This is a genomic window from Streptomyces sp. 7N604, assembly GCF_052245475.1.
Classification (GTDB): domain Bacteria; phylum Actinomycetota; class Actinomycetes; order Streptomycetales; family Streptomycetaceae; genus Streptomyces.
Window position 1 is genome coordinate 56,517 of the sequence record NZ_JBQQBX010000023.1, and the last position, 54,810, is coordinate 111,326.

The 54,810-nt window shown below is 70.6% G+C and carries 55 protein-coding genes and 2 pseudogenes (1 of these 57 cut by a window edge); 22 read left to right on the top strand and 35 right to left on the bottom strand.

What is annotated here, in order from left to right; all coding sequences use genetic code 11:
• The 19 genes and pseudogenes from ACTWP8_RS24755 to ACTWP8_RS24845 all read right to left on the bottom strand — a co-directional run.
• A protein-coding gene (locus ACTWP8_RS24755) for an exodeoxyribonuclease III (protein WP_443324327.1) crosses the window boundary here: on the bottom strand, window positions 1-92 show its beginning. 691 nt of this gene lie to the left of the window's left edge; 92 of the gene's 783 nt are visible here — the first part of the coding sequence; it begins with the start codon at window positions 90-92; its stop codon lies off the left edge, out of view.
• Window positions 93-122: 30 nt separating this feature from the next.
• The gene (locus tag ACTWP8_RS24760) at window positions 123-767 is read right to left on the bottom strand and encodes an MBL fold metallo-hydrolase (RefSeq protein WP_443324328.1); all 645 of its coding nucleotides are present in this window, start codon (window positions 765-767) and stop codon (window positions 123-125) included.
• 50 nt (window positions 768-817) lie between these two features.
• Window positions 818-2,215, bottom strand: coding sequence for a bifunctional 3-oxoadipate enol-lactonase/4-carboxymuconolactone decarboxylase PcaDC (gene pcaDC / locus ACTWP8_RS24765; RefSeq protein WP_443324329.1), 1,398 nt, complete (start codon window positions 2,213-2,215; stop codon window positions 818-820).
• A gap of 36 nt (window positions 2,216-2,251) precedes the next feature.
• Window positions 2,252-2,851 (bottom strand): hypothetical protein, encoded by a 600-nt coding sequence (locus tag ACTWP8_RS24770; protein WP_443324330.1) that lies wholly within the window; start codon window positions 2,849-2,851, stop codon window positions 2,252-2,254.
• Window positions 2,848-3,987: an ROK family glucokinase gene (locus ACTWP8_RS24775; protein WP_443324331.1), complete on the bottom strand. Its 1,140-nt coding sequence runs from the start codon at window positions 3,985-3,987 to the stop codon at window positions 2,848-2,850. Before ACTWP8_RS24775 ends, ACTWP8_RS24770 begins: the two co-directional genes overlap by 4 nt.
• 80 nt (window positions 3,988-4,067) lie before the next feature.
• Window positions 4,068-4,952, bottom strand: coding sequence for an ATP-binding cassette domain-containing protein (locus ACTWP8_RS24780; protein ID WP_443324332.1), 885 nt, complete (start codon window positions 4,950-4,952; stop codon window positions 4,068-4,070).
• The gene (locus ACTWP8_RS24785; RefSeq protein WP_443324333.1) at window positions 4,919-5,974 is read right to left on the bottom strand and encodes an ABC transporter permease; all 1,056 of its coding nucleotides are present in this window, start codon (window positions 5,972-5,974) and stop codon (window positions 4,919-4,921) included. The genes ACTWP8_RS24780 and ACTWP8_RS24785 overlap by 34 nt, the downstream gene beginning before the upstream one ends.
• On the bottom strand, window positions 5,971-6,984 hold the full coding sequence (locus ACTWP8_RS24790; RefSeq protein WP_443324334.1) for a sugar ABC transporter substrate-binding protein: 1,014 nt from the start codon (window positions 6,982-6,984) through the stop codon (window positions 5,971-5,973). Before ACTWP8_RS24790 ends, ACTWP8_RS24785 begins: the two co-directional genes overlap by 4 nt.
• A 143-nt stretch (window positions 6,985-7,127) precedes the next feature.
• Window positions 7,128-8,135, bottom strand: coding sequence for a substrate-binding domain-containing protein (locus ACTWP8_RS24795; RefSeq protein WP_443324335.1), 1,008 nt, complete (start codon window positions 8,133-8,135; stop codon window positions 7,128-7,130).
• Window positions 8,136-8,317: 182 nt separating this feature from the next.
• Window positions 8,318-9,037, bottom strand: a complete 720-nt coding sequence (locus ACTWP8_RS24800; protein ID WP_443317135.1) for a GntR family transcriptional regulator — start codon at window positions 9,035-9,037, stop codon at window positions 8,318-8,320.
• Window positions 9,038-9,214: 177 nt separating this feature from the next.
• The gene (locus tag ACTWP8_RS24805) at window positions 9,215-9,856 is read right to left on the bottom strand and encodes a bifunctional 4-hydroxy-2-oxoglutarate aldolase/2-dehydro-3-deoxy-phosphogluconate aldolase (protein WP_443324336.1); all 642 of its coding nucleotides are present in this window, start codon (window positions 9,854-9,856) and stop codon (window positions 9,215-9,217) included.
• Window positions 9,857-10,032: 176 nt separating this feature from the next.
• Window positions 10,033-10,962 (bottom strand): sugar kinase, encoded by a 930-nt coding sequence (locus tag ACTWP8_RS24810; RefSeq protein WP_443324414.1) that lies wholly within the window; start codon window positions 10,960-10,962, stop codon window positions 10,033-10,035.
• A 510-nt stretch (window positions 10,963-11,472) separates the two neighbouring features.
• A complete protein-coding gene (locus tag ACTWP8_RS24815; RefSeq protein ID WP_443324337.1) occupies window positions 11,473-12,720 on the bottom strand; it encodes an ROK family transcriptional regulator in 1,248 nt (415 codons plus the stop codon).
• An 81-nt stretch (window positions 12,721-12,801) separates the two neighbouring features.
• Window positions 12,802-13,719 carry a glycoside hydrolase family 16 protein gene (locus ACTWP8_RS24820; RefSeq protein ID WP_443324338.1) on the bottom strand — a complete coding sequence of 306 codons (918 nt, stop codon included), beginning with the start codon at window positions 13,717-13,719 and terminating at the stop codon, window positions 12,802-12,804.
• Between the two features lie 46 nt (window positions 13,720-13,765).
• Window positions 13,766-15,184 carry a glycoside hydrolase family 30 protein gene (locus ACTWP8_RS24825; protein ID WP_443324415.1) on the bottom strand — a complete coding sequence of 473 codons (1,419 nt, stop codon included), beginning with the start codon at window positions 15,182-15,184 and terminating at the stop codon, window positions 13,766-13,768.
• A gap of 646 nt (window positions 15,185-15,830) precedes the next feature.
• Entirely contained in the window at window positions 15,831-16,256 is a 426-nt protein-coding gene (locus ACTWP8_RS24830; protein WP_443324339.1) for a ribonuclease domain-containing protein, read from the bottom strand.
• A 214-nt stretch (window positions 16,257-16,470) separates the two neighbouring features.
• Window positions 16,471-16,635: pseudogene (locus tag ACTWP8_RS24835) on the bottom strand (pyridoxamine 5'-phosphate oxidase family protein); the annotation flags it as partial.
• A 476-nt stretch (window positions 16,636-17,111) separates the two neighbouring features.
• A complete protein-coding gene (locus ACTWP8_RS24840; RefSeq protein WP_443324340.1) occupies window positions 17,112-17,525 on the bottom strand; it encodes an NUDIX hydrolase in 414 nt (137 codons plus the stop codon).
• Entirely contained in the window at window positions 17,522-18,190 is a 669-nt protein-coding gene (locus ACTWP8_RS24845; protein ID WP_443324341.1) for an NUDIX hydrolase, read from the bottom strand. Before ACTWP8_RS24845 ends, ACTWP8_RS24840 begins: the two co-directional genes overlap by 4 nt.
• A gap of 453 nt (window positions 18,191-18,643) precedes the next feature.
• On the opposite strand from ACTWP8_RS24845, the gene ACTWP8_RS24850 reads away from it, so the two are divergent.
• From ACTWP8_RS24850 to ACTWP8_RS24890, 9 genes are all read left to right on the top strand, one after another.
• On the top strand, window positions 18,644-18,925 hold the full coding sequence (locus ACTWP8_RS24850; RefSeq protein ID WP_443324342.1) for a hypothetical protein: 282 nt from the start codon (window positions 18,644-18,646) through the stop codon (window positions 18,923-18,925).
• 486 nt (window positions 18,926-19,411) lie between these two features.
• Window positions 19,412-19,921, top strand: coding sequence for a nucleoside-diphosphate kinase (locus ACTWP8_RS24855; RefSeq protein WP_443324343.1), 510 nt, complete (start codon window positions 19,412-19,414; stop codon window positions 19,919-19,921).
• A 74-nt stretch (window positions 19,922-19,995) separates the two neighbouring features.
• Window positions 19,996-20,295 (top strand): hypothetical protein, encoded by a 300-nt coding sequence (locus ACTWP8_RS24860; protein WP_443324344.1) that lies wholly within the window; start codon window positions 19,996-19,998, stop codon window positions 20,293-20,295.
• Between the two features lie 162 nt (window positions 20,296-20,457).
• Window positions 20,458-21,042: a hypothetical protein gene (locus ACTWP8_RS24865; protein ID WP_443324345.1), complete on the top strand. Its 585-nt coding sequence runs from the start codon at window positions 20,458-20,460 to the stop codon at window positions 21,040-21,042.
• A gap of 38 nt (window positions 21,043-21,080) precedes the next feature.
• Window positions 21,081-21,848 carry a hypothetical protein gene (locus ACTWP8_RS24870; RefSeq protein WP_443324346.1) on the top strand — a complete coding sequence of 256 codons (768 nt, stop codon included), beginning with the start codon at window positions 21,081-21,083 and terminating at the stop codon, window positions 21,846-21,848.
• Complete coding sequence (locus ACTWP8_RS24875; protein ID WP_443324347.1) at window positions 21,848-23,242, top strand: hypothetical protein; 1,395 nt, start codon at window positions 21,848-21,850, stop codon at window positions 23,240-23,242. The genes ACTWP8_RS24870 and ACTWP8_RS24875 overlap by 1 nt, the downstream gene beginning before the upstream one ends.
• Window positions 23,243-23,355: 113 nt before the next feature.
• Window positions 23,356-24,099 (top strand): class I SAM-dependent methyltransferase, encoded by a 744-nt coding sequence (locus ACTWP8_RS24880; RefSeq protein ID WP_443324348.1) that lies wholly within the window; start codon window positions 23,356-23,358, stop codon window positions 24,097-24,099.
• Between the two features lie 135 nt (window positions 24,100-24,234).
• Window positions 24,235-24,786, top strand: coding sequence for a GNAT family N-acetyltransferase (locus tag ACTWP8_RS24885; RefSeq protein WP_443324349.1), 552 nt, complete (start codon window positions 24,235-24,237; stop codon window positions 24,784-24,786).
• Between the two features lie 243 nt (window positions 24,787-25,029).
• Window positions 25,030-26,031, top strand: a complete 1,002-nt coding sequence (locus ACTWP8_RS24890; protein WP_443324350.1) for an alpha/beta hydrolase — start codon at window positions 25,030-25,032, stop codon at window positions 26,029-26,031.
• 104 nt (window positions 26,032-26,135) lie between these two features.
• Here ACTWP8_RS24890 and ACTWP8_RS24895 read toward each other — a convergent pair whose 3' ends face one another.
• The 3 genes from ACTWP8_RS24895 to allB form a co-directional block, all read right to left on the bottom strand.
• Window positions 26,136-26,732, bottom strand: a complete 597-nt coding sequence (locus ACTWP8_RS24895) for an HhH-GPD-type base excision DNA repair protein (protein ID WP_443324351.1) — start codon at window positions 26,730-26,732, stop codon at window positions 26,136-26,138.
• Window positions 26,733-26,885: 153 nt separating this feature from the next.
• Complete coding sequence (gene alc / locus ACTWP8_RS24900) at window positions 26,886-28,034, bottom strand: allantoicase (protein ID WP_443324352.1); 1,149 nt, start codon at window positions 28,032-28,034, stop codon at window positions 26,886-26,888.
• Complete coding sequence (allB, locus tag ACTWP8_RS24905) at window positions 28,031-29,383, bottom strand: allantoinase AllB (RefSeq protein WP_443324353.1); 1,353 nt, start codon at window positions 29,381-29,383, stop codon at window positions 28,031-28,033. Before allB ends, alc begins: the two co-directional genes overlap by 4 nt.
• 363 nt (window positions 29,384-29,746) lie before the next feature.
• Between allB and ACTWP8_RS24910 the strand changes: the two genes are divergently transcribed.
• A complete protein-coding gene (locus tag ACTWP8_RS24910; protein ID WP_443324354.1) occupies window positions 29,747-30,565 on the top strand; it encodes an IclR family transcriptional regulator in 819 nt (272 codons plus the stop codon).
• A 107-nt stretch (window positions 30,566-30,672) separates the two neighbouring features.
• On the opposite strand, the gene ACTWP8_RS24915 is transcribed toward ACTWP8_RS24910, so the two are convergent.
• Window positions 30,673-31,074 (bottom strand): DUF5955 family protein, encoded by a 402-nt coding sequence (locus ACTWP8_RS24915; RefSeq protein ID WP_443324355.1) that lies wholly within the window; start codon window positions 31,072-31,074, stop codon window positions 30,673-30,675.
• A 149-nt stretch (window positions 31,075-31,223) separates the two neighbouring features.
• Here ACTWP8_RS24915 and ACTWP8_RS24920 point away from each other — a divergent pair, with 149 nt between their 5' ends.
• From ACTWP8_RS24920 to aceB, 3 genes are all read left to right on the top strand, one after another.
• Complete coding sequence (locus tag ACTWP8_RS24920; protein ID WP_443324356.1) at window positions 31,224-31,865, top strand: nucleotidyltransferase family protein; 642 nt, start codon at window positions 31,224-31,226, stop codon at window positions 31,863-31,865.
• A gap of 256 nt (window positions 31,866-32,121) precedes the next feature.
• The gene (locus ACTWP8_RS24925) at window positions 32,122-33,330 is read left to right on the top strand and encodes an RNA-guided endonuclease InsQ/TnpB family protein (protein ID WP_443324357.1); all 1,209 of its coding nucleotides are present in this window, start codon (window positions 32,122-32,124) and stop codon (window positions 33,328-33,330) included.
• 323 nt (window positions 33,331-33,653) lie between these two features.
• Entirely contained in the window at window positions 33,654-35,276 is a 1,623-nt protein-coding gene (aceB, locus tag ACTWP8_RS24930) for a malate synthase A (RefSeq protein ID WP_443324358.1), read from the top strand.
• A 12-nt stretch (window positions 35,277-35,288) separates the two neighbouring features.
• Here aceB and tgmB read toward each other — a convergent pair whose 3' ends face one another.
• Window positions 35,289-36,287: an ATP-grasp ribosomal peptide maturase gene (tgmB, locus tag ACTWP8_RS24935; RefSeq protein WP_443324359.1), complete on the bottom strand. Its 999-nt coding sequence runs from the start codon at window positions 36,285-36,287 to the stop codon at window positions 35,289-35,291.
• Window positions 36,288-36,298: 11 nt separating this feature from the next.
• Entirely contained in the window at window positions 36,299-36,490 is a 192-nt protein-coding gene (gene tgmA, locus ACTWP8_RS24940) for a putative ATP-grasp-modified RiPP (protein WP_443317110.1), read from the bottom strand.
• A gap of 346 nt (window positions 36,491-36,836) precedes the next feature.
• On the opposite strand from tgmA, the gene ACTWP8_RS24945 reads away from it, so the two are divergent.
• On the top strand, window positions 36,837-37,727 hold the full coding sequence (locus tag ACTWP8_RS24945) for a chitosanase (RefSeq protein ID WP_443324360.1): 891 nt from the start codon (window positions 36,837-36,839) through the stop codon (window positions 37,725-37,727).
• Between the two features lie 310 nt (window positions 37,728-38,037).
• Here ACTWP8_RS24945 and ACTWP8_RS24950 read toward each other — a convergent pair whose 3' ends face one another.
• The 6 genes from ACTWP8_RS24950 to ACTWP8_RS24975 form a co-directional block, all read right to left on the bottom strand.
• Window positions 38,038-39,414 carry an 8-oxoguanine deaminase gene (locus ACTWP8_RS24950; protein ID WP_443324361.1) on the bottom strand — a complete coding sequence of 459 codons (1,377 nt, stop codon included), beginning with the start codon at window positions 39,412-39,414 and terminating at the stop codon, window positions 38,038-38,040.
• A gap of 160 nt (window positions 39,415-39,574) precedes the next feature.
• The gene (pucL, locus tag ACTWP8_RS24955; RefSeq protein WP_443324362.1) at window positions 39,575-40,522 is read right to left on the bottom strand and encodes a factor-independent urate hydroxylase; all 948 of its coding nucleotides are present in this window, start codon (window positions 40,520-40,522) and stop codon (window positions 39,575-39,577) included.
• Between the two features lie 7 nt (window positions 40,523-40,529).
• On the bottom strand, window positions 40,530-40,919 hold the full coding sequence (uraH, locus tag ACTWP8_RS24960; protein WP_443324363.1) for a hydroxyisourate hydrolase: 390 nt from the start codon (window positions 40,917-40,919) through the stop codon (window positions 40,530-40,532).
• On the bottom strand, window positions 40,916-41,422 hold the full coding sequence (gene uraD / locus ACTWP8_RS24965; protein ID WP_443324364.1) for a 2-oxo-4-hydroxy-4-carboxy-5-ureidoimidazoline decarboxylase: 507 nt from the start codon (window positions 41,420-41,422) through the stop codon (window positions 40,916-40,918). Before uraD ends, uraH begins: the two co-directional genes overlap by 4 nt.
• A 178-nt stretch (window positions 41,423-41,600) precedes the next feature.
• Complete coding sequence (locus ACTWP8_RS24970; protein WP_443324365.1) at window positions 41,601-41,978, bottom strand: helix-turn-helix domain-containing protein; 378 nt, start codon at window positions 41,976-41,978, stop codon at window positions 41,601-41,603.
• Window positions 41,975-42,226, bottom strand: a complete 252-nt coding sequence (locus tag ACTWP8_RS24975) for a hypothetical protein (protein ID WP_443317117.1) — start codon at window positions 42,224-42,226, stop codon at window positions 41,975-41,977. Before ACTWP8_RS24975 ends, ACTWP8_RS24970 begins: the two co-directional genes overlap by 4 nt.
• 125 nt (window positions 42,227-42,351) lie before the next feature.
• Here ACTWP8_RS24975 and ACTWP8_RS24980 point away from each other — a divergent pair, with 125 nt between their 5' ends.
• The 6 genes and pseudogenes from ACTWP8_RS24980 (at window position 42,352) to ACTWP8_RS25005 (ending at window position 47,926) form a co-directional block, all read left to right on the top strand.
• Window positions 42,352-43,179 carry a TIM barrel protein gene (locus ACTWP8_RS24980; RefSeq protein WP_443324366.1) on the top strand — a complete coding sequence of 276 codons (828 nt, stop codon included), beginning with the start codon at window positions 42,352-42,354 and terminating at the stop codon, window positions 43,177-43,179.
• Between the two features lie 141 nt (window positions 43,180-43,320).
• Window positions 43,321-44,223, top strand: a complete 903-nt coding sequence (locus ACTWP8_RS24985) for a 2-hydroxy-3-oxopropionate reductase (protein ID WP_443324367.1) — start codon at window positions 43,321-43,323, stop codon at window positions 44,221-44,223.
• A 143-nt stretch (window positions 44,224-44,366) separates the two neighbouring features.
• Window positions 44,367-44,558: pseudogene (locus tag ACTWP8_RS24990) on the top strand (catalase-related domain-containing protein); the annotation flags it as partial.
• Window positions 44,559-44,867: 309 nt separating this feature from the next.
• The gene (gcl, locus tag ACTWP8_RS24995; protein ID WP_443324416.1) at window positions 44,868-46,643 is read left to right on the top strand and encodes a glyoxylate carboligase; all 1,776 of its coding nucleotides are present in this window, start codon (window positions 44,868-44,870) and stop codon (window positions 46,641-46,643) included.
• 202 nt (window positions 46,644-46,845) lie between these two features.
• Complete coding sequence (locus ACTWP8_RS25000; protein ID WP_443324368.1) at window positions 46,846-47,634, top strand: hypothetical protein; 789 nt, start codon at window positions 46,846-46,848, stop codon at window positions 47,632-47,634.
• Window positions 47,635-47,671: 37 nt separating this feature from the next.
• Window positions 47,672-47,926, top strand: a complete 255-nt coding sequence (locus tag ACTWP8_RS25005) for a hypothetical protein (protein ID WP_443317122.1) — start codon at window positions 47,672-47,674, stop codon at window positions 47,924-47,926.
• A 250-nt stretch (window positions 47,927-48,176) separates the two neighbouring features.
• On the opposite strand, the gene ACTWP8_RS25010 is transcribed toward ACTWP8_RS25005, so the two are convergent.
• A complete protein-coding gene (locus tag ACTWP8_RS25010; protein ID WP_443324369.1) occupies window positions 48,177-49,853 on the bottom strand; it encodes an AMP-binding protein in 1,677 nt (558 codons plus the stop codon).
• Window positions 49,850-51,547 (bottom strand): AMP-binding protein, encoded by a 1,698-nt coding sequence (locus tag ACTWP8_RS25015; RefSeq protein ID WP_443324370.1) that lies wholly within the window; start codon window positions 51,545-51,547, stop codon window positions 49,850-49,852. The genes ACTWP8_RS25010 and ACTWP8_RS25015 overlap by 4 nt, the downstream gene beginning before the upstream one ends.
• Before the next feature lie 91 nt (window positions 51,548-51,638).
• Between ACTWP8_RS25015 and ACTWP8_RS25020 the strand changes: the two genes are divergently transcribed.
• Window positions 51,639-52,523 carry a LuxR C-terminal-related transcriptional regulator gene (locus tag ACTWP8_RS25020; protein ID WP_443324371.1) on the top strand — a complete coding sequence of 295 codons (885 nt, stop codon included), beginning with the start codon at window positions 51,639-51,641 and terminating at the stop codon, window positions 52,521-52,523.
• Between the two features lie 263 nt (window positions 52,524-52,786).
• Window positions 52,787-53,566 (top strand): VOC family protein, encoded by a 780-nt coding sequence (locus tag ACTWP8_RS25025; protein ID WP_443324372.1) that lies wholly within the window; start codon window positions 52,787-52,789, stop codon window positions 53,564-53,566.
• 201 nt (window positions 53,567-53,767) lie between these two features.
• On the opposite strand, the gene ACTWP8_RS25030 is transcribed toward ACTWP8_RS25025, so the two are convergent.
• Together ACTWP8_RS25030 and ACTWP8_RS25035 are read right to left on the bottom strand one after the other, a co-directional pair.
• Window positions 53,768-54,013 carry a hypothetical protein gene (locus ACTWP8_RS25030; protein WP_443324373.1) on the bottom strand — a complete coding sequence of 82 codons (246 nt, stop codon included), beginning with the start codon at window positions 54,011-54,013 and terminating at the stop codon, window positions 53,768-53,770.
• Window positions 53,994-54,788, bottom strand: a complete 795-nt coding sequence (locus ACTWP8_RS25035; protein ID WP_443324374.1) for a PP2C family protein-serine/threonine phosphatase — start codon at window positions 54,786-54,788, stop codon at window positions 53,994-53,996. The genes ACTWP8_RS25030 and ACTWP8_RS25035 overlap by 20 nt, the downstream gene beginning before the upstream one ends.
• Window positions 54,789-54,810 lie beyond the last annotated feature (22 nt).

Sequence of the window (54,810 nt, forward strand, 5' to 3'; positions counted from 1 at the left end):
CACAGCACGTCGGTGCCGCTGCTCTCCAGCCAGGCCAGCAGCCGCGGGAGCCGCGCGGTGATCGAATTGACGTTCCAGGTGGCGATGCGCATGGAGATGAATGTACCGCCCGCCTCTGACACTCAGAGGGCGAGCGACTCCCCCGGAGCCATGCGGCCGTGGTGCGCGCCGCCCACGCCCGGGCCGTCCGGGCCCAGCAACCGGTCGTACACCGTCCTCGCGACGTCGGTCAGCAGCGCATCGTGGATGTCGATGGCGCGCTGCGGCTTGACTTCCCTGAGGTAGTCGATGACTTCGGCGACCTTGTTCCAGGGGGCGTGCACCGGCAGCATCAGGGTCTCGATCGGGCGGCCGGGGACGGTGAGCGCGTCGCCCGGGTGGAAGACCGAACCGTCCACCAGGTAGCCGACGTTGGTGATGCGCGGGATGTCGGGGTGGATCACGGCGTGCAGCTCGCCGTGCACCTCGACCTCGAAGCCGGCGGCGGTGAAGGTGTCACCGTGGCCGACGGTGTGCACCCGCCCGGGGAAGGCGGCGGCGACCTGGTCCGCGACGCTGCGCAGGGTCCAGATCTCGGCGGCCGGGTTGGCGTCCAGAGCGGTCCGCAGCCGGTCCTCGTTGAAGTGGTCGAGGTGCTCGTGGGTCACCAGCACCGCGTCCGCGCCGACCGCCGCGTCCTCCTCGCTGAAGGCGCCCGGGTCGATGACCAGCACCCGCCCGTCCTTCTCCAGCCGGATGCAGGCGTGGCCCTTCTTCGTCAGCTGCACGGGGTGTCCTCCCGACGGGTCCTGTGGCGTGGCGTGTCCCGCCAGCGAATCTACTCCTGGGGCGTCGTCTCCTGACGTATGACCTCCTGCGCCACCCGGAACGCCGAGTTCGCCGCCGGTACGCCGCAGTAGACGGCCGTGTGCAGCAGCACCTCCCCGATCTCGGCGGGGGTCAGCCCGTTGCGCAGCGCGGCGCGGGTGTGGAAAGCCAGCTCGTCGAGGTGACCGCCGGACACGAGGGCAGTGAGGGTGATGACGCTGCGGGTGCGGCGGTCGATCCCGGGCCTGCTCCACACCTCGCCCCAGGCGTAGCGGGTGATGAACTCCTGGAACTCGGCCGCGAAATCGTCCGCGGCCGCGGAGGCCCGGTCGACATGGGCGTCGCCGAGCACCTCTCGGCGTACCTTCATGCCCTGCTCGTACGGGTCCTGGCGGCCGGTCACGACCTCCGCGGGCGCTTCGGCGGAGCCGATCTCGGCAAGCGGGCGGCCGGCGGACTGGACCGCGGCGCCGGTCTGGGTCCCCGTGCGGAGACCGGTCAGGGTTCCGGTCTGGTGACTGGTCTGGTGAGCAGGCTGGTGAGCGGCCTCGGTCCCGGTCTGCGGCCCGCTGTGCGGGGCGACGGGGGCCAGGACCGGCTTGAGCGGTGGGGCGGCGATCGCTGCCGTGCCCTCCTGCCAGGCCGTGCCGAAGTGACGGACGAGCAGGTCGGTGACGGCTGCGGGCTGCTCGACGGGCGCCAGGTGAGAGGTGCCGGGGACGAGCGCGAGGCGGGCGTCCGGTATCCCGGCGACCAGCACGCGCGCGTCCGCGGGCGTGGTGACCTGGTCCTCGGATCCGGCGAGGACGAGCGTCGGCACGCCGATCCGCTCCAGAGAGGTGCGGATGTCGAGGGAGGCGAGGGCCTCGCAGGCGGCGATGTAGCAGCCGGGGTCGGTGGTGCGCACCATCTGCACGGACCACTCGGCGATGGCCTGCTGAGCGGCCGTGAAGCCGGGCGTGAACCAGCGCTCGGGGACGGAGCGGGCGATGGGTTCCAGCCCGTTCGTACGGACGATCACGCCGCGCTGGCGGTACTCGTCGGCGGTGCCGAAGCGGGCGGAGGCCGAGACCAGGGCGAGAGAGGCGACCTGCTGCGGCTCTCGCAGGGCCAGGTCGGCGCCGACCGCGCCGCCGATGCCGCAGCCCGCGTAGCCGAAGCGCTCGATGCCGAGTTCCTCGAGCGTGGCGAGGAGGCGGTCGGCGAGTTCGGTGACCGAGGTGGCGGGGTGGGCGGGCGCGCCGCCGTGGCCCGGCAGATCGTAGCGCAGCACCCGCCAGCGGCGGGCCAGTTCGGGTACCTGCCGGTCCCACATGTGCCAGGTCGTGCCCAGGGCTGGGCCGAGGACGAGGACGGGGGCGTCGTCCGGGCCGTCGATCCGGTGCTGAAGGGTCTTCGTCTCGCTCACGCCTGTCACGCTATCCGCCGGTCCCGGCGGAACGGGTCAGGGGGTCACGGTGGAGACGACGTAGACCTTGGGGTGCGCCTTGTTTCTGAGATCGACGGTGATGTCCTGCAGGGGCTGGGGCTCGGGGTGCTTGTGGACCGTGCCGGCCCAGTCGGCCGCGCCGCTCGGGCCGAGGTTCCAGCCCACGGCCGCCGCCTCCCTGGCGCTGATGGTGACCCTGCCCGGATCGAGCGCGGCCCGGCTCGTGCCGATCCGGCCGAGGAACCTGTCGAGACCCTCATCGGATGTGACGAACTGCACGTACAGCTTGCTGATCTTCCAGGAGTTGGTCTCGTAGTACGCGACCTCGGCGGAGTACGGCGGGATCGGCACGTCGTAGATGCGGCGCGTCACCTTGGACGGCCAGCCCTCGGTGAGGCCGGTGGCGGCGGCCTTGCCCTCCTTGTCCCGGCCGCTGTCCCGGCTCTGCTTGGCGGAGATCGCCAGATAGCCCGCCGGGATGCCGATCAGCAGGACGACGATGAGCAGGGTGAGAATGCGGCGGCGGGTGCTGGGGCGGTTCGGCGGCTGCCCGCCCTCTCCACCGTCTCCGGGGTTGGACGGGGTCTGGCGGGGGACGCGGTCGGCCATGGTCATCGTCGGCTCCCTCGGAGGCCTTGCGCGTAACGCTCGTAGCGTTCGTACCGCTCGACGCGCCGCCGGGTGGCGCGGCGGAAGCGGCGGGCGACGAGCCTGGCGAGGTCCGCGGCGCCGACGAGTCCTGCTTCGTTGCCGAGCTGAGCTTTGATGATACGGGCCTCGGGCCGGTAGCCGCGGCCGGTGAGGTGGCGGCGGAAGGAGTCCCTGGCCGGGCCGATGAGCAGGTCGTCGGCCGCGCTGACGCCGCCGCCGATGACGAAGCAGGAAGGGTCGAGAGCTGCGGCGAGGTTGGCGATGCCCACGCCGAGCCACTGGCCGATGTCCTGGAGCAGCTCGACGCACATGGCGTCGCCCTCGCGCGCCAGCTCGGTGATGAGCGGCCCGGTGATATCGGGGATGTGGCCGCCGACACGGTCGATGATGTTGTACGCGACCGGCGAGTCGGCGGCGGCGAGCTCGCGGGCCTCGCGGACCAGGGCGTTGCCGGAGCTGTACTGCTCCCAGCAGCCGCGGTTGCCGCACGGGCAGCGGTGGCCGCCGGGCACGACCTGCATATGGCCGAACTCGCCGGCGACGCCGTACCGGCCGCGCTTGACCTGGCCGTCCTCGAGGATCGCGCCGCCGATACCGGTGCCGAGCGTGATCATGACGAGGTGGTCCTCGCCGCGGCCCGCGCCGAACCGCCACTCCGCCCAGGCGGCCGTGTTGGCGTCGTTGTCGACCATGACGGGGACGGCGAGGCGGGCGGCGAGCGCGTCGCGCAGCGGCTCGTCGCGCCAGGACAGGTGGGGCGCGAAGAGCACCCGGGAGCGGTCGGCGTCGACCCAGCCCGCCGCACCGATGCCGACCGCGTGTACGTCGTGCCGGTCGGAGAGGTCCAGGACCAGCTCGACGATGGTGTCCTCGACGACCTTCGGGCTCTTGGACTTGTCCGGGGTCTCGGTGCGCACCTTCTCGACGATGTTGCCGTCCGCGTCGACGACACCGGCCATGACCTTGGTGCCGCCGATGTCGATGCCGACCGTGGGGACGCGAGGGGCGGAGAGGTGCGAGCGGCGCTCGCGGGTGCCGACGGTGCGGAGGACGGTCGCCCTGGCCGAGCCGCGGTGCGCGAGCTCGCGGTACGTGCTCATCTCGTCCCTAGGTGGTTGCGGGCATTCGGTGCTTTCCGTGCTGGTGGCGATTGTGCCAAATGGGCAGGGGAGCGGCTTCCTCACTCCCCTTCGGCGGCTTCGGCGGCGGCCCTGAGACGGTCGGGGACCGGGGCGCGCTTCAGCTCGTGGCTGAGCTCTTCCAGCTCCGAGCCGCCCGCCATCTGGCGCGTCAGCTCGTCGAGGGCGATCTCCTCCTTGGGGTAGCTGCCGGACATGGTGCCGCGCTTGAGGAGGACGAAGCGGTCGCCCACGAGGTACGCGTGGTGGGGGTTGTGCGTGATCAGCACCACGCCGAGACCGGCGTCCCGGGCCGCGGCCACGTACTTCAGCACCACCCCGGACTGCTTGACGCCCAGGGCCGCGGTCGGCTCGTCGAGGACGAGGACCTTGGCGCCGAAGTAGACGGCGCGGGCGATGGCCACGCACTGGCGCTCGCCGCCGGACAGGGTCCCGATGGGCTGGTCGACGTCGCGCAGGTCGATGCCCATACGGAGCAGCTCGCTGCGCGTGGTCTCGCGCATCCGCTGCACATCGAGGCGGCGGAACGGGCCCTTGCCGCGGGTGGGCTCGGAGCCGAGGAAGAAATTCCGCCAGACCGGCATGAGCGGGACGACGGCGAGGTCCTGGTAGACGGTGGCGATGCCGCGGTCGAGGGCCTCGCGCGGGGAGTCGAGGGCCGTCTCCTCGCCCTCGACGGTGAAGGAGCCGGCGTCATGCCGGTGCAGCCCCGCGATGATCTTGATGAGGGTGGACTTGCCCGCGCCGTTGTCGCCGAGGACGCAGGTGATCTCGCCCGCGTGGACCTCGAGGGAGACGCCCTGGAGGGCCTTGATGCTGCCGTAGAACTTGCTCACGCCCGCGAGCCGGACCAGGGGGCCGGGGGTCGTTGCCGCTGCCGTCTTCGGTGTCGTCACTTGCGCGCCTCCGCCCGCTTGCGGACCCATGCGTTGAGCAGGGTGGCCAGGAGCAGCATCGCTCCGAGGAAGAACTTGAACCAGTCGGGGTTCCACTGCGCGTAGACGATGCCCTTGCTGGTCATGCCGAAGATGAAGGCGCCGACGGCCGAGCCGATCGCGGAGCCGTAGCCGCCGGTCATCAGACAGCCGCCGATGACGGCCGCGATGATGTAGAGGAACTCGTTGCCGACGCCCTCGCCGGACTGGACGACGTCGTACGAGAAGAGCAGGTGCTGTCCGGAGATCCAGGCGCAGAAGGCGACGGCCATGTAGAGGCCGATCTTCGTGCTGGACACCGGGACGCCGACGGCGCGGGCGGCGTGCGGGCCGCCGCCCGCCGCGAAGATCCAGTTGCCGGCGCGGGTGCGCAGCAGGACCCAGGTGGCCAGCGCCACCAGACCGGCCCACCAGAGGATGGTGACCTGGAGGTCGACGTCGCCGACGCTGAGGCGGGAGGCGAAGAGGGCCTTCGCCGACTCGAAGCCCTCCATGTCGCCGATCGACTTCGTCGAGACCGTGCCGCTGATCAGCTTGGTGAAGCCGAGGTTGAGGCCGGTCAGCATGAGGAAGGTGCCGAGCGTGATGATGAAGCTCGGCAGCTTCGTGCGGACCAGCATGATGCCGTTGAAGAAGCCGATGGCGAGGGTGACGAGGAGCGAGACCCCGACGCCGACCCAGACGTTCGCCGTCATCTGGTAGCTGAACATCGAGGAGACCAGCGCCGAGGACGTCACCATGACGCCCGTCGAGAGGTCGAACTCGCCGCCGATCATCAGCAGGGCGACCGGTACGGCCATGATGCCGATCGTCGACGAGGCGTACAGGACCGTACTGAGGCTCTGCGCGCGCAGGAAGCTGTCGGCGACGAGCGCGAAGAAGACGAAGACGGCCGCGGCGCCGACGACAGCGCCCAGTTCGGGCCGGCCCATGAGGCGGCGCAGCAGCGAGGTCTCCAGCAGCCTGTCGTCGGTGGTCGGTGCGGGTGCCGGTGTCTTGGCCGGGGCCGTCATCGCGTCCCCCGCTTCGTGTACTCCTGCAGGGCGGCCGCGTCCTTCTCGGTGATGATCTGCGGTCCGGTGAGGACGGGGCGGCCGCCGCCGAGGACGTCGGCGTTGTAGCGGTGGAGCCAGAGGAGGTCCACGGCCTCGTAGCCCTGGAGGTAGGGCTGCTGGTCGACGGCGAAGCCGAGGGCGCCGTCCTTCAGGGACCGGGCGACCTCGGCGTTGAGGTCGAAGGTGTCGATCTCGGCCTCGCTGCCCGCCTGTTCCTTCGCCTTGACGGCGGTGGCCGCGAAGGGTGCGCCGAGCGTGACCACGGAGTCGATGCTCGGGTCGGCCTGCAGCTTGGCCTCGACGGAGGACTGGACCTCGGGCATGTTGGTGCCCTCGACGTAGAGGTTCGCCAGCTCGCCGTCGAAGGTCTTACGGGCACCGTCGCAGCGCTGCTCGTGGCCGACATTGCCCTGCTCGTGCAGTACGCACAGGGCCTTCTTCCTGCCGCGCTTGTTCAGCTCCTCTCCGACCGCCTCGCCCGCGATGGTCTCGTCCTGGCCGATATGGGTGAGGGCGCCGAAGTCCTTGGACTGCTCGGAGCCGGAGTTCACGGTGACCACGGGGATCCCGGCCTTGACGGCCTTGGCGACGACGTCCTTCATCGCGTCCGGCTTGGCGAGCGTGACGATCAGGCCGTCGACGCGTCGGTCGATCGCGGTCTGCACGAGCTGGGCCTGCTGCTGGGCCTCGTCGTGGTGCGAGTAGAGGAACGTGATGTTGTCCTTGGCGGCCGCCTGCTCGGCGCCGCTCTGGACGATGTCCCAGAAGGTGTCCCCGTCACCGGAGTGGGTGACCATCGCGAAGGTCCAGCGGGGGGTGTTCACCGCGGCCCGGCCCCCGGCGGCCTGCGCCGCCGCCCGCTCCTCGGCGCGCTTGCCGCCCGTACTGCTGCACCCCGCAAGGGACGCACCGAGTACGACCGCCAGCACGGCACCCATCGCGCGTACGCCTGTCCGAACCCTTGCCACGAGGACGTGCCCCTCTCCCTGTGCTGCCTGCTGCTTCTCCCGGTGCGGCGGGGGCCGGAAGGACCGGCCCCGGCCGGCGCCCAAGTATCCGTTACGGGTGCTCGCCGATGGGGGTCCCCCCATGCCGTTCAGGCCATGGGGGATCATCGGGTGCCGCGCGCTGTGTACTTCTCCAGCCGCGGGACGTCCTTCTCCGTGACGATCGCGGGCCCGGTGAGCACCGGCTCCCCGCCGCCGAGGACGTTGGCGTTGGTCGTGTAGAGCCAGAGCTCGTCGACGGCCAGGTAGCCCTGGAGGTACGGCTGCTGGTCGACCGCGAAGCCGATCTCCTTGGCCTTGAGTGACTTCACGACCTGCGCGTTGAGGTCGAAGGTGTCGATCTCCGCCTGGCTGCCCGCCTGTTCCCTGGCCTTGACGGAGGCCGCGGCGAAGGGCGCGCCGAGGGTGACGATCGTGTCGATGTCCTTGTCCGACTGCAGCTTCGCCTCGATGGAGGACTGGGTGGCGGGCATGTTGGTGCCCTCGACGTTGAGGGTCTCCAGCGACCCCTCGAACACCTTCTTCGCACCCGCGCAGCGCTCCTCGAGCGAGACGTTGCCCTGCTCGTGGATGACGCAGAGGGCCTTCTTCCTGCCCCGCTTGTTCAGCTCCTCTCCGACCGCCTCGCCCGCGACGGCCTCGTCCTGGCCGATGTGCGAGAGCGCGCCGAGGCCTTCCGAGAACTGGGCGCCGGAGTTGATGGTGACCACGGGGATCCCGGCCTTGACGGCCTTCTCGATCTCGGCCTTGAGGGCGTCGGGCTTGGCGAGCGTGACGATGAGGCCGTCGACGCGTCGGTCGATCGCGGTCCTGACGAGCTGGGCCTGCTCGTCGCCCTCCTTGTTCGCGGAGTAGAGGAACTCCACGTTGTCCTTGGCCGCCGCCTGCTTGGCCCCGCTCTGGACGATGTCCCAGAAGGTATCGCCCTCGCCCGAGTGCGTCACCATCGCGATCTTCAGTCGCGGGGTGTTCACGCCCTTGCCGGTGCCGCCGCCCGCGGACTCGTCCTCGGCCTGCTTGCCGCCGGAGCTGCTGCACCCGGTGACCGCGAGCGCGAGCGTGATCGCCGCGGTGAGTACCGCTGCCGTACGACGTCGGGATGTCCCCGCCATGGTGGGTCCGCCTTCCTCCTGGGCCGCGTCGTTGCGGCTGGAGGAGTTCTAGCTGCGGGCGACGCGCTCCGTCCATATGGCGAGCGGGAAAAGCGCAGGGCGGGCGCGGGTGCGGGCGCCGGGGCGGGGAGGCGGGCCGGGCTCAGGGCCGTACGAGCAGCACGGGGCGAGCGAGGCCGGGCTCAGGGCCGTACGAGCAGCTGGAACTCGAAGGCGTACCGGGAGGCGCGGTAGATGTGGGACCCGAACTCGACCGCGCGGCCGGTGTCGTCGAAGGTCGTCCGCTCCATCGTCAGCAGCGGCGCCCCTTCCGGCTCGCCCAGCTGCTCCCCCTCGTCCGCGGTCGCGGCACGCGCGCCGACCGCCTGGCGGGCGCTGTGCAAGGTGATGCCCGCCTCGCGCATGAGGCGGTAGAGGCCGGTGGCCTCGAGGCGCGCAGTGTTCAGGTCGAGGAGGCCGACGGGCAGGTGGTTGCGCAGATGCGCCATGGGCTCGCCGTGCGCGAGCCGCAGCCGCTCGACCATGACCACGTCGGTCCCCTCGGGGACCCCGAGCGCCGCCGCGACCTCGGCGGACGCGGGCTCCGTGGTATTCCGCAGCACCTGGGTGGCAGGCCGCTGACCTGCGGCTTCGAGGTCGTCGTAGAGGCTGCTCAGCTCCAGCGGCCGCTTGACCTGGCTGTGCACGACCTGGGTTCCAACCCCCCGGCGCCGCACCAGGAGCCCCTTGTCGACCAGCGACTGGATGGCCTGCCGCACGGTGGGCCTGGACAGGCCGAGCCGGCCGGCGAGCTCGATCTCGTTGCCGAGCAGGCTGCCCGGCGCGAGCTTGCCGTTCTCGATCGCCGCTTCGAGCTGCTGGGACAGCTGGAAGTAGAGCGGGACCGGGCTGCTGCGATCCACGCTGAGCTGGAGAGACCCGGTGGGGTCTGCCGCTTGCTGCTTCACCACGCAGGCGAGACTAGCCGCAAGGACAGATGACGGGAAGTCGTGAAGTTCGGTTGTCCGGACAAAAGGTGCAGCGTGCGATCCCGGCGGCATCTGCGGCGGTCGGCCGTGCGGTGCGGCCCCCGTCGTTGGTCAGCTGGTCGTGGCGGCCGGGGCCGCGCTCGCGAGGCGGGCGAGGAGATCCGCGACCCGCTTGGCCACCGCGTCGCGGTCGCCTTCCGCAAGCGCAGCACCCATCCCGCACGCGACCGCCCCCGCCGCGATCCAGTCCGGGGCGTCCTCGACCGTCACGCCGCCGGTGGGCAGCAGCGGCGCCTGCGGCAGCGCGGCCCGTATGTCCTTGATCCAGCGCGGGCTGTGATCGGAGGCCGGGAAGACCTTGAGCGCGTCCGCGCCCAGCTCCATGGCCCGCACGATCTCGGTGGGGGTGGCGACGCCCGGGAAGACGGGGACGCCGTAGCGGTGGCCCGTGCGTATCACCTCGGCGTCCAGGGCGGGCGAGACGAGGAAGCGGGCGCCGGCGTCGATCGCCATCCGCGCGGACGGGACGTCCAGCACCGTTCCGGCGCCGATCAGCGCTTCCTGGCCGACCTCGCGGGTGAGGGTCGTGACGACCTCCAGCGCGAAGGGGGTCGTCAGCGAGATCTCGAGGCTCCTGATCCCCGCGGAAATCAGGGTGTCGGCCGTGGCGGCGGCCTGGTCGTAGCTCTCGGTGCGGATGATGGCGAAGACCCGCTGTGCCAGCGCGGCACGGGTGATCTCCCAGCGGTACACGGCAGTTGGCCGCCTTTCTCGGTCGGGCGCGGGCGGGGGTCGTACGGGGTGCGGGGGGCGGGGCGTGGGGTGCGGGCGTGGGGTGCATTGCGCGTGATGCGTGTGCGTGGTGCGTCGTACGGGGCCGGGGCCTGGGTCTGCGGGCTGGTTGCCGCGCCGACCGGCGGGCCCTCGGGTCAGCGGTGGACGGAATCGCCGCCGCCGGTGAAGGCGGCGAGCGCGCGGTCCCGGGCGGCGGCGGTCGGCAGACCGTCGGTGTCCGCCGGGGCCTGGACGACGAGCGCCGCGACGCAGGCCGCCTCGGCCAGCGCCCGCGGCTCCGGCAGCCCGCGCAGCCGGCCGGACAGGTAGCCCGCGGCGAAGGCGTCGCCCGCGCCGACCGGATCGGCGAGCGGCACGTCGAAGGGCTGCTGGGTCCACTGCGCGCCGTCGGTGACAGCGGTCGCGCTGCGGTCAGCGCGCTTGATCACGATCGTACGGGCGCGGCCGCCGTGCAGCAGCTCGGCCGCGGCCTTGTCGGCGGTCATGGCGGTGAGCAGCTCCAGTTCGTCCTCCCCCGCCAGGACGAGATCGGCTTCGCGGAGCAGCGGGCCGACGGTCTGCGCCCACTGCGCGGCGCCGCCCAGCTTGCGCCGCACGTTCGGATCGAACGAGACGGCGGCACCGGCCTCCCGGGCCAGCTCGACCAGCCGGGTGGTCGCCTCCGCGGCGGTCGGCGACAGCATGGGCGTGATCCCGGAGACATGGAGCAGCCGGGCGCCCTCCAGCGCCTCGGGGCGTATGTGCTCGGGCGCGAGGTGGGCGGCGGCGGAGCCTGCTCGGTAGTACTGGACGTCGATGGCGCGCCGGGGGTGGCTGTCACGCAGCAACAGGCCGGTGGGGGCGTCCTGGTCCACGTCCGCGTACGACACGTCGACGCCGTCGGCCCGCAGCTCGCGCAGCACGGCCTCGCCCGCCGGGTCCGCGCCCACCCGGCCGATCCAGCGCGTGCGGTGGCCGAGCCGGGCGAGTCCGGCGGCGACGTTGGACTCGGCGCCGGCGACGGAGCGGCGGAAGTGCACGGCGCGGTCGAGCGGGACGCCTGGCTCGGCGAGCATGAGCAGCATCGCCTCGCCGCAGGTGACCGCCTCGGGTCCGTTTCCCACCGTTGCCTCCGCCGCTCACCCGTACGCCTCGTACGACGTCTACGCCCCGAACGCTCGCATCTGCCGGAAACCGTACCGGCCGCCACTGACGGCGGGCGCGCTGGGGCGGGGTTCCCGGCCAAGCGCGCGACATGCCCTACGGGGCGGGCGGGGGCGCGCGCCGCCCCGTTCGCGCCCGCCATATCTGCTACCCGCCACGCCCGCGTACGAACGGGCGGCGATGCCCCGGCAGCCCACAACACACCGAATTCCGGCGCTCCTGCTGGCGGCTACGGTGGAAACCGCGCACCGAAGATGCAGGCACCACGGCCGCCCACCCGCCTCGCCGCGAAGCGCCCTCCAGCAACCCCATCAGCCGCGACCGCGGCAGGCCACCCACCCGCCCTCATAGGGGACGGGCGGGTGGAAACCCCCGCACCGGAGGCGCGGGACTGCGCATCCCGCCCCTCAAGGGCGGGGCGGCGGGCGGGGTCAGGGGGTGAGGTTGGCGGAGGCCGCCGGGATGCGTGCGGGGGCCGGGGTGCCGCCCGTGTCCAGGAAGCGGCCCACCGGCAGGGTCGCCGCGCCGACCGTCACCGCGTCCGGGCCGAGCCGCCCCAGCTCGATGGAGGTCTGCGCGTACGGGTGGCGCAGCGCGTACGCCGCGGCCGCCGTCCGTACCGCGGGAAGCAGCCGCGGCCCCAGCAGCAGCCCCGCCCACCCGCCGAGCACTATCCGCTCCGGGTTGAAGAGATTGACGAGGTCGGCGATGCCGGCGCCGAGGAATTCCGCGGTCTCGTCGAGGATCGCGACCGCCGTACGGTCGCCCCCGTCGGCCGTGTCGAGCAGCTCGGCGAGCGCGGACTCCTCGTCACGCCCGCGCGGGTCGCCGCCCGCCTCGCGCCAGCGGTCCAGTACACCCGCCGCGCCGACGTACGCCTCGAGGCAGCCGCGGGCCCCGCAGCGGCAGCGGCGGCCGCCGACCCGGAGGGTGGTGTGGCCCCACTCGCCGGCGCTGCTGCACGCGCCCTGGTACGGCCTGCCGTCGGCGACCACGCAGGCGCCGACGCCCGAGCCGAGCAGGGCGATGACGGCGTTGCGCGCGCCGCGCCCGGCGCCGAACCAGGTCTCCGCGCGCCCAAGGGTCTTGGCGCCGTTGTCGATGTGCAGCTGCAGGTCGGTGGAGCGGCGCAGCAGCGCTTCGAGGGGTACGGCGTCCCAGCCGATCGTCTGCCCGTGCACGACCGCCCCGTCCGGCCCGGCGGCGTCGACGATGCCGGGCACCCCGATGCCGACGCCGAGAATGGCCCCGGCCGGGAGGCAGGCTTCGCGGAGGACCGTGGCGAGGCCGTCGAGGATGAGGTGGACGACGAGGTCCACGTCGTGGCCCTGCCCGGCCAGCGGGAGGTCGGCGCCGGAGATCTCGGAGAACGCGAGGTCGAACAGCCCGACGCGGACCCGGGTCTCGCCGACGTCGACCCCGATGAGATGGCCGCTGGACGGCGCGACGCGCAGCAGCGTGCGGGGGCGGCCGCCGTCGGAGGCGGTGGAGCCGACCGCCTCGACCAGGCCGTCGGCGACGAGCTCACCGACGACGTTGCTCACCGAGCCGGAGCTGAGCCCGGTGGCCGGGCCCAACTCCTGTCTGCTGAGCGGTCCTTCGAAGTACAGATGCCGCAGCAGGGCGGCTCGGTTGGTGCGCCGCAGATCGCGTACCGTCCGCCGGTTCCCTTCGCCCATGGTGTTCTCCCTCCCGCCGAGAACCTAGCCTGCGGGAGAGGTGGGCGGGACTTCGGACCACCGCTTAACTCAGGTTGCGTATTAAGCGGTGACCCGTACGTAGTCCACGACCAGCTGCTGCGGGAAGACCGTGCTTCCGTCCGGGTCGCCCGGCCAGTAGCCGCCCACCGCGAAGTTCATGATCAGGAAGAACGGGTGGTCGAACACCCACTTCTTGCCGTTCAGGTCCGCCGGGGTACGGGTCTGGTAGACGTTGCCGTCCACGGACCAGGTGATGGAGTCGGGGGACCAGTCGACGGCGAAGGTGTGGAAGTCGTCCGAGAACTTCTGCCCGTTCGGCAGGGTGTACCCGGCGCCGATGCCGCCCTCGCCCGAGTAGCCGGGACCGTGCAGGGTGCCGTGGACGGTGCCGGGCTCCTTGCCGATGTTCTCCATGATGTCCAGCTCGCCGCAGGCGGGCCAGCCGGCACTGCCGATGTCCTCGCCCAGCGCCCAGAAGGCGGGCCACACGCCCTGCCCGCTCGGCAGCTTCATCCGGGCCTCGAAGTGCCCGTACGTCTGCGTGAACTTCTGGGCCGTGTTGAGCCGGGCCGAGGTGTACTCACACCGGCCGTACCAGCACTGGTAGTTGCCCGGGTTCTCCTTCTTCGCCGTGATGACCAGGTGGCCCTGGCCGTCGAGCGCGGCGTTGTCCGTCCCGCTCGTGTAGTACTGCCGCTCGTGGTTGTTGACGTTGTCGCCCGTCTCCAGCTGCCACTTGCTGCCGTCCACCGCGCTCCCGGCCGGGCCGTCGAAGTCGTCGCTGAAGGTGACGGCCGCGGGGGATGCGGCGGGGCCCGCCTGCGCGGACGGCGCGAGAAGGGACGCGGTCAGAGCGGTCGCGCCCGCGGCGCAGGCGGCCAGCGCCAGCCGCGTACGCCTGCGCGTACGGCCGAGTCGGTGCTGCGGCGGACTCGTGGTCGTGGTCGTGGCCGCGGTCGTGGATGGCGTTGTGGTCATGGGGGTTGCTCCTTCTTCACCGGCCCGTCACTTCAGTCGTCCGGCGTCACTGGTCGCCGGTCCAGGTGAACGTGGCGGAGGTGTGTGGGGGGATGCTGTACGTGAAGTGCCGGCCGCCCCAGTTGACGGCGAGCGACCGGGCGCTGTCCGCGTCGTTGTGCGCGATCAGCGCCTTGGAACCGTCCGGGTTCCGCCAGGCGACATTGGGCAGCCGGTCACCGGCGGTGGACGAGATGCGATGGGCGCCCGGCCGTACGAACTTCGTGAGATGGCCCATCGTGTAGTACTCGATCGTGAAGTCGACCCGGCCGTGCCGCCCGTCGCCGTTGTGCACGGTGAGCAGGCCGGTGCAGGTCCCGCAGCCGCCGTTGTGCGGGCCGTGGTTCTGGTCGACGGCGAGGCTCCACTTGACCCAGCTGCGGCCCCAGTTGCGCGTGTAGTCGATGAGGTTCCGCATGTCCTCGCGGTGCTGGTCGGCGATCCAAGTGCCCCCGGAGTGCTCGGTGTCGAAGGCGTCGACGGTCGGGTACGTGTCGTGCAGACGCGTCCGGGCGGTGACGTCGCCGGTGCCGTAGCCGTGCCAGGCCAAGCCGCCGAAGAGTGGGTCGTCGCGGATGGCGTCGTCGCGAACGACGGGGGCGCCGTAGCCGTCGTACTGGTCCCAGTTCCAGTCCAGGGCCAGCACTTTGGTCGAAAGACCTGCCTTGTGCAGCGCCGGCAGCAGGTTGTTCTTGGTGAAGTAGTGCAGGCCGGAGCCGTTCCACTGCATCGACGGGTAACCGGCGCAGCAGGTGGGCTCGTTCTGCACGGACACGTAGTCCACGGGGACCCCGCGGGCCGCGTATTCCTTGATGTATTTGACGAAGTACGTGGCGTAAGTGCCGTAGTAGCGCGCTTGCAACCACCCCTGGTCGAGGCTGTCGTTGTCCTTCATCCAGCCGGGGGCGCTCCAGGGAGAGGCCATGACGGTGAGGTCCGGGTTGAGCCCGATGGCCTGCTTGGTGAGGGGCAGGATGTCGGCGAGGTCATGCTCGACGGAGAAGCGCTCGAGGCGGGGGTCGGTCCGGCCCGCGGGCATGTCGTCGTACGTGTAGTCGCCGCGGGCGAGATCGGAGGCGCCCATGGGGTTGCGGACGAAGCTCAGGCCGATGCCTGACTGCGGGTCGAACAGCTTGCGCATGGTGGCATCGCGGGTGGTGTCACTGAGTGCTCCGCTGCTGTTCATGAGCCAGGCGGCGGTGTCGGTGAAGGAGGCACCCCCGCCGGAGAACCGCTGATAGCGCGTCGATTCGTCGATGGTGACGGACCGGCCGTCGCTCCTGGAGCCGGAAGTGAAGGCGGTCGGTTTCTGCCGCTCCAGGCCGCGGACGACGTGCCGGCCGCCCGAGTCGTCCGTGGTGGTGAGCCAGACGTTCACGGTCTCTTCCACGGCACCGGCGGGCCAGGACACCGCGAGCCCGGCCATCGGCAGCAGTCCTGCCACGCCGAGGATGAGGCTGCCGCGCAGCCAGGGTCTGCTGCGGGGACGCGAACGGGAGCGGTGAGAGCGATGGTTGATCACTGCGCTCTGCCTCTCAGCTCTGTTGGTGGGGGGAGGCGTCGCGGTCCCTCGTGGAGAACCTGGAAGGAGTTGGGGGGCGGGGCATGCCCCTGCCAAGTCAAAAGGATCGCGACGATGAGGGCTGAGGTGTTGCGGGCCGGCTCTTGGCCCGCCCTTAATTCATGTCTTGATTTAACTGATGCGGTGAAGGGTCGTCAAGACTTCGAACCATGAAGGAACTTCAGAAGCGGCGACGAAAGTCGCACGGTTCGAGACTCTCGGCCGTCGGCGCAGTCGGCTTCGCCGACAAGGCCAAGTGGCTGCTCCATGACCGCCCTGGTGGAACCAGGAGCGCGCCTTCGCCCTGCTGGCGGCGATGCCCGGCCCGCGCGAGCATGGCCGCATTGAGGCATGAAGCCGCTTCTCTCGAAATCCTGAGTCAGGGCCCGCGGTTCACGCAGGGCGGACGGCGAATGCCGGGAGATGACACCAGGCGGCGGCCGCCGGTGGGGGGAGCGGCCGCCGCGGTCGGTGGTCGTGCTGCGAGTCTGCGGATCTGCCGATCCGCGGATCAGCAGCTGTAGTCGACGAGGTCGAACGAGTCGTAGTGGTCGGCGGTGTAGTAGTCCTCCTCGGCCGCCTCACCGGTGACGATGCGCCGCGCACCGCGGTCCGGCGACCCGGGGGTCTTCACCGTGTATTCGTGGTAGTACCCGGCGTCCTGGTCGGGCAGGATGCCTTCCCTGTTCTGGAAGACGGTGCCGTCCTGCGGGTACGGGTACGGGCCACCGGCCTCGATCAGGTCGAGGGTGTCGTGCGCCTCGGACGGCAGAGCCGTGTAGCAGATGTCGCCGACGGCGGCCGCGGACGGGGCGGCCTGTGTGTGCGCGACCGAGGGGCCGGGGGCGACCGAGGCGAGGGCCGGGCCGCCGATGAGAAGGGTCGATGCGAGGGCGCCGAGGGCGCCGATCTTGGCGATTCGTGGGGGGATTCGCATGCCCTCCAGCATGACGCGCGTAGAGCATGTCATGTCAACGCCAAGTCAATGAAGTTTCCAAGGAGTTCACAGGAAAGCTGCACCTGTGAACGTCGCAGCGGGCAGCCCGTGCGGCAACACGGACTGTCGGCCGGCCCCGGCCTGAGGAGTCTGCCTCAGGAATCCTGACTCGCCGTCAGCCTGGCCAACTCGGCGGCGTGCGCGCTCAGCCGGACTCCTTGGTGCTGTCCGGGGTGACGGTGGCGGTACCGCGGACCTCGGCGTACGTGTGCGGGTTCTCGGGCGGGTTGATCATCACGGTGACGCGCGGGTCACGAGCGACGTTCTTCCCCTGCTGCCGGTCCACGGTCGTGGAGAACAGCAGATCGTCGCCGTCGCGCGCCCGATCGTGGAAGTGTTCGGGCCCGGTTCGCTCTGTCATGCCGGCGTCGCTGCTCGGTGATCTTCGCTCACCCTGGGTAGCCCACCCCGGACCTAGTGGCGGCTGACTGTCAGGCGGCCCCCCAATTCTCGCGGCGACAGTGCTCGCGTCCCCGGCCCGACGCCATAACGCATGTGCCTACGAGTAGGCGTCGCAGGTCTGGCAGCGGCGAGTGGCCACGCGGTCGGTGTTACCTTCCTTGGCCTGCAGCGGCTGGGACTCCGATATACGGGCCCACAGATCTGGGGCAGGGTCGGTCACCCAGCCGAACTTCGGCGCACAGATCACGCTGTCAGAAAGGTGGTGGCAGTTGCGCACATGGGCCTTCCCAGCGGGCGAGACGATAATGACGTTGGATGGCTGTCCAGCGGACACTGTTCGTTTTCTTCCTAAAGACCAGAGGCGCCGTTCATGGAACATGGGGTCTCGGCCCGCTACTGGTGCAGAGCCTCGTCGAGGTACGCCTGGACCGGCTCGTAGAGGCCGTAGGGCACATACTCCGGGATCTCGGAGTGGGCACACCACGCAAGCTCGGCGAGCTCCTCGGTGTCTGCCACGTAGGCGGTTCCGGACACAACCTCGCAGGCCGTATAGGACATGAGCCGCTGCGTCTTCGGGTGCACGCGCTCGCCGAGGAGCTTGACCGCGGAAACCGTCAGGCCGGTCTCTTCGCCCGCCTCGCGGACGGCCGCTTCCTCCGCTGACTCCCCCGGCTCGATCTCGCCCGCGGGGAACTGCCAGGAGAGCTGGCCTTCTTTCACTCGGCGCCGGACCATCAGGACCCGCCCTTCGTGGACGACGATCGCGGCCGAGATACCCGGGCGCTCTCCGGCGGTCTGCTCCGTCATGGGTGCTCCTCCAGGGCTGCCAAGATCGGCGGAAAGATCTTACTGGCGGGGATGAAGCGGGTCACCGCGTCTCTCGGCGCCCACATCACGTCTACGTTCTCGACGACGTCGCTGTTCTTGGCCTCGCCGGCCAGGTACTCGCAGAGGAAGTATTCGCACTGCACACCGGTAACAGGGTGGAGACGGCTGCCGAGGTTCTGCCGGACGGAACAGTGGACCCCGGTCTCATCCAAGGCCTCGCGGACGGTGGCTGTCTCCGGCCGCACTCCCGGCTTGATCACTCCCGCCGGGAACTGCCACGTGATCCCGGACGAGTCGTCATCGCGTCGGCAGACCATCAACACTTCGTCCTCGCGGACGACCACGGCGATTGCGACTCGAAGCGCCTGGGGCCCGGGACCTCCTGCCCCCTCGCCAGGCCCACCCTTGTCCCCGCCCGTCGCTAAGAGCGCGAACCGCTTGCGTACCGCTGGCGTTGCCTTCTCGTACACCTCGTCCAGAAGCTGCTGCATCTCCGCGCGGGGCACAACATCGGGGTCGGCGTGCCAGGTGGCGACGGTGCGAAGCGCGATGCCCAGGTGGTTGGCGAAGGCTTCGTTGGTCATACGGAGGGATGACTGGAGCGCGCACGCGTACCGACCGCGCCAGACGTCGATCACTTCCATCAGTGCCTCCGCCGCATCGTCGTCGGCGCCATGCGTGGCCAATACATCGCCGTTGCACACTTGTTGCACTGCCCGTTCATGGTGACGCCTCCGCCGAGCCGGTTGACTTGCGTACATGCAGTCCAAGGCCGTCCCCACAAGCGCCCGCCCCACGCGCGGAACTCGGCGCGCTCTCAGCCCCTCGGGCATGGGGGAGCACGCCGAACTCGTGAAAATGCTAGTCCAGATCCTTTGGACGATCAGCGAGTTGGGAGACCGGACCGCGGACACGCCCGGCCGCACCCCTCACGGCTGCCTCACCACGCGGGAGACCCCAAGGGTGATGGCCAAAGATCGCCGCCCGGGGCGGGGCAGGTTGTTCCCCGCCACTCCGGGCGGTCCCGCGGCCCACTCCTCCTCCCACGACCTGGGGCGGCCGCAACCCGTCGCAACGGAATCGCTGGAGGCCCAAGAATGGACATCGCAGCACGACGCCGGAAGCGCACCGCGCTCGCCGTTGCTCAACGTCGTGTCAGCGCCGAGGTCGCCGCCGACTGGTCGCCGTTGCCCGAGTGGCTGACGGTCGGCGCACTCGTGACCGACTCCAAGACGGGCCACAAGGGCGAGGTGCAGCCGTGGCCCTACTACTTCGACTGCGCGCCCACGCATGCCTGGCTGAGACCAGTGGGCGGCGGGCGGGAATGGACAGCGGAAATCGCGAACCTTCGCCCAGCCGAAGACCAGGGTGGGACGTGAAGCCGCTCCAGCTGTGGGAGCGATTCGAGTGGGCTACGGGCAACTGCTTCCGCTGCGACCGGCTGGGCGTGGAGGTCGCGGTGATCGGCTCCATCACCGCAAGGGGCATCGAGGTGGAGATCCGCGCCTGCCGGGCGTGTGTTCCATCTGGAGCAGCTGCACTGGACGCTCGTCATGCGACAGCACGACGGTTCCTCCGGCACCCCAGTCGAGCCCCGGTCCGGTCCCGTGTCCTCCCCCGAGACCGGGACCGGACCGGTCATGAGAGTCCGCCACAGCGAGCCGCATCCCCCGCATCGAGCCGACAGGGCAGCAGCACCACGACGATGGCCACGTTGGCCAGGAAGAGTCGCACGGTCACCCGGACGGCACCGCCAGCAGTAGCCCAACTACCAGGGCTTAGCAGCCCTTCCAGCGCAGGTAACCTCAGTCAATGACGCGCTGAACGTCCGTCATCTCGCTTGCCTGAAAGCTGAAAGGGAACCGATGGCCCAGGATCAGGAACACACGGTGGAGCGCACTCTCGTACTCCTCAAGCCGGACGCGGTGGTGCGCGGCTTCGCCGGGAAGATCATCACTCGGTTCGAGGACGCAGCCCTGAAGATCGTCGGCGTCAAGATGAAGCAGATGGACGCGGAGTTCACTCGGCGCCACTACTTCGACCTGGAGGAACGGCTCGGCTCCGAGGTCTACAACGTCACCGCCACGTTCATGCAGCAGGGCCCGGTCATCGCGCTCGTCCTGGAGGGCTTCGACGCGATCGCTACCGTCCGCAAGATCGTCGGGAGCACGTACCCCAACGAGGCCCCGGCTGGCACCGTGCGTGGGGATTTCTCGCACTACAGCGGGGCCGCCAGCCTCACCACGGGGAAGGCAGTGGCGAACCTGGTGCACGCATCCGGCAACAAGGAGGAGGCCGACCAGGAGGTAGCGCTCTGGTTCGACAAGGACGAGCTGTACGAGTACCGCACGCTCGCGGAGATCTTCACCTACTGAGGGGGGGCGACGTCACCGATGGGACGTCGGCGCGTTGATCACCACTGGGGCACCACCGCAAGAGAGAGGGCACCATGACCAACCAAACCCGCGTCGCCTCCGTCGGCGAGCTGGAGACCAGCTTCCAGCGGGAACTGGCAACGGACCGCTGGGCCGCGGCGGAGACCGCCTACGCGCTCGCGGTACGCACCCGCGAGGCCGGCGACTGGGAGCAGTCCCGCGAGTGGGTGAAGCAGTGCCTGCAGTTGCTGGAGGGGTTTCCCAGCGAGACCGAGGAGCAGGTCGCCACCAGGCGCGTCGCGGTTGGCGGCGTCACGCTTCCCAATTACCTGCACGAGGGTGTCGTGCGTAACCGCTTTGGCGAGATCGCCTGACGCCCGCTCATCTGGATGCACCAGGGCGGTGCGGTTCGTGCAGCACGCTGACCGCACCGCCCAGTTTCTGAACATCACCAAATAGCCGCATCCGAACCAACCGGGGCCCCACCTCACCTGGTTCGGCCGGATCACCCATGCCCAATAGAGGGGGAGAAACCGTTGGCCGTTGAGATCGAAATGCGCGCCCGCTTCGACAAGGACGCCCATGACCAGCTCGTCTCGCGCCTGGAGCGAGACGGCGAAGACCTCGGCTGCGACGACAAGCGCATCTATTTCTACGTGCTGCCCGACAAGCTGCTGAAGGTCACCGACAACACCGCCGCCGGTTCGGCGAAGATCACGCTAAAGACCAGCAAGATCGGCCAGGGTGCTGCCTTCCCGGAGACCGAGATCGCCATCGCCCGCGAGGACGTTCCGGCGGCCGTGCGTGTCTTCAATGCTCTCGGCTTCGAAGCGGAGATGCACGAGGCGTTCAACCAGCGCCACAACTTCCGCTTCCGCGGAGTCGAGATCGCCGTGAAGTGGAGCGAGGCATGGGGCCACCACGCCGAGTTCGAGGTGCTGCTCGACGACACGCCGAGCGTGGCCGCGCAGGAAGAGGCTGGCGCCCGCATCCGCACGGTTGCCGAGGAACTGGGAGTGGCGCTGATGAGTGAGCAGGAGCTCGCCGACTTCACCGCCGCCTTCGAGGCCGCCGAGCGAGACCTCAAGGCCAGCGCGGCCCAGGTCGCGCCCACCAGCTGAGTCATACGCCGTCGTAGACCACCAAGGGGGTGGGCCCGATGAGCACGACCCCGCCGACCGACAGTCTGGTCGAGCTGGCTGCACGCAAGCAGCTACCGCACCACCAGTACACCGACCACGCCACGGTGCGCTGGATCGAGTCGAACCGTCCGAAGTTCTCCGACGACTCGCCCCCGCGACTCCGGCCCACCTCCCAGCGCCTCCTCTACCGATCCGCCATCCCTGCGGATTGGCTGGCCGAATCCAAGGTCGGCGACTCGCTGCACGGGATCCGGCATGGGATGCGCACGGCTGCCTTGGCGGCGCTGCTGGCCGAGGTCACTGGCCTGAGAGAGGACGATACCGCAACACTGATCTTGGCCGCTTCGGTGCATGACTGCCGCCGTCTCCACGACAAGGACGACCACGGGCACGGCGCTCGCGCCGCACTCTGGCTCACGGACAACGCGAACGCCGTCTGGGGCCACTTCCACCTCGCCCCGACGCCGAGACGCATAGACCAAGCGGCCACCGCGGTCCGCCTGCACGACCTCTCCTACGTCGGCTTCACCCCGGACGACCGAGCGGACCACGCCCGCGCCGAACAGATCAGCGATCTCCTCAAGGCCGCCGACGCGCTCGATCGGTACCGACTGCCGAAGCTGAGCTGGTGGCCGGACGCAGGCCACATCCGCGCAGAGGCCTTCGACCAGCTCCGTGCGACCGCCTTCGACCTGGTCGTGTGGTCCGAAGCCGCCCACCTGGCAGGACTCGACAGCGCGGACGCCGTCTTCAAAGCCCTGGAACAACGGGAGTTGATCAGCTGATGGACTTCCTCGACGCCTACCAGCAGTGGGCCGACGCCCACGCGTTCTTCGATACGACCCTGATCCCCAGCCCCGCCGAGGACACCGAACCGCTCGCCGAGCAGGCGGCGGCGTGGGAGACCCGGCTCGCGGACGAGACTCCCAACGGACGACTGCTCCGCAGCAACGCGCTCTTCAACGCCCTGAGCGGCGCAGGCAAGCTGCACCTACTGCACGTCACTCACGCGCTGGAGCAGATCAGCGAGCACGGCATCCTCTACCCGTCCGGTGGGTGCTTGGTCGGCAGCATCTATTGCGCCCCGCTCACCGCGAGCGACAGCGGGTTCCGAATGCACAACCTCGCCGCCTACGTACTCAACAAGGAGGCCCCAGCCTTCGTCTCGAAGATCGGCGAGCCGGACCGCGTACCCGCCCCGTTAATCTTCGAGGTCAGCCTCCCGCCCCAGGCGTACCGGGGTCTCGTCGGCGTGGATTACCTGCGCCTGGGGTCGATTCACCTGCAGATCTACACCCATCTCGAATACCTGCTGTCCAAAGCCGAGCGACACCAGCTGCGCGAGACCATCGTCAGTCGCACGAAGAACTCCACCGCTTTCCTCGCCCTCGCCGCGGCGATCGCCTACCAGGGCGCCAGGGTGCGGCCCGAGTCCTTCCTGCAGCTGCTGGACGAGACGATTCCCCGGCTACCGATCCTGGGTTACGTGTACTTCGAGGCGCTGGCGGAATACCTGATGCTGCACTCGACGACCCCACAGACCAGGGAACGGGCCGAACTCGGAGAATTCAACAACTGGCTCTACAAGGAGATGCTGTTCGCCTCCTTCCCGCACATGGCCGGGAAGTTCGACCTCGCGAAGTTCCGGCCCTCACCGAGCAAGCTGGACACCCTCCTCGCGAAGGTCGACTCCAGCGTTGACCCGGTGCACGCCCGCGCCTACCTAACCGAGCGGATCAGCTACCTCGTCGCGGCCCGGCTGTTCACGCCTGGACAGGTCCCAGAAGCCTGGCACCACACCCGCTGGGAATTCGACGGCCTCTCCACCCAGCTCGGCCCGCTACTGGGGCACTTGATCCACCGGGAACTGCGTACCTTCGGCCGCTACCCCGACTTCTACTTCTATTTCGACCAGCACAAGGCACTCCAGGCGTGGAACTACTGGAACCACATGGACATCATCGCTCCCTTCAACGGCACCATTCCGAAGGGAGAGATCGGCATCAATCCCGCATACCCCGATCTGGATTACCGAATATGGCGAGCCGAGCAGGATGACGCGGGCCACCTCCACCCGACCGAACAGCTGGAGCTGACCATCGCCCCGCGCCTGGTGGATATCAAATACACCCTGATGCGCAACAACAAATGGGCGGATCCCGCTGCCGCCGCAGTGTGAACGGCAAAGAGCGGAGCCACCCAGGAGACCCTCGATCCACGGCAGCCCTGTCACGTTAAAGCGTCGAAACTGGCCGCCGCGCGGCGGCCCCGATTCGTGAGGAACCCGTGCTGATGAACCACCGCGATTCGGCGAGCCCCTCCGTCGACTACGTCGGCGAGCAGATCACCGCCCTCCTCGAGGAGCCCACGACCACCTACGGCCTCGCCCGCACGCTGCGCGCCGCGGCCAAGGAGATCGAACTCAACCGGTACCACCGCGCAAGCCAGAAGGCATGGCCCAATGGCCGGATCGACGAGGCGCCCAAGAAGGTACAGATAGGCGGCGGAGCCCACCGTATCGACGGCTTCTACAACATCGACGCCGTACCGCCGGCCGACCTCCTGTGGGACGTGCGAGAGGGCATCCCCCTGCACGACGCCACCGTGCGGTTCCTGTTCTCCGAGCACTTCCTAGAGCACATCGACTACCCGCGGTCAGCCAAGTACTACGCCCGCGAAGCACACCGCGTACTGGCTCCCGGCGGCAAGCTCGTCACCGGCGTCCCCGACGCCGGCTACGTCCTCAACCAGTACCCTGCTGCTCCCGAGCGGGCCACGGAGATGATCGAGCGGTGGTACGCCAACCGGAACTGCCGAGACGACATCAACACCTTCCTCGACGTGGTCAACTACGTCTTCCGCGATCAGGACGACGACCCCGCCTACAACCCGCACTACTGGGCCTACGACCACGAGAAGCTGGTCCAGCTGTTCACCGAGGCGGGATTCACCACGGTGGAGCCGTGGCCCTTCGACCCGACCGTGGCCAATCCGAAGCGGCAGTGGGCGAGCGTCTACGTCGTCGCCACAAAGTGATCGCGGCGACCCCGACAGACACCGGCTCTGCTCCTCGTCCGAGGAGGAGAGTCGGTGTGGCCGAGATGAGGCGCTCGACCGGCACCGCAGGAATTCCGAGTGGAGGGCACCCGCCACACCCGGGACACTGACCCAATGCGCATTCGGGCAGCCCGCACTGGCGAACTCCCCGTCCTCCAGGACATCGAAAGGGCGGCCGGGCGGTGCTTTCGCGACATCGGGATGGCGGAGATCGCCGACGATGACCCGCTCCCGCTCGGGGAGTTGGCACGGTACCAGCGGGCCGGACTGGCCTGGGTCGCGGCCGCCGCGGCCGACCCAACGGACCCAACGGACCCGGCCGACCCGGCCCACCCGACCGACCGGCCCGTCGCCTATCTCATCGCGGAACCCGTGGACGGCAATCTCCACGTCGAGCAAGTGTCCGTGCATCCGGACTTCGCGCGCCGCGGCATCGGGCGGTCGCTGCTGGATCATCTCGCCCGCCGTGCCGCGGCCGACGGCGTGCCCGCGCTCACCCTGACCACGTTCGCGTACGTGCCCTGGAACGCGCCCTACTACGCACGCTGCGGCTTCCGGCGCCTTGACGAGAGCGCGCTCACGCCCGGTCTGTACGCGATCCGGGAGCGGGAGGCCGCCCATCGCCTGGACCGCTGGCCGCGCGTGTGCATGCGCCGGGACGTGTGACCCGGACACCCCCGCGACCCGGCACGGCACCCGAGCACCGGCCAATCCGGCGGCCGGGACCGCGCGGCCCCTCGGCGGGCGGTCCCGGCCGATCCGTAGCACGATTGGAGACGTAGCGCACTGAAAACTCGCGCGTCCGGACAGGCAGCACGCCGCTGCCCCTGCCCTCCGGGCCCGACCGCTCCCCCGGCCCGGAGATGCGCCGCATCAGAACCGTCCCCTTCCGCGAGGGAAGCGATCACCATGCCTCACCACGCGCGCACAACCCCCGTTCTCGAGCCGGCGGCCGCCGCGTTCGCCCAGGCGACCGCCAACCCGCCGTATCTGTTCGACCTCGGCCCCGACGAGGGCCGCAGGACCGTGGACTACGTACAGGCCGGCGAGATCCCCAAGCTCCCCGTCGACGAGGAGTGGATCACCGTCGAGGGCGGCCCGACCGGAAGCGTCAGGATCCGGATCGTCAAGCCCGCCGGTGCCCCCGGCACCCTGCCCGCCGTGCTCTACATCCACGGCGCCGGATGGGTGTTCGGCGACGCCCACACCCACGATCGCCTCGTCCGCGAGCTGGCCGTCGGCTCGAACGCGGCCGTCGTCTTCCCCGAGTACGACCGGTCCCCCGAGTCGCACTATCCCGTCGCCATCGAGGAGTGCTACGCGGTCGCGCAGTGGATATCGCGCGAGGGGGCCGCCAAGGGGCTCGACCCCTCCCGTATCGCCGTGGCCGGCGACTCCGTGGGCGGCAATATGGCCATCGCGCTCACCCTCATGGCCAAGGAACGCGGCGACGTCTCCTTCGCCGAGCAGGTGCTCTTCTACCCCGTCACGGACGCGAATTTCGACACCGAGTCGTACCAGCAGTTCGCCGAGGGCTACTTCCTGCGCCGGGACGGCATGCAGTGGTTCTGGGACCAGTACACGACCGACCCGGACCAGCGGGCCGAGATCACCGCATCGCCGCTGCGCGCCACCACCGAGCAGCTCCGCGACCTGCCGCCCGCCCTGGTCATCACGGGCGAGGCGGACGTCCTGCGCGACGAGGGCGAGGCGTACGCCGCCAAGCTCCGCGAAGCCGGAGTCCCGGTCACTGCGACGCGCTACGCCGGGATCATCCACGACTTCGTCATGCTCAACGACCTGCGCGAGACGCAGGCCGCCGACGCCGCCATCAACCAGGCCACGGCCCTTCTGCGCGCCGCCCTCGGCACGGGCGCGGCAGGCACAGCAGGTGCAGCAAGCAGGGGCTGATCACCGGACGTACGCGCTGAACGCGAACCCGTAGCCGCCCGGGCCGAGTTGGGACGTCGTTGCGGTGGGTTGGGGCTGCGCACCGTCGACCCGGAGATCGGGATTCAGGGTTTCTTGGCGGGCTTGGCGGCCTTCGCGGCGCGCTTGGCCTCCTGTTTGAAGGCGCGGACCTTGCTCAGCGACTCGGGTCCTGTGATGTCGGCGACCGAGCGGTAGGAGCCCACCTCGCCGTACGCGCCCGCGGCCTCGCGCCAGCCCTCCGGCGTCACGCCGTACTGCTTGCCCAGCAGCGCGAGGAAGATCTGGGACTTCTGCTTGCCGTAACCGGGAAGGGCGTTCAGCCGGTCCAGGAGTTCCTTGCCGGTGGCGGCGTCGCGCCACAGCGCCTCCGGGTCGCCGTCGTAGTGGTCGACCAGGTACTGGCAGAGCTGCTGGACCCGCTTGGCCATGGAGCCGGGGTAGCGGTGCACGGCGGGCTTGGCCGAGAGGAGCTCGGCGAACGCCTCGGGGTCCTGGGCGGCGATCTCGTGCGCGTCGAGGTCCTCGCCGCCCAGACGCGTGGCGATGGTGTAGGGGCCGGTGAAAGCCCACTCCATGGGGACCTGCTGATCGAGCAGCATGCCGATCAGGGCGGCCAGCGGGCTGCGGCCGAGCAGCTCGTCGGCCTCGGGCTGCTGCGCGAGCCGGACTGTGGTGTTCATGGGGCCATGGTCTCCCTTGGTGCGGTGCCTCCGCGACCCCAGCACACCGAGGGACACCGAGGCAGCACGGCGCGGGCGTCAGCCGTAAGTCCTCACCCGCCCGGCACGGGCGTCAGCCGTAAGACCCCACAGCGCGGCGTCAGCCGTAGGACCTCACCCGCCCCGCTCCTCGTGCCGCGAGGCCAGCCGCTTCGCGCCTTCCGCCGTCAGCGAGCCGTGCAGCCGCAGCCGGGCGATGCCGCCGTCCGGGAAGATGTCGATGCGGACGTGGGTCGCGGCGGGGGCCGGGGCGTCGAGGGCGAAGCGGTGCACCGTGTCGGGCTGGAGCCGGGTGGGCGGAAGGATCTCCCTCCAGGCCGGGGAGCCGTGGTCCGAGGGGTCGGCGCCCGTCGATGCGTCCAGCGCGTAAAGGGCCGCCCAGCCCGCCGAGTTGCCTTTCAGGCAGCCCGTGTCGATCTCGACGGCGCGGATCTCGGCCTGCTCGGTGAGCGCGTAGCGGACCCAGTCGTTGCCCTTGTCGCGGCGGCGTCTGGTCTCCCAGCCGTCGTCCATCTTCTGCGACCGCCCGGGCTGGATGGTGTTCGTGGGTGGGGAGTAGAAGCGGTCGGAGGCGTCCTCGACCGCGCCCCCGTTCTCCAGGGCCACCACATCGAAGGTGCCGAGGGAGGCGAGCCACGCCGGGTCGGGGGCGACCTCGCCGTGCACCCGGAGACGGGCGATGCCGCCATCGGGGTGCTGGCTGACGCGCAGGTGCGTGTAGCGCTGCGGCGCGTCGACGGCGAAGCCGTTGGCGGCGTGGCCGCCGATGGCCGTACGGGGGACGATCTCGGTCCAGGTCACGTCGGGGGCGAGGAGGTCGTCGGGCGAGGGCGAGCCGTCGACCGCGGTGGCCTCGATGCTCACGGCCCGCGGGTAGTTGCCGCGGAAGTGGGCGGTGTCCACGACGATGCCGCGGATGACGCCCGGGGCGCCGAGCCGTACGAGCGCCCAGTCGTGGTCCTCGTCCACCGGGTGCGGTGTCGCGGCGTCCCTGCCGCGCCTGCGCCGCGTCTCCCAGCCGTCCATGATCTTTCCCTTGTGGCCGAAGGCCTCGGGGTCGAAGTGGGCCCGCCCGGGCTTCAGCAGATTCTCGCGCTCGGCGAAGAACTCGTCGTTCGCGGCGATGACGCCCGCGCCCAGCCTGCGGTCGGCGAGGTCCGCGAGGTGGGTGAAGGGGAAGTCGGCGCTGCGGTAGTCGGCGTACGGGTCGCCGCCGCCGTACGGGCTCGCGTCGCCGGTGAAGCGGGGGATGTCCGCGGTCATGAGTGGTGCTCCCTCTCGAGGAGTCGGCCGGTGGGCTCTGCGGTCGTTCCGTGGTCGGCGATCCGCCGCCCGCGCAGCCAGGTCGACCGTACGACGCCGTGCAGCGTGCGCCCGGCGTAGGCGGTGACCCGGTTGCGGTGGTGCAGATCCGCGGGATCCACGGTGAAGGTCTCGTCGGGTGCCAGCACGGCGAAGTCGGCGTCGCGGCCCGCCTCGATGGCGCCCTTGCTCCGGAGCCCGGCGAGCTCGGCAGGGGCGGTGGACATCCAGCGCACGACGTCCTCGAGTCCGCGGCCGCGCCTGCGGGCCTCGGTCCAGACGGCGGGCAGGCCGAGCTGGAGGGAGGAGATGCCGCCCCAGGCCTGGGCGAAGTCGCCGGTGTCGAAGCGCTTGAGGTCGGGGGTGGAGGGCGAGTGGTCGGAGACGATGCAGTCGATCGTGCCGTCGGCCAGGCCCTGCCACAGCGCGTCCTGGTTGCCCGCCTCGCGGATGGGTGGGCAGCACTTGAACTCGGTGGCACCGTCGGGGACTTCCTCGGCGGTCAGGGTCAGGTAGTGCGGGCAGGTCTCGACGGTCAGCCGTACGCCCTCGCGCTTGGCGGCGGCGATCAGCGGCAGGGCGTCGGAGGAGGAGAGGTGCAGGATGTGCACGCGCGCGTGGAGGCGCCGCGCGAGGGCGATCAGCCCCTTGATGGCGGTGATCTCCGCGGCGCGCGGGCGGGAGGCGAGGAAGTCGGCGTAGCGGGGCCCGGGAGCCTGCGGCGCGCCCTCGATGAGGTGCGGGTCCTCGGCGTGGACGATCAGAAGCCCGCCGAAGCTCGCGATCTCACCCATGGCCTCCTCCAGCTCCGCCGGGGTGAGCTGGGGGAACTCGTCCACACCGGAGTGCAGCAGGAAGCACTTGAAGCCGAAGACGCCCGCGTCGTGCAGAGGCTTGAGGTCCTTGACGTTGCCGGGGACGGCGCCGCCCCAGAAGCCGACGTCGATATGGGACTTGGCGCGGGCGACGCCCCGCTTGAGGTCGAGGTGCTGGACGGTGGTGGTGGGCGGGATGCTGTTGAGCGGCATGTCGATGAGGGTGGTGACGCCGCCGGCCGCGGCGGCGCGGGTGGCGGAGGAGAAGCCCTCCCACTCGGTGCGGCCGGGGTCGTTGACGTGCACGTGGGTGTCGACGAGGCCGGGGAGCAGGACGTCGTCGCCGAAGTCCTCGAACCGGGCGCCGGCCGGCGGCTCGGCGTCGTACGGCAGCACCGCCTCGATGCTGCCGCCGGTGACGGCGACCGCCGCCGCGCGCGTGCCCTCGGGGGTGATCACCCGCCGCGAGCGCAGTACCAGGTCCACCTCTGACACCCGGGCCCCTCTCCACCGATTTCAACGTTCTGTTGAAGGGAAGTCTTTTACGCGGGTTCAGCACCCGTCAAGACCTGCCCTCGATTCAGAGGTTTCCACGAAATGGGAGAGGAATTTCGCTCATCGAAACATGGTGACGTCCCATGGACGTGTCCCGACCTCGCCACCGACCGGCCCGGCTGGCCGGAAAACAGCCCGTGACCGGGGCGAACGCTGGGTCAAGGCCCATGTGGAGATCGCCGGTCCCCGGTAAGCTGCCCTTCTGCCGGTCGTGCCGCGTGCTGCCCCGCACCCACGCGGTGACCGGTGACTCTCCCCAGAGCTTCGCCTGGGCGGGACCCCCAGCCCCGAAAGGAACGCGACGTGCCGCCGTCGAGCGACAGCACCTCCGCCTCTGCCAAGCCCGCCGCCACGGGCGGCGTGCAGTCCCTCGAGCGCGCCTTCGACCTGCTCGAGCGGATGGCCGACGCGGGCGGCGAGGTCGGGCTGAGCGAGCTCTCCACCAGCAGCGGGCTGCCGTTGCCCACCATCCACCGGCTGATGCGCACCCTGGTGGCCTGCGGTTACGTACGCCAGCAGCCGAACCGCCGCTACGCGCTGGGCCCGCGGCTGATCCGCCTCGGCGAGAGTGCGTCCCGGCTGCTCGGCACCTGGGCCCGGCCGTACCTGGCGCGGCTGGTCGAGGAGACCGGCGAGACGGCCAACATGGCGCTGCTCGACGGCGACGAGGTGGTGTACGTCGCACAGGTTCCGTCGCGGCACTCGATGCGGATGTTCACGGAGGTCGGCCGCCGCGTGCTGCCGCACTCCACGGGTGTGGGCAAGGCGCTGCTGGCGAACACGCCGGACGAGGAGGTGCGGGCGCTGCTCGCACGCACGGGCATGCCTGCCGCGACCGAGAAGACGATCACCACGCCCGAGGGCTTCCTGCAGGCGCTGGAGCGCGTCCGCGAGGTCGGCTACGCGGTGGACGACAACGAGCAGGAGATCGGGGTCCGGTGCCTCGCGGTCTCCGTACCGGACTCGCCGACGGCGGCCGCCATCTCGATCTCGGGTCCTGCGGGGCGGGTGACCGAGGTGGCCACGGAGAAGATCGTGCCACTGCTGCAGGAGGTCGCGGCCGACCTGTCGGTCGCACTGGCCAGCACGGGCAGCGGGAACGGGAACGGCGGCGCGCTCTGAGGCCGTGGGCGTGCTGCGCCACCGACCGGTGCCGTCGGTCCGCAGCCCTGGTAGCGGCCCGCCTGACTGCCGTGCGGCTCCGGCGATTCAGTCGCCGGGGCGCGGGTTCAGTCGCCGGGGCGCGGGCAGGGCAGCTCGCTGAAGCTATCGATCACCCGGCGCATGTCGGAGAGGGCCGGTGCCAGCGCGCTCACCGAGCCCAGCGCACCGGTGACCAGCAGCAGGGAGCGGCGCAGCCGGGGCACCTCGGGCGCACCGGAGCGGGCCATCGCGTCCAGGGCCGCGAGCTCGTCCTCGGCAACCCCACGGTCCGGCAAGTCCGCAGGATGACTCGCCAGTTCGCGGCGCAGCCGGGACACGGCCGCGCACAGCTCCATCACCCGTGGGTCCACCTCCGTCCCCGGGTCGCGGCCGGTGCCGGCCGTCTGCCTCTGCTCCACTGCTACGGCGCCCTCCGCCGCCGCGGTGCCCGTCGGCCTGCCGCGGACCATCTGGTTGCTCAGCCCCACGCTGCCCTCCCCTCCCGGACTCCCTACGGCCTCACGGCGCGCTGCGCCTGCGCGAGAGGCCGCGGATCAGTTAACGCCACTCTCCGCACCGAGCGCCACACGGAGGGCGAAATTCAGCCCATGAGACTGATGCGGTATATGCAGGGCGCATGAGACCTTCCGCGAGCGGCGTGTCCGATTCCGCTGCGCACGGCCCCCGGATCGCCGGACTGCTGCTGGCCGCGGGCGGCGGCCGGCGGCTGGGCGGACGGCCCAAGGCCCTGCTGGACTTCCGGGGACGGCCGCTGGTCGAGCACGCGGCGCGCGTGCTGCGCGAGGGCGGCTGCTCCCCCGTGCACGTGGTGCTGGGCGCCTCCGCCGACGCCGTACGAGCCAGGGCCCGGCTGCCGGGCTGCGTGCTCGTCGACAACCCCGACTGGGCGGCGGGGATGGGCTCTTCGCTGCGTGCCGGCCTGGCGTCCCTCGCCGGTACGGGCGCGCGGGCGGTGGTCGTCGCGCTCGTGGACCAGCCGGGCATCGGTGCGGACGCGGTGGCACGCGTGCGGGCGGCGTACGAGTCGCCGTCGAGCATGGCCGCAGCGTCGTACGGGGGGCGGCGCGGCCACCCGGTGCTGTTCGGCGCCGACCGCTGGCCCGGGATCACGGCGGTCGCGGCGGGCGACCAGGGCGCGCGGGCGTATCTGCGGCAGCACGAGGCGGAGATCGCACTCGTCGACTGCTCGGACATCGCGGCGCCCGACGACATCGACACTCCGGAGGACTTGAGGCTCCTCGGCCAGGCCGAGGCGTAGCGCTTCCTTGGACGGTGCTGTGCACCGGCACGGCGCCACGCCGCGGTCCGCAGTTCAACGCAACAACTCGCAGGCCGGTACGCGCGGAAGTGCACCTTGCAGCGTCCCAGATGAGTTATCCCTTGTCCTGGGCGCAGACCCCTGCTTCAGCTGAGGGTTAGCCCATCCTTGGCCCGGAGCAGCGAAGCGGCTCAAGTCCGCTGCGTTGTCAGTGGCCCGCGCTAGCGTGATCACATCAGTTGGAGGGGGTGTTCGTGTGCTGTCCGGTCGCAGATACCGACTTGAGCTTACGGCCGAACAGGCTGAGCAGTGCGAGGAGTTCGGGGATATCTGCCGCGCTGTATGGAACACTGCCCTCGAACAGCGCAGGGAATACCGCAGGCGTGGGGCGTGGATGAACTACGTGCCCCAGGCCGCCGAACTCGCTGAGGCCAAGCGTGAGCACGCGTGGTTGAAGAGGGCGCCGTCGCACGTGCTGCAACAGACCCTCCGGGATCTGGACCGTTCGTGCCATGAACGCGGCACGTTCAACGTCCGGTGGCGCTCGAAGGCGCGATGGTCACCGTCGTTCCGGTTCCCCGCAGGGAACCTCATCACGGTGGAACGGCTGGGCCGCAAGTGGGGGCGCGTGAAACTTCCCAAGCTGGGATGGGTCCGATTCCGCTGGTCTCGCCCCCTCGGCGGCCAGATCCGCTCGGCGACTGTTGGCCGCAAGGGCGGGCAGTGGTTCGTGTCCTTCCTCGTTGACGACAGGTGCAAGACGCCGGAAATACACGCGATGCCGGACACCGCCGTCGGTATCGACAGGGGGGTGACGATCGCGGCTGTCACCAGTGACGGCACCTTCTACGACCGGCACTTCATCACCCCCGGCGAGACGGTCCGGTACCGCAGGTTGCAGCAGGAGCTGGCCCGCCAGCGGAAGGGATCAGCGAACCGGTGTAAGACGGTCGCAGCCATGGGCCGGATAATGCGCCGGGTCGCCGACCGGCGTAACGACTTTTGCGCCTACACCGCCAACCGCATCACCGCCCGCAACGCTCTTGTGGTCCTCGAAGACCTACGCACCCGGAACATGACCGCGAGCGCGTCCGTGACACTCGCCCAGCCGGGCCGCAACGTCAAGCAGAAAGCTGGGCTCAACCATGCGATCCTCGATAAGGGCTGGCACAAGCTGGAACTTGCCCTCCGCAACGCCGCCCGCCACACGGGCAGCCAGATTCTTCTCGTCAACCCCGCCTACACGTCTCAGACGTGCAACCGGTGCGGGCACGTGGACGCGAAGAGCCGCAAGAGCCAAGCGGCCTTCGAGTGCACCGCCTGCGGACACCGGGACCACGCCGACGTCAACGCGGCAAAGAACCAAAGGGACGCGGGGCTCGCGTTCCCAGCCTGTGGAGACCTCGGCACCAGCCGGTCCGCGAAGCAGGAACCCGTAGGCCGGGCAACCGGCCGAAACCCCTGAGAAGGGGAATCCTCGCCATTCATGGCGAGGAGGATGCCAACGTTCTTCTCCCACGTCACACACACCTCGCGGCGCGGCTCCAGCAAGAACAGTCTCGGAGGTGGCACTCAGAGCCACCCGAGGGCCCGTGTATCACCGCAAGAATTATCTCGACGTCAACAGACCTTGAACTTCCACCATAAGGAAACTATTCTCCACTGGTCAGAAGCGCCCTGAACCTCAGACGGCGCCCGCGACCGCATCCGGAGCCGACGGCACCCCGTGCCGTGCGCCGGTGATCCCGCGGCCCTCCGGGCACCGACCGCTGAATGGAGTGACAGCTCATGCCCGCACCAGCGCCGTCGCAGCCGGCCGTCGTCGACGTCGATCCCGGCCGGGCACCGGCACGGCAGGGCGAGGTCCTCAACCACGCGGCCCTCGCCTTCATCGCCGCACTCCACCAGCGGTTCACCCCCCGCCGCGACGAGCTCCTCACGCTGCGCAAGGAGCGCCGTGCCGAGATCGCCAGGACCAGCGCACTGGACTTCCTGCCCGAGACCGCGCACATCCGCGAGGGCGAGTGGAAGGTCGCCCCGGCGCCCGCCGCGCTCGACGACCGGCGCGTGGAGATCACCGGCCCCACGGACCGCAAGATGACCATCAACGCGCTCAATTCGGGCGCCAAGGTCTGGCTCGCCGACTTCGAGGACGCCTCGGCTCCCACCTGGGAGAACGTCGTCCTCGGCCAGCTCAACCTGATCGACGCCTACGAGCGCCGGATCGACTTCACCGGCCCCGAGGGCAAGACGTACGCCCTGAAGCCCGCCGAGGAGCTCGCGACCGTCGTGGTGCGGCCGCGCGGCTGGCACCTGGACGAGCGGCACGTGCGCGTAGGCGACCGCGCGGTCCCCGGCGCCCTCGTCGACTTCGGGCTCTACTTCTTCCACAACGCGCAGCGCCTGATCGACCTTGGCAAAGGCCCGTACTTCTACCTCCCGAAGCTCGAGTCGCACCTCGAGGCGCGCCTGTGGAACGACGTCTTCGTCTTCGCGCAGGACTACGTGGGCCTTCCGCAGGGCACCATCCGCGCCACCGTGCTGATCGAGACGATCACCGCCGCGTACGAGATGGAGGAGATCCTCTACGAGCTGCGCGACCACGCCTCCGGGCTCAACGCGGGCCGCTGGGACTACCTGTTCTCCATCGTCAAGAACTTCCGTGACGGCGGGCCCAGGTTCGTCCTGCCGGACCGCAACGCGGTGACCATGACCGCCCCGTTCATGCGCGCCTACACCGAACTCCTGGTCCGTACGTGCCACAAGCGCGGCGCCCACGCCATCGGCGGCATGGCCGCGTTCATCCCCTCCCGCCGCGACCCCGAGGTCAACGCCAGGGCGCTGGAGAAGGTGAAGGCCGACAAGGACCGCGAGGCCGGGGACGGCTTCGACGGATCGTGGGTGGCGCACCCGGACCTGGTGCCGGTGGCCCGCGCCTCCTTCGACGCGGTCCTCGGCGAGAAGCCGAACCAGAAGGACCGGCTGCGCGAGGACGTCCACGTGACGGCGGAGCAGCTGACCGACATCGCGTCGCTGGACGCCAGGCCCACGTATGAGGGGCTGCGCAACGCCGTGCAGGTGGGCACCCGTTACATCGAAGCATGGCTGCGCGGGCTCGGCGCCGTCGCCATCTTCAACCTGATGGAGGACGCGGCGACCGCGGAGATCTCCCGCTCCCAGATCTGGCAGTGGATCAACGCGGGCGTGGTCTTCGAGAACGGCGAGAAGGCCACGCCTGAGCTGGTCCGCAGGGTCGCGGACGGGGAACTGGCCGCGATCCGCGAGGAGATCGGCGAGGAGGCGTTCGCGGCGGGCATGTGGCGCCAGGCGCACGACCTGCTGCTCAGGGTCGCGCTGGATGAGGACTATGCGGACTTCCTCACCCTGCCCGCGTACGAGCTGCTGAGCTGACTCGCCTCCCTCTCAGGGACTGTCAGACCCCTTGTCAGGCCTCCCTGCCAAGCCGTCTGCCGGGCGGCGCCGGTGGCCAGGCCGGACGGCGCCGGTGGCCAGCCAGGCTGCGACGGCTTCGGCGATGGGCTGCTCGGTCTCCAGCTGGATGAAGCCGAACTGCCCGCCCTGGTTGCACTCGAGAAACCACCAGGTGCCGTCCTCGTCCTCGGCGAAGTCGAAAGCGCCGTAGGCGAGCCGCGCGGTGTTCATGTAGGCGCGGACGGCAGGACCGATGCGGGCGGGCAGTTCGGTGGCCTCCCAGGGGTGGCCGTTCTCGGCGAACCGCCCGTCCACCTGGTCGGGGTCGGCCGCCTTCCGGGCGGCGAACAGCGCGTCGCCCACACAGGTCAGCCGGATGTCCGCGCGCTTGGGTACGAGTTGCTGAAGAAGGGTGGGGCCGGCCGCGACTTCCGCGAAGTCCGCGTCCGGCTCGATACGGGTGGTGGGCAGCGCCAACGGCGGGTCGCTGGGGTGCGCCCCGGAGACCGACTTGACGACGAGGTCCGGGTACCGGCCGGCGAACTCGCGCGCCACCTGCGGGAACGTGGTGATCAGGGTCGGGGGCACGGCGAAGGCGCTGTGCCGGGCGACCTGCAGCTGCCACGGCTTGTAGCGGGCCTGCGCGGCCGCGTTGGGGTGATTCATCCAGCGCGCCGGGGTACAACTCAGCGTTCCGTACAGCGCCTGTGTGGACTCGGCCGTGAGCCAGGCGGACTGCTCGACGGCGTGCGCTCCGGGCGCGCCGGGTCTTCGGATCCATATCGAGCGCAGGCCGTTCATGCTCACGACGCGCCCGCCGCTCGACAGGTGCCCGTGGAAGTCGCCCTGGACGTACTCGGCCGACAGGGCGACGTCGCCGGGGAGGTCGGCGGGATCGAGGCGTACGACCGGGACTCCGGATGCGTTCAGCGCGGACACCACCATGTCCGCGGTCACATCCTCTTCGCAGGTCAGGACCAGCACGGTCATGGGCGGGTCGGTCAGTCGTCGAAGTGCGTCTTGGACCCCGCGGTGGAGGTGGTGGTGCCGGCCGCGAGCAGCACCGCCGGGTCCTCGATGGCAGGGCGCCCGTCGGACAGGACGTTCAACTGCCGCGTGGATTCGTAGGCGTAAGGGGTCACGGCGGGTGGGTGCACGGCCGGACGGGCGTAATTCAACGCGAACGGTCGCATGACTTTCTCCTCCTTGTGCCCGGGAGGGGCGCCGGCGTCTCTCCACGACCCTCCCTTCAGACGCGACGGCGCGCGTCCGGGTTCATCGGGCCGGCAGCTGAAGTCCGCCGACCCCCCGCACGTAAGAGAACGTACGGGTAAACATAGTTGTTTCACGGCTCTGGGTAGTTTTTCCGGCTTCCTTGCGAAGCCGCTCGCCCTCAAAGAGGGGCGAGAGGCGGTACGGGTTTCACCCACCGGTCGAAGGCTCCGGGGCTTGACGGGTATACGTCCGCGGTGGAGCCTGATAGGAAAGGTTCCTAACGATTCGTTCGCCGGGCCACAACAACCCCCCACCGGAGGACTTATGCGAACCCGCTCGACCGGCAAGGGACTTCGGTCCGCCTCGCGTCTCCTGCTCGGCCTGGCCCTGCTCGCGATCCCGGCCACGGCAGTGGCCGCGACGGCCGCGACCGAGGAGCAGAAGCCCGCGGCCCAGTCCCGGGCGCAGGAGCAGGCGCAGGAGCAGGAGCAGACCGCCGAGGCGGCTTCCGGGCTCGACGACCCGGAGAAGAAGGAAATAGCGATGAAGCTGGTGTCCAGCGCGGAGAACTCCTCGCTGGACTGGAAGGCGCAGTACAAGTACATAGAGGACATCGGCGACGGCCGCGGCTACACGGCGGGCATCATCGGCTTCTGTTCCGGCACCGGCGACATGCTGGACCTGGTGGAGCTCTACACCCAGCGGAAGCCGGACAACGTCCTCGCCAAGTACCTGCCCGCGCTGCGCGAGGTGAACGGCAGCGACTCGCACGAGGGCCTCGACCCGACGTTCACCGGCGACTGGGAGAAGGCCGCGCAGGACCCGGAGTTCACGAAGGCGCAGGACGACGAGCGCGACCGGGTCTACTTCAACCCGGCGGTCAGCCGGGGGAAGGAGGACGGCATCGGGACGCTCGGCCAGTTCGCGTACTACGACGCGATCGTGATGCACGGCGACGGCGACGACGAGACGAGCTTCGGCTCGATCCGCGAGAAGGCCCTCGCCGAGGCGAAGCCACCGTCCGAGGGCGGCGACGAGGTGAAGTACCTGCACGCCTTCCTCGACGCGCGGGTGTGGGCCATGAAGCAGGAGGAGGCCCACAGCGACACCAGCCGGGTGGACACGGCCCAGCGGGTCTTCCTCAACGACGGCAACCTCAACCTGGACACGCCGCTGGACTGGAAGGTCTACGGCGACAGCTACCACATCGACTGACCGGCCGGCCGGCCGAGCCGACCGCGCCGGCCCGCTCAGCGCGCCACCGCCGCGGTGCCAGGGGCGGCGATCGGGATCAGTGTGCTGAACCGGCCCCGGGGGCATGGACCTTGGGTCGCGCCCCCGGGGCCCGGCAGCTGCCACGGCCCCCGCTCGGGTCCGCGGCCGCCGGCCGGGAGCCGTCCCTCCCAGCCGGAGCCTCTTACGGCAGTCGGCTACTCACGCCGGGTTGCCTGCTTGCGCCGGTAGCCTGCTCGCGCAGGTTGCCTCTTGCGCCAGTTACGTGCTGGCGCCAGCCGCCTACCGTCCGTCAGCCGCCGTCGGCGATCCGCGCCAGCCGCCGCGCCTGCTCCCGCGCGCCGCGGGCGATGGCGTCCTCGTCGGCGGTCGTCAGGCGGCCCGCCTCCACGACCGGCCTGCCGTTGATCAGCGAGAGCGTGACCGGGGCGGCCGCGCCGAAGACGAGGGCCGCGACCGGGTCGGCGATGGAGGAGTGCCCGATGCCGTCCAGCTTCCACAGCACCAGGTCGGCCAGCTTGCCCGCCTCGAGCGAGCCGATCTCGCCCGCCCGGCCCAGCACTTGCGCGCCGCCGTATGTGCCCAGGCGCAGTGCCTGACGGGCGTTCAGCGCGTGCTCGCGCCTGTCCCCGAGGCGGTTGATGAGCAGCGCGTTGCGCAGCTCGGTGTGCAGTTCGCCCGACTCGTTGGACGCCGTGCCGTCGACGCCGAGGCCGACCGGGATCCCGGCGGCCAGCATGTCCGGCACGCGCGCGATGCCCGCGGCCAGCCGCGCGTTGGAGGACGGGCAGTGCGCGACGCCGGTCTTCGTACGGGCGAAGGCGGCGATGTCGGAGTCGTTCATGTGGACGCAGTGCGCCATCCACACGTCCTCGCCGAGCCAGCCGGTCGACTCGAAGTAGTCGGTCGGGCCCATGCCGAAGAGCTCGTCGCAGAACTTCTCCTCCTCCACGGTCTCCGAGCCGTGGGTGTGCAGCCGTACGCGCTTGCGCCGGGCCAGCACGGCGGCCTCGCGCAGCAGGTCCGTGGAGACCGAGAAGGGCGAGCAGGGCGCGGCGGCGATCTGCAGCATCGAGCCGGACGAGGCGTCGTGGTACGTGTCGATCGCCTCCTCGGTGGCGATCAGCGCGGCCTCGGTGGCCTCGACGGCGAAGTCCGGCGGCAGGCCGCCGTCCGACTGGCCGCGGTCCATGGAACCGCGGGCTGCGGTGAAGCGTACGCCCATCTCGCGGGCAGCGCGGATCTCCGCGCCGAGCAGGTCGCCCGCGCCCTGCGGGAAGATGTAGTGGTGGTCGAACGCCGTCGTCACGCCGCCGCGGACCATCATCGCGAGCGAGCCCCGGGCGGCCGCGTGGACCATGGGCTCGTCGATGCGCGCCCAGACCGGGTAGAGGGCGACCAGCCAGTTGAAGAGGCTGGAGTCCTGGGCGAGGCCCCGGGTGATCCACTGGTAGAAGTGGTGGTGGGTGTTGACCAGGCCGGGGGTCACCAGGTGCCCGGTGCCGTCGACACGCCGAAGGACGTCTTCGAGCCCCTCGGGGGCCTTGCCCGGACCCACCGACTCGATGCGGTTGTCCGCTACGACGACATGGCCCGAGGCGTACTCGGTGTCATCCGCGTCCACGGTGGCGATCGCGCAGTTCTCGATCACGATGCGCTGGGCTGCCATCACGGTTCCTCTTTTTCCTTCAGTGGCGCGGGCCCGGGGGTCGAGCGGGGTGACGACCGGGTCCGCGGTGCTGCTCGGTTGCGCAGATGCCCCCGCTCTCCCTCAGGCCCCTGGGGCTGATGACGCCGGCGCCGCGCGTCGGAGGGTGGGTGGTGACGGGTCAGAGGTTGGTGAGGTCGACCGGGATCCGCGGCTCGACGCCGTCCCGCAGCACGGTGGCCTCGATGAGCCCGTACGGGCGGTCGGCGGCGAAGTAGACCTCGTTGTCGTTCTTCAGCCCGAACGGCTCCAGGTCCACCAGGAAGTGATGCTTGTTCGGCAGCGAGAGGCGGACCTCGTCGATCTCCGAGCGGCTGTTGATCATCCGCGAGCCCATCTGGTACAGCGTCTGCTGCAGCGACAGGCTGTAGGTCTCGGCGAAGGCCTGCAACAGGTGCTTGCGCGCCTGCGCGTACGACTTCTCCCAGTCCGGCATCCGCTCCTCGTCACTGGTCCAGTTGTAGCGCCAGCGGGCGTGCACCTGGGTGGCGAGGATGCGGTCGTACGCCTCCTTGAGGGTCGTGTACCTGTCCTTCACATAGCCCCAGAACTCCGAGTTGGTGGAGTTCATGACGGTGAGGTCCTTCAGGCCGGTGACGACCTCCCAGCTCTCGCCGTCGAAGGTGATCTGCGCGGTGCGGATCTCCTGGCCCTTGCGGACGAAGGAGTGCTCGATCCCGTCGGCTCCGCTGGACTGAGCGTGGGCGTCGGAGGTCTCGATCCGCTCCCAGGCGTACTCCTCGATGCGGATGCGCGCCCGGTGGATCGGCTCCTGGCTGGTCACGAAGTGGCGGGCCAGGTGGATGCCGAACTGCTCGGCCGACTCGATCCCGTACCGCTTGGCGAAGGCGTAGACGGTGTTCTTGGTCGTGTCGGTCGGCAGGACGCTGGCGTTGCTGCCGCTGTAGTGCACCTCGTCCATGTCGCCGGAGAGGGCGACGGAGACGTTGAGGTCCTTGATGTGGTGGGTGTCGCCGTCCCGCGTGATTCTGACGACGCGGTTCTCTGCTTTCCCGTACTGGTTCTGACCGAGAACCACCGGGCGGGTGGGCGGGAGAGAAGGTGACATGTCGGTGCTAGCTCCCTCGGTATACGGAGTAGCCGAACGGGTTGAGCAGCAGCGGCACGTGGTAGTGCTCGCCCGGCTCGGCGGCGAAGGTGATCGCCACCTCCGGGAAGAAGGCTCCGCTGTCCCTTACGCGGGGGGCGTCCTGCTGTTCCTCGGCTTGCTGGTGCGCGAAGTACGGCTCGGTTTCGAAGAGGAGCCGTACGTGGGTGGTGCCCTCCGGCAGAGCCGGGAGGTCCTTGCAGCGCCCGTCCGCGTCGGTCCTGGAGGCGCCGTGCGCGGTCCACGCAGCCTGGCCGCCGCTGCGTACGGACAGCTCGACGGCGACCCCTTCCGCGGGGCGGCCGATGCTGGTGTCCAGGATGTGCGTGGACACCGAGGCGGCGGCTTGGGTGCTCATGCGGCGGCTCCTTCTTCCACGAGGCGGGTCAGCCGGATGCGGTTGATCTTCCCCAGCTCGGTGCGGACGATCTCGCGCTCGGTGTCCTGGTCGTTGCGGAGCCGCTCCTTGAGTGCGGCCAGCATCTGGTCTCCGGTCCGGCCGGTCGCACAGATCAGGAAGACGTGACCGAACCTCTCCTGGTAGGCCAGGTTGAGCTCGAGCAGTTCCTCGCGCAGGGACTCCCGCACTCCGCTCTGCTCGCGCCGCGAGGTGGGGTCGCCCGGCTTCGGCCGCCCGATCGGCGGGTGCCCGGCCACGGCCTCGGCCAGGTCGTCCGCGGTGAGCTCGGCGATGGCGGCGTCGCTCGCGGCGAGCAGGGCGTCGGTCGTGGCGTACGGGCGCTGGGCGAGCAGCTTGCTCCCCCACGCCGAACTGGCGCACACCTCGTGCAGTGCGGCGCGGGCCGCGCTGTTGTCGGAGGTGTTGAACCGGACCAGGCCCGGTGTGGGGCTCGACGTCACGGGAAAAGCCTTCCGTGGCTGATGCTGACGGGCTGCGCCTAGCTAAAGCCCTCGCAGGACACCACGTCAACACTTTGTTGAAAGCCCGGCGACTTCGGCGGGGTGTCCCGTCGACGGGTTGAGCTGGTTCGGCACGGCCGGACTGCGCCGTAACGGTTGCTCGCCGTCGCGGCGGGACTTACTGCCCCTTCGCCGCGTTTTCCCTGTTCAGGTAGTTGTAGACGGTGAAACGGCTGACTCCCAGGGCGGAGGCAACCGTCTCCACGCCATGCCGTACGGAGAAGGCACCACGTGCCTCCAATATCCGGACGACCGACTGCTTCTCCTTGCGCTCCAGTTCGGAGAGCGGCACGCCGTGCCGCCGCTCCAGCTCGGCGAGGATGTGGTCCAGCGAGTCGGACAGATGGGGCAGCCGTACGGCCACCAGGTCCCGCCCCTCCCAGGCCAGGACGACGTCGTCGCCCTGGGCGAGCTCCGGGGCGATCATGTCACCGCCCATGGCGTCGACCAGCGGCTTCACGGCCGCGATGAACGGGTGGTCGGCGGGCTCGGTCATCCCTCGCCCTCCCCGATCACATTGACCTGGAGCGACACCCGGGTCGCACCGGCCTCCAGGGACTTGCGCAGCAGCTCGTCCACGGCGGTCAGCACCGCCCCGGCCGGACCCTCCGCGGTATTGCCGAACGGGCCGACGTCGACGGCGTCCAGCTCGGCGGCCTGAACGACCTCGCGGGCGACGACCGCGTGCTGCGGCGGCTCGTCGAGATCGAACGGCTCGGTCGTGAATTCCACCCTCAGTCTCACGCCCTCAACCTAGCGCCCACTGCGACAGATCCGGCAGCCCCACTTGACAGCCCTCCCGGACCACAGGCACGCTTCCATCAAGCAGAAATAAACTTCCGCAATACGGAAGGAGTGCCCAACCCCTCATGGGACCCACCGACCAGCGCTTCGATGTGAATCTCTCGATCCTCCTCACCGAGCTCCCGCTCCTGGAGCGCCCGGCGGCCGCCGCCGCGGCCGGCTTCACCGCGGTCGAGCTGTGGTGGCCCTGGGTCGACTCCCCCACCCCCGAACCATCCGAGCTCGACGCCCTGCGGGACGCTCTGAACGACGCCGGCACGCAGCTGGTGGGCCTGAACTTCTACGCCGGGCAGCTCCCGGGCCCCGACCGCGGCGCGCTGTCGATCCCCGGTGAGGAGTCGGACCGCTTCCGGGCGAACATCGACGTCGCCGCGGACTTCGCGCAGTCCGTGGGCTGCGGGGCACTGAACGCGCTCTACGGCAACCGCGTTGCGGGCGTGGACCCGCAGGTCCAGGACGAGCTCGCGCTGGAGAATCTGGTCCTGGCCGCCCGCGCGGCCGACCGGGTGGGCGCGGTCCTGCTGATCGAGGCGCTCAACCAGCCGGAGTCGCCGCAGTACCCGCTGGTGAGCGCGGAGTCCGCGATCGAGGTCGTGGACCGGGTGAACGCCGCCACCGGGCTCGGCAACGCCAGGTTCCTGATGGACCTTCACCACCTGGCGATGAACGGCGAGGACCTGTACGAGGTCATCGACCGCCACACCGCCAGGACCGGGCACGTACAGATCGCGGACAACCCGGGCCGCGGCGCCCCCGGCTCCGGCGACCTCGACTTCACCGGCCTGTTCGACCGCCTGGACAAGGCGGGTTACGAGGGCTGGATCGGCCTCGAGTACAAGTCCCCCGCCGCGGGCGCCTTCGACTGGCTCCCCGCCGAGCACCGCGCCGCGTAAGAGCGCTGCGCGCACGCGAACACGCACGATCTGGCCGCCGCGGCCCGCCGCAAGCGGCTGCTCCCTCCGGCGGCGCAGCCGCCGGAGGGAGCCGGCGGCCCCGAAGGCGCCACGCACGTACCACCTCAGTGAGAGGACGTCATGAGCACCACCACACTCCCCAAGGTCGCCTGGATAGGCCTCGGCATCATGGGCTCCCCCATGGCCGAGAACCTCATCAAGGCCGGCTACTCCGTCACCGGTTACACCCTCGAACAGGAGAAGCTCGACCGGCTCGCGGCGAGCGGCGGCACCGCCGCCGCCTCCATCGCCGAGGCGGTCGGGGACGCCGATGTCGTGATCACCATGGTCCCGGCCTCCCCTCAGGTCGAGGCCATCGCCTACGGCGAGGACGGCATCCTCGAGAACGCGAAGTCCGGCGCGCTGCTGATCGACATGTCCTCGATCACTCCGCAGACCTCCATCGACCTCGCCAAGTCCGCGGCCGGGAAGGGCATTCGCGTCCTGGACGCCCCGGTCTCGGGCGGCGAGGCCGGGGCCATCGAGGCCGTGCTGTCCATCATGGTCGGCGGCGAGCAGGCCGACTTCGACGAGGCCAGGCCGGTCTTCGAGGCGCTGGGCAGGACCGTCGTCCTGTGCGGCCCGCACGGCTCCGGCCAGACGGTCAAGGCCGCCAACCAGCTGATCGTCGCCGTCAACATCCAGGCCTGCGCCGAGGCCGTGGTCTTTCTGGAGAAGTCCGGCGTGGACCTCACCGCCGCGCTCGATGTCCTGAACGGCGGCCTGGCCGGTTCGACGGTCCTGACCCGCAAGAAGGACAACTTCCTCAAGCGCGACTTCACGCCGGGCTTCCGCATCGACCTGCACCACAAGGACATGGGCATCGTCACCGACGCGGCCCGCGCCGTCGGTGCGGCACTGCCCGTCGGGGCCGTCGTCGCCCAGCTCGTCGCCTCCCTGCGCGCCCAGGGCGACGGCGGCCTCGACCACTCCGCTCTGCTGCGCGCCGTCGAGCGCCTCTCCGGGCAGCGGGTCGAGGCCTGACCCGAGGGCCGGGCCCCCGAGTTTCCGGGCGGCGGCGCTGACAACTGTCCTGTCGCGCCCAAGGCGCCGCCGCCCGGAGCCCCACGCTCACGCAACAGCTGCACGGAAGGTCACCATGTCGAAGCGCGCGCTGACGACCGAGTTTCCAGGCCGGTGAGCTCTACCGGCTGATGTCGGAGGAGGACAAGCAGCGTCTGGTGGCCAACATCGCCGCCGGACTCTCGCGGGTCAGCCGCGACGACGTGATCGAGAAGAACCTCGCTCACTTCCGCGCCGCCGACCCGGACTACGGCAAGCGCGTCGAGGCCGCGGTCCACGAGCTGCGCGACGACTGAACGGCGCGCAACAGAGCCGCGCGAGGGCTGACGGGAGGTCAGCACCTTGCGCTCCCGTACCGGCCGGCCCGATGAGGGGTGGCCGGCCGGTACGGGCCGGCAGCGGCTGCGACCTGACGGCCGGCCGCTTCGGATCCGGGCCCGCCGCGGCGGCAGCGTGCCAGTGCGGTGGCAGAACTCCCCCGGCAGGGAGGGGCGAGTGACCGCGGCCGCCGCGGCGCCCGGCACCACCACCCCTCTGCGCGGAGCCCCGCCCCCGTACGGTCCGGGCACCGCACCCGGTCGAATCAGGAGAACTCGATGCCTCGAATGACGGCCGCACGCGCGGCAGTTGAAATCCTCAAGCGCGAAGGCGTGGACACCGCGTTCGGCGTTCCGGGCGCGGCGATCAACCCGTTCTACGCGGCGCTCAAGGCCTCCGGTGGGGTCCATCACACGCTCGCCCGTCACGTCGAGGGCGCGTCGCACATGGCTGAGGGCTACACGCGGGCCAACCCCGGCAACATCGGCGTGTGCATCGGCACATCGGGCCCGGCCGGCACGGACATGATCACCGGTCTCTACTCGGCGACCGGCGACTCGATCCCGATTCTGTGCATCACCGGCCAGGCCCCGACCTCCGTGATCCACAAGGAGGACTTCCAGGCCGTCGACATCGCCTCGATCGCGGCGCCGGTCACCAAGAAGGCCACCACGGTCCTCGAGGCCGCACAGGTCCCGGGCGTCTTCCAGCAGGCCTTCCACCTGATGCGCTCCGGCCGTCCCGGCCCGGTCCTGATCGACCTGCCGATCGACGTCCAGCTGACGGAGATCGAGTTCGACCCCGAGACGTACGAGCCACTGCCCGTCTACAAGCCCGCGGCCACCCGCGCCCAGATCGAGAAGGCGATCTCCTTCCTCCTGGAGTCGGAGCGCCCGCTGATCGTCGCAGGCGGCGGCGTCATCAACGCCGACGCCTCCGACCTGCTCGTCGAGTTCGCCGAGCTGACCGGCACCCCGGTCATCCCCACCCTTATGGGCTGGGGCACGATCCCGGACGACCACGAGCTGAACGCCGGCATGGTCGGACTGCAGACCTCGCACCGCTACGGCAACGCCACCTTCCTGGAGTCGGACTTCGTCCTCGGCATCGGCAACCGCTGGGCCAACCGCCACACCGGCTACAAGCTGGACGTCTACACCCGGGGCCGGAAGTTCGTCCACGTGGACATCGAGCCCACCCAGATCGGCAGGATCTTCGCCCCCGACTACGGCATCACCTCGGACGCCAGGGCGGCCCTGGAGCTCTTCGTCGATGTGGCCAGGGATCTGAAGGCGGCCGGCAGACTGCCCGACCGCTCCGAGTGGATCGCCTCCACCCACGAGCGAAGGTCCACGCTGCTGCGGCGTACGCACTTCGACGACATCCCCATGAAGCCGCAGCGCGTCTACGAGGAGATGAACAAGGCCTTCGGCCCGGAGACCCGCTACGTCACCACCATCGGCCTCTCCCAGATCGCCGGCGCGCAGATGCTGCACGTCTACCGGCCGCGCCACTGGATCAACTGCGGCCAGGCGGGCCCGCTCGGCTGGACCGTCCCTGCCGCGCTGGGCGTCGCCACCGCCGACCCGGACGCCCAGGTCGTCGCGCTCTCCGGCGACTACGACTTCCAGTTCATGCTCGAGGAGCTGGCCGTCGGCGCCCAGCACCGCATCCCCTACGTCCACGTCCTGGTGAACAACTCCTACCTCGGCCTGATCCGCCAGGCGCAGATCGGTCTGGACATCAACTTCCAGGTCAGTCTGGAATTCGAGAACATCAACTCGCCCGAGCTGGGCGTCTACGGCGTGGATCATGTCAAGGTCGCGGAGGGCCTGGGCTGCAAGGCGATCCGGGTCACCGACCCGAACGAGCTGGGCGCCGCCTTCGAGCAGGCCAAGAAGCTCGCCGCCGAGCACCGCGTGCCGGTCGTGGTCGAGGCGATCCTGGAGCGGATCACCAACATCTCGATGAGCACCACCGCCGACATCAGCAACGTCGTCGAATTCGAGGAACTGGCCACCGAGCCGGGCCACGCGCCGACCTCGATCGCGCCCCTGCGCTGAGGCCGGGGGCGGCGGTCGAGGGAGGGGCGCGGTGCCCGGACGGGCCCGGGCGCCACGTCCCTCCTGCGGGCTCGGGCCCGGGCACGGTGTTACGGGTGCGGGTCATGCGTGCGAACGAATGGCGCAGCTCCCTCCACAAGGGGGCGCGCTTCGTGGACGATGGGATCAACACCCCTTCTACGGAACCGTGCTGGAGCCGAACATGGCAGAGAGCGTGCCGGTACGGTGCCCGGCGTGCCGCCGCGAGCACTCCTTCTCCCCCCTCACTTTTCCCTGCGCCTGCGGGGCTCCGCTGACCGTGCCCGTCCAGCCGGGAGCGAAGCCGGAGCCGCTGCGCCACCACACTTGGGAGGAGAGCTGGGTCACGGTCCGCTGCCCGTCCTGTGAACGGGAGGACCAGTGGCCGCAGCCGGAGCTCGGCTGCCCGTGCGGCGCGCTCCTGCGCCTCCCGGTGGCGCCCCCGCCGAAGGCGCAGGTGACGAGCCCGACCACCCAGGGCTCCGGCGGCTTCGGCTCCGGGTCCGGTTCCGGCTCCGGGGCCGGGGCGGGGTCCGGCTCCTCGTCCGCCGGCTCGGGCGCCCGTACGCAGGCGCCCTCCTCGGCCGTGCTGCGCCCGGCGTTCCGGCCGGTGACGATCCGTACGAGCCGGGACGCGGTCATCGCGGCCGCGCAGTACCTGAAGTGGCTGGGCTTCCAGGACGTCGCGTGCGCCGACGACCGGGCGATCTCGGGGGTGGACCTGCGCGGCCGGGGCGTCGTCGCCCAGGTGGACCCCACCACCCGGCCCTCCACGCTCCGCGACGTCGAGTGCCTGTGGCTCAACGGGCTGGCCGCGTCCGCGGAGAGCGTGTTCTTCTCGCTCGCCGGATACGCCCGCGAAGCCCGCTCCCGCGCCGACGACCTGCGCGTACCGCTCTTCGTCATGGACCTGACGGGCACGCCGCAGCCGGTGAACGACGCGGCGGACGACCTCATCCGCATGGGGGCCTGAAGCGGCGGCCGCGGGGCTGCCGGACTACCGTCGAACCATGGAAATCGACCTCACCAGCGAGGAGCGGTCGCTCCTGTCCTACCTCGGCGAGCGGCTGGCAGCCGGTGACAACCCGACCGAGGACGACCTCGCCGAGCAGCTGGGCGAGGACGTCAGGCAGCGGCTCAGGTCGCTGGCCGACAAGGAGCTGGTGTCCCTCGGAGTCCTCCCGGAGGGCGGACCCGACGTCGTCTTCGGCCTCTCCCCCGAGGCCCAGGAGGCCCTGGGCATCCACCGCGACGCGACGGAATAGGGGTTCGCTTTCACCGCCTGCGGCGGTACGGCATTGGGCCCGCGAGAGCGCCTGCTTCCGGGACCAAGGAGCCAGCCGCGGGACGGCGGAAGGGGCCGGGGCGGGGTGGTCCCGGCAGGGGCGTAAAGCGTGATTTGTGGGCCGGCCTGCGGACGCCCGCAGTGGGCGAACAACCGTGCCGGCCCGTAAATCATGCAGCCCCAGAGGGACCACCCCGCCCCGGCCCCGACCCACGCACCGCCGGGCGCCCCTAAGCCGTCGCGAGCCGGTCCGACGGCGGCCCGGAGGAACGCCCGCCCTCCTCCGCGGAGGGCCGCATGCCCTCCGCGAACCGCTCCCGCAGCTCCACCTTCCGCACCTTCCCGCTGACCGTCATCGGGAAGGAGTCCATGACCTGCAGATAGCGCGGCACCTTGTAGTGCGCGAGCCGCCCCCGGCAGTAGCGGGCGAGTTCGTCGCGGCTGAGCGACTGGGCCGGGTCGCGGAGGATCACGCAGGCCAGGATCTCCTCGCCGTACTGCTCGTCCGGCACGCCCACCACCTGCACGTCGGCGATCTTCGGGTGGCGGTGCAGGAACTCCTCGATCTCGCGCGGGTAGACGTTCTCCCCGCCCCGGATGATCATGTCCTTGATCCGGCCGACGATCTGCACATAGCCGTCCTCCCGCATGACCGCGAGGTCGCCCGTGTGCATCCAGCGGCCCGCGTCGACCGCCTCCGCCGTCCGCTCCGGCTCCTCCCAGTAGCCGAGCATGACGCTGTAGCCGCGGGTGCACAGCTCGCCCGGCTCGCCGCGCTCCACCGTCAGCCCGGTCGCCGGGTCGATGACCTTCACCTCGATGTGCGGCAGCACCCGCCCGACCGTCCCCGTGCGCCGCTCCAGGTCGTCGTCGCGCCGGGTCTGCGTCGAGACGGGCGAGGTCTCGGTCATGCCGTAGCAGATGGACACCTCGGCCATGTGCATCTCGGCCACGACCCGCTTCATCACCTCCACCGGGCACGGCGATCCGGCCATGATCCCGGTGCGCAGCGAGGACAGGTCGTACGTGGCGAAGTCCGGCAGGTTGAGCTCGGCGATGAACATCGTCGGCACGCCGTAGAGCGAGGTGCACTGCTCGCGCTCGACGGCGCTCAGCGTCGCCTCCGGGTCGAAGCTCGGGGCCGGGATGACGATGCACGCGCCGTGGCTGGTGGCGCCGAGGTTGCCCATGACCATGCCGAAGCAGTGGTAGAAGGGCACCGGCAGGCACACCCGGTCCCGCTCGGTGTAGCCGATCATCTCCCCCACCCAGTACCCGTTGTTGAGGATGTTGTGGTGGGAGAGGGTGGCGCCCTTGGGGAAGCCGGTCGTGCCCGAGGTGTACTGGATGTTGACCGGGTCGTCGCAGCTCAGCTCCGCCGCCCGGGCCGCGAGCCGCTCGCGCGGGACCTTCGCGCCCGCCGCGATGAGCCCGTGCCAGGTCGGGTCGCCGATGTAGACGACGTCGCGCAGCGCAGGGCACTGGGCGCGGACCTGCTCGACCATCCGCCGGTAGTCGCTGGTCTTGTGGGCCACGGACGAGATCAGCACCTCGATGCCGGCCTGCTTCAGCACGTACTCCAGCTCGTGCACGCGGTAGGCCGGGTTGATGTTGACCATGATCGCGCCAATCCGCGCCGTCGCGTACTGGACGAGGACCCACTCGGCGCAGTTGACCGCCCAGATCCCGACCCTGACGCCCTTCCGGACGCCCTTGGCGAGCAGCCCGAGCGCCACGTCGTCCACGGTGCGGCCGAACTCGGCGTACGTCCAGCGCCGCCCCGTCGGGATGTCGACGAGCGCCTCGCGGTCGGGGTACGCCGCGATCGCCCGGTCCAGGTTGGCCCCGATGGTGTCGCCGAGCAGCGGGGCCGTGCCGGTGCCGCTGGTGTAGGAGAGCTCGGTCATGTGTAGTCCCCTTCGCGGTATTCGGCGGCGCTTCCCTCAGGAGTACGGGCGGTGCGCTCGCGCAGTTCGACCCTGCGGATCTTCCCCGACACGGTCTTGGGCAGGTCGGCGAACTCGATACGGCGCACGCGCTTGTAGGGCGCCAGGGTCTCCCTGGAGTGCGCGAACAGGGTCTTCGCGGTCTCCGGGCCCGGCTCCCACCCCGAGGCGAGCACGATGTACGCCTTGGGCACGGCCAGCCGTAGGGGGTCCGGGGCCGGCACGACGGCGGCTTCGGCGACCGCCTCGTGCTCCAGCAGCGCGCTCTCCAGCTCGAACGGCGAGATCTTGTAATCGGACGCCTTGAAGACGTCGTCGGAGCGCCCGACATAAGTGATATAGCCGTCGGCGTCGCGCGAGCCGATGTCGCCGGTGCGGTAGTAGCCGCCCGCCATGGCCTCGGCCGTGCGCTCCGGGTCGCCGTGATACCCCGTCATCAGGCCGACCGGCGCTCCCCCGCCGGCGTCCGGGTCGAGGTCGAGGCAGATCTCGCCCTCGTCGCCGGGCTCGCCGGTGACCGGGTCGAGCAGCGCGACCGCGAAGCCGGGCGTCGGCCGCCCCATGGAGCCGGTCTTCAGGGGCTGGCCGGGCGTGTTGGCGACCTGCACGGCCGTCTCGGTCTGGCCGAAGCCGTCCCGGATGGTGACGCCCCAGGTCTCCCGCACGCGCTCGATGACCTCCGGGTTGAGCGGCTCGCCCGCGGCGACGGCCTCGCGCGGTGGCGTGCGGAGCTGGGTGAGGTCGGCCTGGATGAGCATCCGCCAGACAGTAGGCGGTGCGCAGAAGCTCGTCACCCCGCAGCGGTCCATCTCCGCCATGAGCCGGGAGGCGTCGAAGCGCGTGTAGTTGTGGATGAAGACGGTCGCCTCGGCGTTCCAGGGGGCGAAGAGGTTGCTCCAGGCGTGCTTGGCCCAGCCCGGCGAGGAGATGTTGAGGTGCACGTCCCCGGGGCGCAGTCCGATCCAGTACATCGTCGCCAGATGGCCCACCGGATAGGAGATATGGGTGTGTTCGACCAGTTTGGGCCGGGCTGTGGTGCCGGAGGTGAAGTAGAGCATCAGCGGGCCGGAGGCGCGGGTGGGCCCGTCCGGCTCGAAGGTCCCGGAGACGCCGTACGCCTCCTCGTACGGCAGCCAGCCCGGCGCCGCGCCGCCCACGGAGATCCGGGTGTAGCCCCCGGGCACCTCGTCGAACTTGCCGGTGTCCTCGGCCTGTACGACCACGTGCCGGGCCTTGCCGCGCTCGATCCGGTCGGTGAGGTCGAGCGGCCCGAGCAGCGGGGTCGCGGGGATGACGACGGCCCGCAGTTTCATCGCGGCCAGCGCGGTCTCCCACAGCTCGACCTGGTTGCCGAGCATGACGACGATCCGGTCCTCTGCCCGTACGCCCTGCTCGCGCAGCCAGTTCGCGACCCGGTCGGAGCGGGCGCGCATCCCGGCGAAGGTGAACCGGGCCTCGGTGCCGTCCTCCTCGACGATGTGCAGGGCCGGGCGGTCGTTTCCCTCGGCGATCCGGTCGAACCAGTCGAGCGCCCAGTTGAAGTGCTCGGGCCGCGGCCAGCGGAATCCGGCATATGCCGCGTCACAGTCCTCTCTGTGACGCAGCAGGAAATCCCGGGCTTCCCGGAACTCCTCTGTCGCACCGGTTGCCGCCATGTGTCCTCCTCATTGCCGGACCGCTGACTAGCATCGTGTAATCAGTGACCTGGGTCTCACTACCCCCGGACGGGGGTGAAGGGGGTTGGCGGTGGCGCAGACGGGCGAAGCGGTCGAGATACGAGCGGCGCTGCTGAACCTGCGCCGCACCAGCGGCCTGCCGATCGCATTCGGCGGACTCCTGGAGGACAACAGGCAGTTGCGCATCGGGGAGCTGAGCGGTACGCGGACCTCCGCGCTGCGCGGGCTCGTGGTGGCGACGGGCAACGGCATCGGCGGCAAGTCCCTGGCCCTCACCAGGCCGGTGGCGGTGGCCGACTACCGCGCATCGCGCGCGATCAGCCACGAGTACGACGCGGCGGTGGCGATGGAGGGTCTCGGCGCGGTGCTGGCGGTGCCCGTCGTCGTACGCCGCCGGGTGCGCGGGGTGCTGTACGGCGCGCTGCCCGAGTCGCTGAGCCTCGGCGACCGCACGCTGAGCGCCGCGGTCGAGGCGGCGCGCGAGCTGGAACAGGCGCTGGCCGTACGGGACGAGGCGCAGCGGCTGCTGGCCACCCACCCGCCCGCGGCGGGGGATCCGGGCCGCCCGCTGGGGCCCGCCGCGTGGGAGGAGGTCCGCGAAGCGCACAGCGCTCTGCGGGCGCTGGCACCACGCGTGACGGACCCGGCGCTGCGCGAGGAGATCCACGCGGTCTGCCGGCGGCTCGCCGCCGCGGCGGGGACGGACGCCCGGCCCCGTACACGCGCGGACGACGACCGGGCGCCGGGCCGGGCGTTCGGCGTCCGGCTCGCGCCGCGCGAACTGGACGTGCTGTCCTGCATCGCGGCGGGGGCGACCAACGCGGGGGCTGCGGCGCGCTTGGGGCTGCGCCCCGAGACCGTGAAGGGCTATCTCCGCTCGGCCATGCGCAAACTCGGCGCCCACACCCGCCTGGAGGCGGTGGTCACGGCACGGCGGATCGGCCTGATGCCGTAGCCCCCCGGCCGGGGCGGGGCCAGTCCGCCCGCGGCCCGCCTCCGGCTCCGCGTCCGCGCGCTGTGCGTCGTGGGTCGGGGGCGCGCCGTCCGCGGTGGATGGACCGGCCGTCTGCGAGCAGTTCGACGCGGGCTGTAACGATGGCGCGCGGATGGCGGGCGCGCAGCCCGGCGCACAGGGCGTGCGGTGCCGCCGTGCCGGGGCCAGGCTGGAGGTGAAGGGCAGTCCACCCGTAACGGGCCACGTCGACGTAAGGATCCACCATGCTCAGCACTCAGTTCGTGCCCGGCGCGCCCAACTGGATCGATCTCGGCACCCCCGACCTGGAGGCCGTCTCCGCCTTCTACGGTGGCCTCTTCGGCTGGCGCGCCGAGTCGTACGGGCCGGAGGCGGGCGGTTACGGGGCCTTCCGGCTCGACGGGAAGTCCGTCGCCGGGGTCGGCCCGCTCACCGAGGAGGGTGCCGAGACCGCCTGGACGGTGTACTTCCACACCCCCGACGCCGACGCCACCGCGAAGTCCGTCGAGCAGGGGGGCGGCACAGTGCGCTTCCCGCCGATGGACGTCTTCAGCGAGGGCCGGATGGCCGGGTTCACCGACCCCGGCGGGGCCCAGTTCGCCGTCTGGCAGCCGCGCGAGCACCCCGGTCTGCAGCTGGTCAACGACCCTGGGAGCCTGTGCTGGACCGAGCTGCACACCCCGGAGCCGGACAGCTCGCGGGACTTCTACGGGACGGTGTTCGGCTGGCAGGCCGAGGACGTGCCGTTCGCCGGGACCACGTACACCGTGCTGCGCCTGGCGGGTGGCGGGCAGGAGTCGTCGTTCGGCGGGATCATGCCGCTCGCGCCCCCGGCCGGGGTACGGGCGCACTGGCTGCCGTACTTCGAGGTGGAGGACTGTGACACGACGGCCACCAGGAGCGAGGCGCTGGGCGGCTCGATCGCGCTGCATCCGGTCGAGGCGGAGGGCGTGGGCCGCTTCGCCCGGCTCACCGACCCGTGTGGCGCGGACTTCGCGGTGATCACGAGCGCGCCACGCTCCTGACCGGGCTGCCCGGCCAGGCCCGGCCAGGCCCGGCACCTGGCTCAGCTCTGCGGATGCGCAGATGGTGCGGGGCGGCCGGGGCTGCCGGGGCGGCTAAGTCCAGCAGGCGGGTGCCCTCCGTCTCGGTCTCCGAGCACTCCGCGCGCGACAGCCGCCCCGGATAAACCCATCGGCGAGGAACACGGACCCTGGTGTACCTGGTCAGGCCGCTCTGCCCCAACAGGGCCCTCGGAGCACCTGCACCAGGGGCAGTGCGGTCCGCGCGGCCATCGACAGCGCCACGACAAGGTGCTCGACGGCGTCGGCGGCCCGCATGCGGGAGCGGCGGAGCAGCAGCTGGCGCTCGAGGAAAGCCCGGTTCAGCGCCCGGGTGGTCAGCCTGGTGGCGGCGGAGGCGGTGGCGGGGGGCGGGGGCCGTGCGGCGGGGCTACTCGCCGATCCGGACAACGGCGAGCGTGATGTTGTCGGGACCGCCCGCGTCCATGGCGGCCTTCCACATCTCGAACGCGGCCCTGCCGTCCGCGTGCTCCCGCAGCACGCGGTCGAGATCGTCGTCCGGCACCGGGTCGGTCAGGCCGTCCGTGCAGACCAGGTGGCGGACGCCGGCGGACAGCGGCGAGCTGGACACATGCGGGTCGACGGGGCTGAAGTCCGGGGTGCCGCCGAGGGTCTGCGTGACGACGGGCGTCGTGCGCTGCCCGGGGGCGAGCGGCGGGTTGTCGTCCACGCTCAGCTCCCGCAGGCGCAGCCTGCCCTCGCCGTCGCCTTCCCCACCGGATACCCCGCCTCCGCCGCCCTCGCCGCCGTCCAGGGCGTAGACCCGGCTGTCACCGACGTTGAAGGTCAACACCGTCTCCTCGGTCACGACGACGCCCGCGACCGTCGTGCCCATCATGATCAGGTCGGGGTCGTCGTCCGCGGCCGCGTACACCGCCCGATTGCAGCCCTCCAGGGCGTCGCGTACGGCCTCCTCGCTGTCCAGGTCGGGCCCGATCCGCGACAGCCGGCGTACGACCATGGCGCTGGCCACCTCGCCCGCCGGATGCCCGCCGAGCCCGTCGGCGACGGCGACGACCAGCGGTGTGCCGAGCGGGAACAGCAGCGTCTGGGGGCTCTCGGTGACGGTGCTGCACAGCGTCCACGGCCCGATGACGAGGCTGTCCTCGTTACGGTCGCGCAGCAGCCCGGTGTGGCTCAGGGCGCTCACGACGATGTAGGCCATGGCAGGTCATCGCCTTCCGAAC

What these genes read in the sequence shown, in the direction of transcription:
- ACTWP8_RS25010 (WP_443324369.1), bottom strand. Translation starts at nt 49,853, where the DNA reads ATGACCGAGCTCTCCTACACCAGCGGCACCGGCACGGCCCCGCTGCTC.
- pucL (WP_443324362.1), bottom strand. Translation starts at nt 40,522, where the DNA reads ATGTCACCTTCTCTCCCGCCCACCCGCCCGGTGGTTCTCGGTCAGAAC.
- ACTWP8_RS24820 (WP_443324338.1), bottom strand. Translation starts at nt 13,719, where the DNA reads ATGACCACAACGCCATCCACGACCGCGGCCACGACCACGACCACGAGT.
- ACTWP8_RS24795 (WP_443324335.1), bottom strand. Translation starts at nt 8,135, where the DNA reads ATGGCGGGGACATCCCGACGTCGTACGGCAGCGGTACTCACCGCGGCG.
- gcl (WP_443324416.1), top strand. Translation starts at nt 44,868, where the DNA reads ATGACGGCCGCACGCGCGGCAGTTGAAATCCTCAAGCGCGAAGGCGTG.
- ACTWP8_RS24870 (WP_443324346.1), top strand. Translation starts at nt 21,081, where the DNA reads ATGAGCACGACCCCGCCGACCGACAGTCTGGTCGAGCTGGCTGCACGC.
- tgmB (WP_443324359.1), bottom strand. Translation starts at nt 36,287, where the DNA reads ATGACCGTGCTGGTCCTGACCTGCGAAGAGGATGTGACCGCGGACATG.
- ACTWP8_RS25025 (WP_443324372.1), top strand. Translation starts at nt 52,787, where the DNA reads ATGCTCAGCACTCAGTTCGTGCCCGGCGCGCCCAACTGGATCGATCTC.
- ACTWP8_RS24785 (WP_443324333.1), bottom strand. Translation starts at nt 5,974, where the DNA reads ATGACGGCCCCGGCCAAGACACCGGCACCCGCACCGACCACCGACGAC.
- ACTWP8_RS24850 (WP_443324342.1), top strand. Translation starts at nt 18,644, where the DNA reads ATGGACATCGCAGCACGACGCCGGAAGCGCACCGCGCTCGCCGTTGCT.
- ACTWP8_RS25005 (WP_443317122.1), top strand. Translation starts at nt 47,672, where the DNA reads ATGGAAATCGACCTCACCAGCGAGGAGCGGTCGCTCCTGTCCTACCTC.
- ACTWP8_RS24920 (WP_443324356.1), top strand. Translation starts at nt 31,224, where the DNA reads ATGAGACCTTCCGCGAGCGGCGTGTCCGATTCCGCTGCGCACGGCCCC.
- ACTWP8_RS24895 (WP_443324351.1), bottom strand. Translation starts at nt 26,732, where the DNA reads ATGAACACCACAGTCCGGCTCGCGCAGCAGCCCGAGGCCGACGAGCTG.
- aceB (WP_443324358.1), top strand. Translation starts at nt 33,654, where the DNA reads ATGCCCGCACCAGCGCCGTCGCAGCCGGCCGTCGTCGACGTCGATCCC.
- alc (WP_443324352.1), bottom strand. Translation starts at nt 28,034, where the DNA reads ATGACCGCGGACATCCCCCGCTTCACCGGCGACGCGAGCCCGTACGGC.
- ACTWP8_RS24815 (WP_443324337.1), bottom strand. Translation starts at nt 12,720, where the DNA reads ATGGGCGAAGGGAACCGGCGGACGGTACGCGATCTGCGGCGCACCAAC.
- ACTWP8_RS24945 (WP_443324360.1), top strand. Translation starts at nt 36,837, where the DNA reads ATGCGAACCCGCTCGACCGGCAAGGGACTTCGGTCCGCCTCGCGTCTC.
- tgmA (WP_443317110.1), bottom strand. Translation starts at nt 36,490, where the DNA reads ATGCGACCGTTCGCGTTGAATTACGCCCGTCCGGCCGTGCACCCACCC.
- ACTWP8_RS25035 (WP_443324374.1), bottom strand. Translation starts at nt 54,788, where the DNA reads ATGGCCTACATCGTCGTGAGCGCCCTGAGCCACACCGGGCTGCTGCGC.
- uraH (WP_443324363.1), bottom strand. Translation starts at nt 40,919, where the DNA reads ATGAGCACCCAAGCCGCCGCCTCGGTGTCCACGCACATCCTGGACACC.
- ACTWP8_RS24775 (WP_443324331.1), bottom strand. Translation starts at nt 3,987, where the DNA reads ATGAGCACGTACCGCGAGCTCGCGCACCGCGGCTCGGCCAGGGCGACC.
- ACTWP8_RS24860 (WP_443324344.1), top strand. Translation starts at nt 19,996, where the DNA reads ATGACCAACCAAACCCGCGTCGCCTCCGTCGGCGAGCTGGAGACCAGC.
- ACTWP8_RS24825 (WP_443324415.1), bottom strand. Translation starts at nt 15,184, where the DNA reads ATGGCCGGGCTCGCGGTGTCCTGGCCCGCCGGTGCCGTGGAAGAGACC.
- ACTWP8_RS24875 (WP_443324347.1), top strand. Translation starts at nt 21,848, where the DNA reads ATGGACTTCCTCGACGCCTACCAGCAGTGGGCCGACGCCCACGCGTTC.
- ACTWP8_RS24890 (WP_443324350.1), top strand. Translation starts at nt 25,030, where the DNA reads ATGCCTCACCACGCGCGCACAACCCCCGTTCTCGAGCCGGCGGCCGCC.
- ACTWP8_RS24950 (WP_443324361.1), bottom strand. Translation starts at nt 39,414, where the DNA reads ATGGCAGCCCAGCGCATCGTGATCGAGAACTGCGCGATCGCCACCGTG.
- ACTWP8_RS25015 (WP_443324370.1), bottom strand. Translation starts at nt 51,547, where the DNA reads ATGGCGGCAACCGGTGCGACAGAGGAGTTCCGGGAAGCCCGGGATTTC.
- ACTWP8_RS24985 (WP_443324367.1), top strand. Translation starts at nt 43,321, where the DNA reads ATGAGCACCACCACACTCCCCAAGGTCGCCTGGATAGGCCTCGGCATC.
- ACTWP8_RS24970 (WP_443324365.1), bottom strand. Translation starts at nt 41,978, where the DNA reads ATGACCGAGCCCGCCGACCACCCGTTCATCGCGGCCGTGAAGCCGCTG.
- ACTWP8_RS24855 (WP_443324343.1), top strand. Translation starts at nt 19,412, where the DNA reads ATGGCCCAGGATCAGGAACACACGGTGGAGCGCACTCTCGTACTCCTC.
- ACTWP8_RS24885 (WP_443324349.1), top strand. Translation starts at nt 24,235, where the DNA reads ATGCGCATTCGGGCAGCCCGCACTGGCGAACTCCCCGTCCTCCAGGAC.
- ACTWP8_RS24810 (WP_443324414.1), bottom strand. Translation starts at nt 10,962, where the DNA reads ATGCTGCTCATGCTCGCCGAGCCAGGCGTCCCGCTCGACCGCGCCGTG.
- ACTWP8_RS24780 (WP_443324332.1), bottom strand. Translation starts at nt 4,952, where the DNA reads ATGGGTCCGCAAGCGGGCGGAGGCGCGCAAGTGACGACACCGAAGACG.
- ACTWP8_RS24770 (WP_443324330.1), bottom strand. Translation starts at nt 2,851, where the DNA reads ATGACCATGGCCGACCGCGTCCCCCGCCAGACCCCGTCCAACCCCGGA.
- ACTWP8_RS24840 (WP_443324340.1), bottom strand. Translation starts at nt 17,525, where the DNA reads ATGACGGAGCAGACCGCCGGAGAGCGCCCGGGTATCTCGGCCGCGATC.
- ACTWP8_RS25000 (WP_443324368.1), top strand. Translation starts at nt 46,846, where the DNA reads ATGGCAGAGAGCGTGCCGGTACGGTGCCCGGCGTGCCGCCGCGAGCAC.
- ACTWP8_RS24845 (WP_443324341.1), bottom strand. Translation starts at nt 18,190, where the DNA reads ATGGAAGTGATCGACGTCTGGCGCGGTCGGTACGCGTGCGCGCTCCAG.
- ACTWP8_RS24830 (WP_443324339.1), bottom strand. Translation starts at nt 16,256, where the DNA reads ATGCGAATCCCCCCACGAATCGCCAAGATCGGCGCCCTCGGCGCCCTC.
- ACTWP8_RS24880 (WP_443324348.1), top strand. Translation starts at nt 23,356, where the DNA reads ATGAACCACCGCGATTCGGCGAGCCCCTCCGTCGACTACGTCGGCGAG.
- ACTWP8_RS24980 (WP_443324366.1), top strand. Translation starts at nt 42,352, where the DNA reads ATGGGACCCACCGACCAGCGCTTCGATGTGAATCTCTCGATCCTCCTC.